Source organism: Sulfurimonas sediminis (genome assembly GCF_014905115.1).
Taxonomy (GTDB): Bacteria; Campylobacterota; Campylobacteria; order Campylobacterales; family Sulfurimonadaceae; genus Sulfurimonas; species Sulfurimonas sediminis.
Genome location: NZ_CP041235.1, coordinates 113251 through 168745 on the forward strand (window position 1 = coordinate 113251; position 55495 = coordinate 168745).

The 55495-nt window shown below is 37.5% G+C and carries 64 protein-coding genes and 5 pseudogenes (1 of these 69 cut by a window edge); 37 read left to right on the forward strand and 32 right to left on the reverse strand.

The window, feature by feature from the left end:
- Positions 1–30: 30 nt before the first annotated feature.
- The 9 genes from FJR45_RS00585 to FJR45_RS00625 form a co-directional block, all read right to left on the reverse strand.
- The gene (locus FJR45_RS00585) at positions 31–873 is read right to left on the reverse strand and encodes a metallophosphoesterase (RefSeq protein WP_193150892.1); all 843 of its coding nucleotides are present in this window, start codon (positions 871–873) and stop codon (positions 31–33) included.
- 30 nt (positions 874–903) lie between these two features.
- Positions 904–1182 (reverse strand): P-II family nitrogen regulator, encoded by a 279-nt coding sequence (locus FJR45_RS00590; protein ID WP_193150893.1) that lies wholly within the window; start codon positions 1180–1182, stop codon positions 904–906.
- Positions 1183–1185: 3 nt separating this feature from the next.
- On the reverse strand, positions 1186–2163 hold the full coding sequence (locus FJR45_RS00595) for a sodium-dependent bicarbonate transport family permease (RefSeq protein ID WP_193150894.1): 978 nt from the start codon (positions 2161–2163) through the stop codon (positions 1186–1188).
- Between the two features lie 134 nt (positions 2164–2297).
- On the reverse strand, positions 2298–3755 hold the full coding sequence (locus FJR45_RS00600) for an NADP-dependent isocitrate dehydrogenase (protein ID WP_193150895.1): 1458 nt from the start codon (positions 3753–3755) through the stop codon (positions 2298–2300).
- Positions 3756–4012: 257 nt separating this feature from the next.
- Positions 4013–4888, reverse strand: a complete 876-nt coding sequence (locus tag FJR45_RS00605) for an AraC family transcriptional regulator (RefSeq protein ID WP_193150896.1) — start codon at positions 4886–4888, stop codon at positions 4013–4015.
- 318 nt (positions 4889–5206) lie between these two features.
- Positions 5207–6052 (reverse strand): adenosylcobinamide-phosphate synthase CbiB, encoded by an 846-nt coding sequence (gene cbiB / locus FJR45_RS00610; RefSeq protein WP_226966441.1) that lies wholly within the window; start codon positions 6050–6052, stop codon positions 5207–5209.
- Positions 6042–7433, reverse strand: a complete 1392-nt coding sequence (locus FJR45_RS00615; protein WP_193150897.1) for a cobyric acid synthase — start codon at positions 7431–7433, stop codon at positions 6042–6044. Before FJR45_RS00615 ends, cbiB begins: the two co-directional genes overlap by 11 nt.
- 3 nt (positions 7434–7436) lie before the next feature.
- Positions 7437–7868, reverse strand: coding sequence for a thioredoxin fold domain-containing protein (locus tag FJR45_RS00620; protein ID WP_193150898.1), 432 nt, complete (start codon positions 7866–7868; stop codon positions 7437–7439).
- Positions 7852–8874 (reverse strand): aminotransferase class I/II-fold pyridoxal phosphate-dependent enzyme, encoded by a 1023-nt coding sequence (locus tag FJR45_RS00625; RefSeq protein WP_193150899.1) that lies wholly within the window; start codon positions 8872–8874, stop codon positions 7852–7854. Before FJR45_RS00625 ends, FJR45_RS00620 begins: the two co-directional genes overlap by 17 nt.
- Before the next feature lie 446 nt (positions 8875–9320).
- Between FJR45_RS00625 and FJR45_RS00630 the strand changes: the two genes are divergently transcribed.
- The 4 genes from FJR45_RS00630 (at position 9321) to FJR45_RS00645 (ending at position 11821) form a co-directional block, all read left to right on the forward strand.
- On the forward strand, positions 9321–10163 hold the full coding sequence (locus FJR45_RS00630; protein WP_193150900.1) for an NgoPII family restriction endonuclease: 843 nt from the start codon (positions 9321–9323) through the stop codon (positions 10161–10163).
- A 4-nt stretch (positions 10164–10167) separates the two neighbouring features.
- Positions 10168–11268 carry a DNA cytosine methyltransferase gene (locus tag FJR45_RS00635; protein ID WP_193150901.1) on the forward strand — a complete coding sequence of 367 codons (1101 nt, stop codon included), beginning with the start codon at positions 10168–10170 and terminating at the stop codon, positions 11266–11268.
- A gap of 74 nt (positions 11269–11342) precedes the next feature.
- On the forward strand, positions 11343–11570 hold the full coding sequence (locus FJR45_RS00640) for a YlcI/YnfO family protein (protein ID WP_193150902.1): 228 nt from the start codon (positions 11343–11345) through the stop codon (positions 11568–11570).
- The gene (locus FJR45_RS00645; protein ID WP_193150903.1) at positions 11570–11821 is read left to right on the forward strand and encodes a type II toxin-antitoxin system RelE family toxin; all 252 of its coding nucleotides are present in this window, start codon (positions 11570–11572) and stop codon (positions 11819–11821) included. The genes FJR45_RS00640 and FJR45_RS00645 overlap by 1 nt, the downstream gene beginning before the upstream one ends.
- 147 nt (positions 11822–11968) lie before the next feature.
- Here the strand turns inward: FJR45_RS00645 and FJR45_RS12645 are convergent.
- The 3 genes and pseudogenes from FJR45_RS12645 to FJR45_RS00660 form a co-directional block, all read right to left on the reverse strand.
- Positions 11969–12148: pseudogene (locus tag FJR45_RS12645) on the reverse strand (IS3 family transposase); the annotation flags it as partial.
- Positions 12149–12177: 29 nt separating this feature from the next.
- Entirely contained in the window at positions 12178–12888 is a 711-nt protein-coding gene (locus FJR45_RS00655; RefSeq protein WP_264299327.1) for an IS3 family transposase, read from the reverse strand.
- Complete coding sequence (locus tag FJR45_RS00660; RefSeq protein WP_193150904.1) at positions 12885–13217, reverse strand: transposase; 333 nt, start codon at positions 13215–13217, stop codon at positions 12885–12887. The genes FJR45_RS00655 and FJR45_RS00660 overlap by 4 nt, the downstream gene beginning before the upstream one ends.
- 88 nt (positions 13218–13305) lie before the next feature.
- On the opposite strand from FJR45_RS00660, the gene FJR45_RS00665 reads away from it, so the two are divergent.
- From FJR45_RS00665 to FJR45_RS00675, 3 genes are all read left to right on the forward strand, one after another.
- Positions 13306–13830 (forward strand): hypothetical protein, encoded by a 525-nt coding sequence (locus FJR45_RS00665; RefSeq protein ID WP_193150905.1) that lies wholly within the window; start codon positions 13306–13308, stop codon positions 13828–13830.
- Positions 13831–13954: 124 nt separating this feature from the next.
- Positions 13955–14185, forward strand: coding sequence for a ribbon-helix-helix protein, CopG family (locus tag FJR45_RS00670; protein ID WP_193150906.1), 231 nt, complete (start codon positions 13955–13957; stop codon positions 14183–14185).
- Positions 14178–14429 (forward strand): type II toxin-antitoxin system RelE family toxin, encoded by a 252-nt coding sequence (locus FJR45_RS00675; RefSeq protein WP_193150907.1) that lies wholly within the window; start codon positions 14178–14180, stop codon positions 14427–14429. Before FJR45_RS00670 ends, FJR45_RS00675 begins: the two co-directional genes overlap by 8 nt.
- Positions 14430–14603: 174 nt before the next feature.
- On the opposite strand, the pseudogene FJR45_RS00680 reads toward FJR45_RS00675, so the two are convergent.
- Positions 14604–15975, reverse strand: a pseudogene (locus FJR45_RS00680) (transposase).
- A gap of 259 nt (positions 15976–16234) precedes the next feature.
- Here FJR45_RS00680 and FJR45_RS00685 point away from each other — a divergent pair.
- The 4 genes and pseudogenes from FJR45_RS00685 to FJR45_RS12620 all read left to right on the forward strand — a co-directional run.
- Positions 16235–16516 carry a BrnT family toxin gene (locus FJR45_RS00685; RefSeq protein ID WP_193150908.1) on the forward strand — a complete coding sequence of 94 codons (282 nt, stop codon included), beginning with the start codon at positions 16235–16237 and terminating at the stop codon, positions 16514–16516.
- On the forward strand, positions 16488–16751 hold the full coding sequence (gene brnA / locus FJR45_RS00690) for a type II toxin-antitoxin system BrnA family antitoxin (RefSeq protein ID WP_226966442.1): 264 nt from the start codon (positions 16488–16490) through the stop codon (positions 16749–16751). The genes FJR45_RS00685 and brnA overlap by 29 nt, the downstream gene beginning before the upstream one ends.
- A gap of 45 nt (positions 16752–16796) precedes the next feature.
- Entirely contained in the window at positions 16797–17039 is a 243-nt protein-coding gene (locus tag FJR45_RS00695) for a DUF2442 domain-containing protein (protein ID WP_193150909.1), read from the forward strand.
- 349 nt (positions 17040–17388) lie between these two features.
- Positions 17389–17502 (forward strand): annotated as a pseudogene (locus FJR45_RS12620) (excalibur calcium-binding domain-containing protein); the annotation flags it as partial.
- A 41-nt stretch (positions 17503–17543) separates the two neighbouring features.
- Here the strand turns inward: FJR45_RS12620 and FJR45_RS00705 are convergent.
- Together FJR45_RS00705 and FJR45_RS00710 are read right to left on the reverse strand one after the other, a co-directional pair.
- The gene (locus FJR45_RS00705) at positions 17544–18344 is read right to left on the reverse strand and encodes a phosphotransferase (RefSeq protein WP_193150911.1); all 801 of its coding nucleotides are present in this window, start codon (positions 18342–18344) and stop codon (positions 17544–17546) included.
- Positions 18345–18770: a hypothetical protein gene (locus tag FJR45_RS00710; RefSeq protein ID WP_193150912.1), complete on the reverse strand. Its 426-nt coding sequence runs from the start codon at positions 18768–18770 to the stop codon at positions 18345–18347.
- A 65-nt stretch (positions 18771–18835) separates the two neighbouring features.
- Here FJR45_RS00710 and FJR45_RS00715 point away from each other — a divergent pair, with 65 nt between their 5' ends.
- Positions 18836–19513, forward strand: a complete 678-nt coding sequence (locus FJR45_RS00715; RefSeq protein ID WP_193150913.1) for an energy-coupling factor ABC transporter permease — start codon at positions 18836–18838, stop codon at positions 19511–19513.
- 14 nt (positions 19514–19527) lie between these two features.
- Here FJR45_RS00715 and FJR45_RS00720 read toward each other — a convergent pair whose 3' ends face one another.
- Positions 19528–20364, reverse strand: a complete 837-nt coding sequence (locus FJR45_RS00720; protein ID WP_193150914.1) for a sirohydrochlorin cobaltochelatase — start codon at positions 20362–20364, stop codon at positions 19528–19530.
- A 241-nt stretch (positions 20365–20605) separates the two neighbouring features.
- On the opposite strand from FJR45_RS00720, the gene FJR45_RS00725 reads away from it, so the two are divergent.
- Positions 20606–21874: a cobyrinic acid a,c-diamide synthase CobB gene (locus FJR45_RS00725; protein WP_193150915.1), complete on the forward strand. Its 1269-nt coding sequence runs from the start codon at positions 20606–20608 to the stop codon at positions 21872–21874.
- Here FJR45_RS00725 and bluB read toward each other — a convergent pair.
- Positions 21865–22486: pseudogene (bluB, locus tag FJR45_RS00730) on the reverse strand (5,6-dimethylbenzimidazole synthase). The gene FJR45_RS00725 and the pseudogene bluB overlap by 10 nt on opposite strands.
- Before the next feature lie 49 nt (positions 22487–22535).
- Between bluB and FJR45_RS00735 the strand changes: the two are divergent.
- Genes FJR45_RS00735 through FJR45_RS00765 form a run of 7 tightly spaced genes read left to right on the forward strand, consistent with a single transcriptional unit; the run spans position 22536 to position 28602 of the window.
- The gene (locus tag FJR45_RS00735) at positions 22536–23249 is read left to right on the forward strand and encodes a precorrin-8X methylmutase (RefSeq protein ID WP_193150916.1); all 714 of its coding nucleotides are present in this window, start codon (positions 22536–22538) and stop codon (positions 23247–23249) included.
- Positions 23239–23748, forward strand: coding sequence for a (2Fe-2S) ferredoxin domain-containing protein (locus tag FJR45_RS00740; RefSeq protein WP_193150917.1), 510 nt, complete (start codon positions 23239–23241; stop codon positions 23746–23748). The genes FJR45_RS00735 and FJR45_RS00740 overlap by 11 nt, the downstream gene beginning before the upstream one ends.
- A gap of 6 nt (positions 23749–23754) precedes the next feature.
- Entirely contained in the window at positions 23755–24846 is a 1092-nt protein-coding gene (gene cbiD, locus FJR45_RS00745; protein ID WP_193150918.1) for a cobalt-precorrin-5B (C(1))-methyltransferase CbiD, read from the forward strand.
- Entirely contained in the window at positions 24840–26009 is a 1170-nt protein-coding gene (cbiT, locus tag FJR45_RS00750) for a precorrin-6Y C5,15-methyltransferase (decarboxylating) subunit CbiT (RefSeq protein WP_193150919.1), read from the forward strand. Before cbiD ends, cbiT begins: the two co-directional genes overlap by 7 nt.
- The gene (locus tag FJR45_RS00755; protein WP_193150920.1) at positions 26002–26751 is read left to right on the forward strand and encodes a cobalt-precorrin-4/precorrin-4 C(11)-methyltransferase; all 750 of its coding nucleotides are present in this window, start codon (positions 26002–26004) and stop codon (positions 26749–26751) included. Before cbiT ends, FJR45_RS00755 begins: the two co-directional genes overlap by 8 nt.
- Positions 26748–27785, forward strand: coding sequence for a cobalt-precorrin 5A hydrolase (locus tag FJR45_RS00760; protein ID WP_226966443.1), 1038 nt, complete (start codon positions 26748–26750; stop codon positions 27783–27785). Before FJR45_RS00755 ends, FJR45_RS00760 begins: the two co-directional genes overlap by 4 nt.
- A 16-nt stretch (positions 27786–27801) precedes the next feature.
- Positions 27802–28602, forward strand: coding sequence for a precorrin-3B C(17)-methyltransferase (locus FJR45_RS00765; protein ID WP_193150921.1), 801 nt, complete (start codon positions 27802–27804; stop codon positions 28600–28602).
- Here the strand turns inward: FJR45_RS00765 and FJR45_RS00770 are convergent.
- The gene (locus FJR45_RS00770) at positions 28599–29270 is read right to left on the reverse strand and encodes a precorrin-2 C(20)-methyltransferase (protein WP_193150922.1); all 672 of its coding nucleotides are present in this window, start codon (positions 29268–29270) and stop codon (positions 28599–28601) included. The genes FJR45_RS00765 and FJR45_RS00770 overlap by 4 nt on opposite strands.
- Before the next feature lie 79 nt (positions 29271–29349).
- Between FJR45_RS00770 and FJR45_RS00775 the strand changes: the two genes are divergently transcribed.
- The 7 genes from FJR45_RS00775 (at position 29350) to FJR45_RS00805 (ending at position 35565) form a co-directional block, all read left to right on the forward strand.
- Positions 29350–30678 carry an NFACT RNA binding domain-containing protein gene (locus FJR45_RS00775; protein WP_193150923.1) on the forward strand — a complete coding sequence of 443 codons (1329 nt, stop codon included), beginning with the start codon at positions 29350–29352 and terminating at the stop codon, positions 30676–30678.
- Between the two features lie 134 nt (positions 30679–30812).
- Entirely contained in the window at positions 30813–31133 is a 321-nt protein-coding gene (locus FJR45_RS00780; protein ID WP_193150924.1) for a cupredoxin domain-containing protein, read from the forward strand.
- A 41-nt stretch (positions 31134–31174) separates the two neighbouring features.
- Positions 31175–31930: a phosphatidate cytidylyltransferase gene (locus FJR45_RS00785; protein ID WP_193150925.1), complete on the forward strand. Its 756-nt coding sequence runs from the start codon at positions 31175–31177 to the stop codon at positions 31928–31930.
- Positions 31931–33004 (forward strand): 1-deoxy-D-xylulose-5-phosphate reductoisomerase, encoded by a 1074-nt coding sequence (gene dxr / locus FJR45_RS00790; RefSeq protein WP_193150926.1) that lies wholly within the window; start codon positions 31931–31933, stop codon positions 33002–33004.
- A complete protein-coding gene (tsaD, locus tag FJR45_RS00795; protein ID WP_193150927.1) occupies positions 33001–33978 on the forward strand; it encodes a tRNA (adenosine(37)-N6)-threonylcarbamoyltransferase complex transferase subunit TsaD in 978 nt (325 codons plus the stop codon). Before dxr ends, tsaD begins: the two co-directional genes overlap by 4 nt.
- A gap of 149 nt (positions 33979–34127) precedes the next feature.
- On the forward strand, positions 34128–34634 hold the full coding sequence (gene tpx / locus FJR45_RS00800) for a thiol peroxidase (RefSeq protein ID WP_193150928.1): 507 nt from the start codon (positions 34128–34130) through the stop codon (positions 34632–34634).
- A 178-nt stretch (positions 34635–34812) separates the two neighbouring features.
- Positions 34813–35565 (forward strand): TIGR04219 family outer membrane beta-barrel protein, encoded by a 753-nt coding sequence (locus FJR45_RS00805; RefSeq protein ID WP_193150929.1) that lies wholly within the window; start codon positions 34813–34815, stop codon positions 35563–35565.
- A gap of 161 nt (positions 35566–35726) precedes the next feature.
- Here FJR45_RS00805 and FJR45_RS00810 read toward each other — a convergent pair whose 3' ends face one another.
- The 3 genes from FJR45_RS00810 to FJR45_RS00820 are packed head-to-tail and all read right to left on the reverse strand — an operon-like array spanning position 35727 to position 37657.
- Positions 35727–36527 (reverse strand): UDP-N-acetylmuramate dehydrogenase, encoded by an 801-nt coding sequence (locus FJR45_RS00810; protein WP_193150930.1) that lies wholly within the window; start codon positions 36525–36527, stop codon positions 35727–35729.
- Positions 36527–36793: a flagellar biosynthesis protein FliQ gene (fliQ, locus tag FJR45_RS00815; RefSeq protein WP_193150931.1), complete on the reverse strand. Its 267-nt coding sequence runs from the start codon at positions 36791–36793 to the stop codon at positions 36527–36529. The genes FJR45_RS00810 and fliQ overlap by 1 nt, the downstream gene beginning before the upstream one ends.
- Entirely contained in the window at positions 36794–37657 is an 864-nt protein-coding gene (locus FJR45_RS00820) for a menaquinone biosynthesis family protein (protein WP_193150932.1), read from the reverse strand.
- Positions 37658–37759: 102 nt separating this feature from the next.
- On the opposite strand from FJR45_RS00820, the gene FJR45_RS00825 reads away from it, so the two are divergent.
- From FJR45_RS00825 to FJR45_RS00860, 8 genes are all read left to right on the forward strand, one after another.
- Positions 37760–38242 carry a DUF1269 domain-containing protein gene (locus tag FJR45_RS00825; RefSeq protein WP_193150933.1) on the forward strand — a complete coding sequence of 161 codons (483 nt, stop codon included), beginning with the start codon at positions 37760–37762 and terminating at the stop codon, positions 38240–38242.
- 160 nt (positions 38243–38402) lie between these two features.
- Positions 38403–39440, forward strand: a complete 1038-nt coding sequence (gene recA / locus FJR45_RS00830; protein WP_193150934.1) for a recombinase RecA — start codon at positions 38403–38405, stop codon at positions 39438–39440.
- Between the two features lie 42 nt (positions 39441–39482).
- Positions 39483–40748, forward strand: a complete 1266-nt coding sequence (gene eno / locus FJR45_RS00835) for a phosphopyruvate hydratase (RefSeq protein WP_193150935.1) — start codon at positions 39483–39485, stop codon at positions 40746–40748.
- 7 nt (positions 40749–40755) lie between these two features.
- Positions 40756–41034 carry a hypothetical protein gene (locus FJR45_RS00840; RefSeq protein WP_151901352.1) on the forward strand — a complete coding sequence of 93 codons (279 nt, stop codon included), beginning with the start codon at positions 40756–40758 and terminating at the stop codon, positions 41032–41034.
- Positions 41035–41080: 46 nt separating this feature from the next.
- Positions 41081–41731, forward strand: a complete 651-nt coding sequence (locus FJR45_RS00845; protein ID WP_193150936.1) for an AMIN domain-containing protein — start codon at positions 41081–41083, stop codon at positions 41729–41731.
- Between the two features lie 15 nt (positions 41732–41746).
- Complete coding sequence (locus tag FJR45_RS00850) at positions 41747–42490, forward strand: DUF481 domain-containing protein (protein ID WP_193150937.1); 744 nt, start codon at positions 41747–41749, stop codon at positions 42488–42490.
- Between the two features lie 19 nt (positions 42491–42509).
- Entirely contained in the window at positions 42510–43838 is a 1329-nt protein-coding gene (mgtE, locus tag FJR45_RS00855) for a magnesium transporter (protein ID WP_193150938.1), read from the forward strand.
- A gap of 14 nt (positions 43839–43852) precedes the next feature.
- Positions 43853–44893, forward strand: a complete 1041-nt coding sequence (locus tag FJR45_RS00860) for a CNNM domain-containing protein (protein WP_193150939.1) — start codon at positions 43853–43855, stop codon at positions 44891–44893.
- A gap of 15 nt (positions 44894–44908) precedes the next feature.
- On the opposite strand, the gene FJR45_RS12650 is transcribed toward FJR45_RS00860, so the two are convergent.
- The 11 genes and pseudogenes from FJR45_RS12650 to FJR45_RS00905 form a co-directional block, all read right to left on the reverse strand.
- A complete protein-coding gene (locus FJR45_RS12650) occupies positions 44909–45415 on the reverse strand; it encodes a CZB domain-containing protein (protein WP_430739314.1) in 507 nt (168 codons plus the stop codon).
- Positions 45389–46306: pseudogene (locus tag FJR45_RS12585) on the reverse strand (methyl-accepting chemotaxis protein); the annotation flags it as partial. The pseudogene FJR45_RS12585 and the gene FJR45_RS12650, both read right to left, overlap by 27 nt.
- 51 nt (positions 46307–46357) lie before the next feature.
- Entirely contained in the window at positions 46358–46906 is a 549-nt protein-coding gene (locus FJR45_RS00870) for a PAS domain-containing protein (protein ID WP_193150941.1), read from the reverse strand.
- Positions 46907–47011: 105 nt separating this feature from the next.
- Positions 47012–47593 (reverse strand): transposase, encoded by a 582-nt coding sequence (locus FJR45_RS00875; protein WP_347402233.1) that lies wholly within the window; start codon positions 47591–47593, stop codon positions 47012–47014.
- A complete protein-coding gene (locus tag FJR45_RS00880; protein WP_193149934.1) occupies positions 47574–48176 on the reverse strand; it encodes an ISAs1 family transposase in 603 nt (200 codons plus the stop codon). The genes FJR45_RS00875 and FJR45_RS00880 overlap by 20 nt, the downstream gene beginning before the upstream one ends.
- Positions 48177–48316: 140 nt before the next feature.
- Positions 48317–49498, reverse strand: coding sequence for an NAD(P)/FAD-dependent oxidoreductase (locus tag FJR45_RS00885; protein WP_193150942.1), 1182 nt, complete (start codon positions 49496–49498; stop codon positions 48317–48319).
- A gap of 89 nt (positions 49499–49587) precedes the next feature.
- Positions 49588–50460, reverse strand: coding sequence for a DMT family transporter (locus FJR45_RS00890; RefSeq protein WP_193150943.1), 873 nt, complete (start codon positions 50458–50460; stop codon positions 49588–49590).
- A complete protein-coding gene (locus FJR45_RS00895) occupies positions 50438–51649 on the reverse strand; it encodes a dicarboxylate/amino acid:cation symporter (protein ID WP_193150944.1) in 1212 nt (403 codons plus the stop codon). The genes FJR45_RS00890 and FJR45_RS00895 overlap by 23 nt, the downstream gene beginning before the upstream one ends.
- Positions 51650–51831: 182 nt before the next feature.
- Complete coding sequence (locus FJR45_RS00900) at positions 51832–53082, reverse strand: asparagine synthetase B family protein (RefSeq protein WP_226966444.1); 1251 nt, start codon at positions 53080–53082, stop codon at positions 51832–51834.
- Positions 53079–53639: a class II glutamine amidotransferase domain-containing protein gene (locus FJR45_RS12360; RefSeq protein WP_226966445.1), complete on the reverse strand. Its 561-nt coding sequence runs from the start codon at positions 53637–53639 to the stop codon at positions 53079–53081. The genes FJR45_RS00900 and FJR45_RS12360 overlap by 4 nt, the downstream gene beginning before the upstream one ends.
- Positions 53639–54220 (reverse strand): class I SAM-dependent methyltransferase, encoded by a 582-nt coding sequence (locus tag FJR45_RS00905; RefSeq protein ID WP_193150945.1) that lies wholly within the window; start codon positions 54218–54220, stop codon positions 53639–53641. Before FJR45_RS00905 ends, FJR45_RS12360 begins: the two co-directional genes overlap by 1 nt.
- Positions 54221–54380: 160 nt before the next feature.
- On the opposite strand from FJR45_RS00905, the gene FJR45_RS00910 reads away from it, so the two are divergent.
- Both FJR45_RS00910 and msrA read left to right on the forward strand, forming a co-directional pair.
- On the forward strand, positions 54381–55247 hold the full coding sequence (locus tag FJR45_RS00910) for a ketopantoate reductase family protein (RefSeq protein ID WP_193150946.1): 867 nt from the start codon (positions 54381–54383) through the stop codon (positions 55245–55247).
- Positions 55244–55495, forward strand: partial view of a peptide-methionine (S)-S-oxide reductase MsrA gene (gene msrA, locus FJR45_RS00915; protein WP_193150947.1) — the beginning only. It continues 276 nt past the right edge of the window; the window shows 252 of its 528 coding nt (coding positions 1–252); the start codon lies at positions 55244–55246; the stop codon falls past the right edge of the window. Before FJR45_RS00910 ends, msrA begins: the two co-directional genes overlap by 4 nt.

The following is a 55495-nucleotide window of genomic DNA, read 5'->3' on the forward strand; positions in this document are numbered from 1 at the left end:
ATAAGTTTAGCATACTTAATAGATACTAAATCAGGCTGTATAAATAAGTTTTTCGTGAATTGTGTTTCCGTTCAGTTCAACATATCGCATCGGGTACATGTCCAGATCAAGAGGACGGACAAAACCGCGTGTGACGACAACCTTTGTTCCCTGTATCTCTTTGACCGAGTCAATATGTTTGTGCCCTGAGAGTGTTAAAATCAGGTTAGGGTATGGAAAGAGCCTTTTTTGCACTTCTAGTGTATTATTTAAAACGTACTTGTGAATATCTTTTTCTTCTGTGCCGCCCCAGTAGTTTGTATAGGGATGGTGATTGAGTATCACTGTTGGTTTGTTCTGTTTGAGAACTTTTTGGGCAAAAGCTATTGTTTCTTGTGTGTAGGCTCCGTTATTATGGTTTTCTATACAGCTGTCAAGCCCTAAAATATTGTAGCCTTTTGTTTCCAGGAGCCAGTCTTTTCCCTCTACATGTAACTCTTTTGCACTGCAGAACATATTTTTGAACTCTTGGAGATTGATTTGTTTGTCACCGCTTGGAAAAGACTCTTTGTTTCCTCTGACTGTGTAGTAAGGACAGTGAAGTGTGTCGGCAATCTCTTTAAATTTCAGTGCGTCACTCTCTTTGGGCGCATTGTTGTTAAAGTTGTCTCCGCCAAAAAGCACAAAGTCCAAATCTTTGTAGTTTTTGTTGATAAAGTCAGCCATAAGCTGCATCGCTTCGACACTGTCACTGTCACTCAGATCCATATGCGAATCTGTGACATGTATAAACTTCAGTGTTTTTTTCGAATCTGTTTGGGCGGAGGCCATTAAAGGCATCGCACCGGCGACTACTGCACTCTTTAAAAAGTTTCTTCGTGATATTTGTGACATTGTTTTTCCCTCTCTTTGTTTAAATACTCTCTACAGTAATGTAGCATCACTGACAATACATTTTCCCCCGTATGTCTCCAAAAACTTTTTAAGATCTTTTTGCATGTTCTCCAACAGTTCTTTTTTACAAACACTAAAGACCAGAATATTGCTCAGTACATCCGAGACATCATCTGCTGTCTGAAAACCGTGACCCCCATAGCCTTCTACATCTTTGATGACAGTATACCCGCCTATCTTATGCTTTTTAAAAACTTTCAAGAGTCTCTTTATATAAACAGACTCAATGATGACTTCGATTTTTTTCATCTTTTACCCCCAAAATGTTGTTATCATATAATAATACAACGGTATACCTAAGGAAATATTGAATGGGAAGGTAACTGCCAGACTTAACGGTAGATAGATTCCCGGATTTGCTTCAGGTACAGAGAGTCTCATAGCTGCCGGAACGGCGATATAAGAGGCACTCGCACTGAGTAGTGCCAAAAGAAAAGCATCCCCTTTTTCAATTCCGAAGAAATAGGCTACCGCTACAGCTACAGAGGCATTGACCATCGGCATAATGAGTGCAAATCCTATCAAAAACATTCCCACTTTTTTCAGTTCATGAATTTTTCTTGCTGCAACAAGACCCATGTCAAGAAGGAAAAATGCAAGCATCCCTTTAAAGAGCGTTCCAAAAAGCGGCTCCATAGAGTGCCATCCTTTGTCTCCTGTCAATATCCCAATGGCAAGCGCGCCTATAAGTAAAAATACAGAAGGGTTTAAAAAAGCTTCTCGTAAAATCTCTTTTATACTGGTATTTTCATCTTCTGCGTCAGAACTTTTGGCAAAGAGTGCTGCAAAAACCAGACCGATAACAATAGCCGGCGATTCCATAAGTGCCATAGAAGCAACCATAAATCCGCCATGCGCAACACCTATAGTGTCAAGATAGGTAATTCCTGTAATGAAAGTAACAGCACTAATAGAACCAAATGTCGCAGCAATGGCTATGGCATTATAAACATCTATTTTCATTCTTAAGATAAAAAAACTGTATACCGGAACAAGCATAGACATACCTACTGCAATAAGCAGGGCTTTAAAGATGTATGTGCTGAGTCCGCTTTGGGAAAGTTCATGACCACCATGTAATCCAATCGCTATAAGCAGGTAAAGTGAAAATAGTTTAGGCAGTGGTTGAGGAATAGTTAAATCAGATTTTAAAAAAATTGCTAGCATTCCCAAAAAAAAGAATAACACAGGCGGATTTAACATGTTTTGTAGAATTATATCGATATTCATTTTTTAAACTCCTATTGCATAAAGGCGGTAGCTGTTTATTTCAGATTTTTGTCTGTAGTGTAGCGAAACAAACCTTTACTTTAGTGTAGTGTTTCCCTTCTTTTTTGTTTAAAAAGAAGGGATTAAGGGAGGTTTTATTCACCTTGACCTAAAGAGTATGCACGCTCTCCGTTAATCATATAAAGATTTTCTGTTTTGATAACCTCTATTCCTGCTGCATCTATTCTATTCATCATATCTGTGATGTCACTATTGCTTAAAATATCTCCTTGGTTTTTAGCATAGTATCTACATCTCCAGTGATCTGTTAAGAATGTTTCAGGGTGACCATTTGGATAAACTTTTTGACCACGGTTAGAGATCATTTTGAGTGCCATACCTGTATCTTTTGCTAATTCAACCAGTTTGTCACCGATAGTATTTGCATCACAGTCATCTCTTGTAAAGATATCCACACCGATAAGATCCATTTTTTCGCTTCTTACATTTGAAAGAACAGGTTTTTTGATCTGAATTGCTTTGTCATATCTTACAGGAGTAAGTGTTGATGGCTCTTGTCCTAGTCTTTCAATAACAGCATCAGCAAACTCTTTTGTTCCTACTTCTGTATGCTCTTTGCCTTGTGCTTTAAGTTTTCTAGCAAGGTCATATGTTACGATGCCATCTTCAATTGTTTTCAACCAAGCATTGTGAACTTTTTCAGCTACTTCAGGCTGACCAATCTGAACCATCATCATAACACCAGAGAGTAAAAGACCTGATGGGTTTGCTTTGTTTTTACCAGCATGACGAGGTGCAGAACCGTGAATTGCTTCATACATTGCGATATCTGCACCAACATTTGCACCTGGAGCAATTCCAACAGAACCTGTCATGAGTCCAAGAATGTCAGTCGCAACATCTCCATAAAGGTTAGGCATTAATACCATATCAAAATCTTCAGGAGCATCTACAAGTTTTGCCATACCGATGTCTATAATCCAGTCATCAGCTTGAATTTCTGGGTAGTTTTTAGCAGTTTCGTAGAATACTTTTACAAAAAGACCATCTGTTATTTTCATGATGTTGTCTTTTATCATACATGTAATTCGTTTTCTTCCGTATGCTTTGGCATATTCAAAGGCGTACTGGCATATTTTTTCACAACCCGGTCTTGTGATAATTTTAAGACACTGTGTTACTTCAGGTGTTTGTTGGTGCTCTATTCCTGCATATAAATCTTCTTCATTTTCACGAATAGTAACTACATTCATACCTGGGTATCTTGAAGGAATGAACGGATCATATGATATAGCCGGACGAACATTTGCATATAAACCTAATGTTTTACGGATAGTTACATTTAAACTTTTATATCCACCGCCTTGAGGTGTTGTAATTGGTGCTTTAAAAAGAACTTTGTTTCTTTTTATAGATTCCCATGCTTCAGCAGCAATTCCAGAAGTATTCCCTGCAAGGTATACTTTTTCTCCAACATCAATGTGTTCCCACTCTACATCTGCACCTGCAGCATCAAGTATTCTGATACTCGCATCCATAATCTCCGGACCGATTCCGTCTCCGCGTGCTACTGTAATAGTTCTTTTTGCCATTTTAATTCTCCTTAATAGAATTCTTCATAATATTTTTAGAAATCATCATTTTGATAATGATTTCCACCTACATTTGAAAACATGCCGATATTTTAATAAAAATAAAAGATTAAGTCTTTACAGGTTTTATCCTAAAAATTATCTATTTTTAATCTATTTATATACAATTATTATTCTATATATATTCAATTTTTATTTTAAATATTTACTTTTGAAAAAGTTATCCCTTTAAATGTTCCTATTTAAAGGAGTTTGTGCTAAAACTTGATTGAGAGGTAAAAGCTTAAATCAAAATGATTGTCGTCTGAGAGATATTTGTTCTTTTTGTAGATGGCGTAGGGTGGTTGGGTAGTTGTTTCGTATTCACTGTTTGGAAGCCATTCGGTATAAACCCAGTATAAAAAATGTAAAAAATCTCCATCGGCACCGGTTATATCAAATTTGGCATAAACACCTTTTGCAATATTGAGTTTTGGAAGTCTTTCATAATCAATTTTATTTTTATCATTGACTTTTATACAAGCAACATATTGGCACTCCTCGAGATGGGTGACGGTAGGGTTGTCGTGAAAAAGGGCGATATGCTCGTAATCTTTAATGTTGTTACTGTAGGTCCATGTTTGCACTTTTTGCCAGGTCTGTCTGATTTGATCATTGTATCCGTTATGTCGCATATAATAAACTTCGATTTGGGGCATATTGACTATAGTCGCTTCAATGTTGTTATAGGTGGCATTGGAGGCGATAGCTTTTTTTGATTCTGCAAGAATTGTCTGAGAGTATGCTTTATGCCCGCCTTTTTTCCATGCCGTAGGGGTCATGGAAAATCTCTTTTTAAAAACACGGATGAAAGAGGTCTGTGAGCTGTATCCGCATAAAGCGGCTATCTGGGTGATAGTGGAATATTTGTTTGTCAGCAGCAAAGAAGAGGCTTTTTGCAGTCGGATAGATTTGATGCTTTCATAAATATTTCTTCCAAAAACCTCTTTGTAAATTTTGTGCATATAGACTTTGCTGATGTTAAACTGCTGAGCCAACTCATCCATATTGATGTCGGTATCAATATTTGTATATATATAGAAGAGTATATCGTTGGATATTTGCGTTTTTTTATTGAGTGTTTCTCGCTTCATAATTTAAGGGCACCTTTAAAAATTCTGATATATTTCAACATTATAGCAAAGTACTAATGCAAGGCAAAACTACGCAGGAGCTACGAGTAGCTGCAAGTGGTTTTGACTTTGAGGTATATCAGAATTTTTAGAGGTGCCCTTCAACGCCATTAAGGTAAAAAAATTAATGCTTTCTCGGAACCGGTACTTCAGTGCCGGCTGTTGCAATAGTCTTGCCACTCTCAGCCGGCACTGAAGTACCGGTTCCAAATAAATGCTTAACTTAATGACAGTGGAGGTGCCTTTAGTTATAGCAAAAATTACTGTAAATGATTTTCATTAGAGAAGTTTAAGTGCTTTTTGGACATCCTCTTTTTCTATTTTTTCTTTGCCCGTGCCAAAATGGGCTTTTTTCTTTATTTTGCCAAAGTAAGATGTGTCACCGCCAAGTTGTACATGTAAGGCAAGTGCCATGGCAGTAATGGGATGTCCTGCATTTGGACTCTCATGCTTTTTGCCATCTTCATAAAAAGCAAAAATATTTTTTTGTTTTGCAAGGAGCATGATGATAAGAGCAGTAAGACGCGATGGAATATAGTTAGCAAAGTCATCGAGTTTTGCTGCACATTTGCCAAATTTTTCATATTTTTCATTTCTGTAGCCGACCATGGAGTCCATTGTATTGATGGCTTTGTAGATGACAATTCCCGATAGATTAAAAAGCAACAGATAAAAAATTGGGGCGATAACACCATCACTCAGGTTCTCAGCATAGGTTTCAATCGCCGCTTTGTAGACATCACTTTCACTCATCTCTTTTGTATCGCGTGATACTAGCATGGCAATCGCCTCTTTCTTGTTCTTTACATGTAATAGATTTTGTACAGAGTCTCGTAGCATTTTATGGGCGATAAACATAGATGCTATAAAAGAGCTGATGAGAATGTTTAAAAAGGGGTTGAAAAGCTGCAGAGAAAGATAAAGCAAAAGAGTGAAAAAACTAACAATCCCCAACACAAATAGCACTAACAAACAGCCGCGTGTTACAGAGTCTTTGTAAAACTTCTTTTCAAAAAAAGTGATAATCTCGCCTATCACAATTATCGGATGTTTTATGAATGAGAACTCCCCAAATTTTCTGTCGATGAGGTAGGCAAAGAGGGCGATGAAAATGTTATGTATCATGTAGTGCTTTTTGGATAGCGTCTATGTTTACATGTAAAGCGATATGCTCGGCAAAGTCGGCAATAGCATCTTTTTTAAATGCTTTAAAATTGTAGCCTTTGTACTTTTTGTTGAGTCTGTGAAAGACTTTATAGCGAAAGGCATCACTCTCAAAAAGCCCGTGAACAAAAGTACCGTAGAGGTTTTTCTTTTTTTTGGCACGCTTTTTTGCAACAGCGTTGTGTATCTCATACCCCTCCACCATAACGCCTTGGAGGTTATAACATCCCTTTTGTACAATTTTTTCTTTTTGAAAAACAACATCTCCTTTGAAGCGTCCAAACCCCTGTGTAATCTCTTTTTCTGATTCTATATGTTCGGGGTCAAGAATCTGTTCAAACAGCATCTCATAACCTCCACAAATTGCTATGATATGTCTTTTTTTATCGCTGAAAATAGCTCCAAAGCCGCGTTTTTTCAGCCAAAGCAAGTCATCAACTACCCGCTTGCTTCCGGGAATGATAAGCAGGTCATAATGTTTGGATTCACTTACACTAGTGATAAAGTTCAGCTCAATTTCTGCATCTACAACAAGAGGCTCAAAGTCGGTAAAGTTACTGATGTGCGGGAGTTTGATAACGCCGACTTTTATGATGGAGTGAGAAGTCTCCTGTGTGTAGCCCATCAACGAAGCAGAGTCTTCAAAGCCGAGATTAAAAGGACGAAAGGGAACAACACCTAAAACTTTGATGCCAAAATCTCTCTCAAGGATTTGAACTCCTGCATCAAACAAGGACATATCTCCTTGAAATTTATTGACAATAACACCGATAACATTTTTACGAAGCTGTTTTGGTAAAAGCTTGTAAACTCCATAAATGGAGGCAAAAACACCACCTCTTTGAATGTCTGCGACAAGCACTATTTTTGTCTGAAACTCTTGTGCTACATAGATATTTGAGAGGTCTTTGTCCATGAGATTGAGTTCAACCGGACTGCCTGCTCCCTCGGCGATGATGCAGTCATACTCTTTTTGCAGGGCAGTAAATGCCTCTTTGACGATGGGTTTGAGTCGTTTCATATCTTTGTAGTAGCTCCAAACATCGGTATCGCCGACACTTTTGCCATTGATAATCATGTGGGCTCTGCTTGCTCCGCCTGATTTTAAGAGTATGGGATTAAAAAGCGGGGTTGTTTTGAGTCCAATCGCCTCAGCGGCAAAGGCTTGAGGAATAGCTATTTCTCCGTTGTCGATGTCGGTTACAAGCGAGTTGTTGGAAACATTTTGTGCTTTAAAAGGGGCAACATGAACCCCTCTGTGGTGTAAAAGATAAGTCAAGGCAAAGCTAAGCGTAGATTTACCTGCATCACTACTTGTACCGAAGATGCTCAAAGAGTGCATTGTTTAGTCTTGCCACAGCATATTGAGTTTGTCAAGATTTTCAAGGAAATTATCCGGTTTAACATAACCATTGATGATGAGCAGGTTTTTTTGCGTATCAGGGTCTATAAAAAACGTACGCGGGCTAAAAGGTGCCGGAAATTTCTCAGCAGGATACTCTCCCTCATCAAAGTTTTTATACACAAGCACAACAATTACCTCTTTTTTCAGGCGCGTATGCACTGTATGTTCGGTAAATGTACGGTCTTCAAGGCGGTCACACCAGGGACATTCGGCTTTGGTGACGACAAGCATCAGCGGACGATGCGCTTTTTTTGCCTTGGCAAGTGCCGTGTAATAATCACGCTCAAAGCCCATCTTCTGAGCATATTCGTCCAAGTCAGCGCGCCCGAAGAGGCTAAGGGCTAGCAATAGCATACTAAGTATGAGTTTCATTTGTTTCTCCATTGTAAGTTGTAAGCGCGTAGTTAAGCGCTGCATGTGAACTGCTGTCTTTGACGGCAAAGCGGAGCCATTCGTCTGTAAGATAGTCAAAACTCCCGCAGGTTCGCACAAGTATCTTATGTGTGAGCAGGTGGGTAAATATTTCCTTGGCTTTTGGTGAATGTACCAAGATGAAGTTCGCATCACTTTGAACAATTTGTTCAAACAGTCCACAACTTTTTAAAATTGTAAGCAGTTCCTGTTTTTGGCGTACATGTAAGGCTAAGCTTTCGTTTTTAAAGGCTGCATCCTGGAGGCGTTCTTTCAAAAACTCCACATCAAGCGAAGATATATTCCAAAGTGGAGGCTGCAGTTTTTTGATATTTTTTTTGTGTGAAAAAACAGCCCCTATCCGCACTCCCGCACAGCTGTAAAACTTGGAAAACGACTGAACGATATAGAGCTTTTTATACTCTTGTATCATCATGCGAAAAGAAGGGTGCCCTTCAAACTCCAAAAAACTCTCATCTAAAATAATAGTGCACTTTTGCTTTTTCCACTCCCCAAAAAGTGCTTCAATCTCATAAAAACTTCCCTCAGGTGTAGCAGGATTGACAAAAATCACGATGGATTTTTTCTTTACCGGAGCATCTAGATTTTCAATTCGGTTGATTTTGTAAATATCTTTTTTACTTCGCAAAGCCGCTTTTTCATACTCTCCGTAGAGCGGCGCATAAAGCAGGACATTTTTTTCTTTTAGGGAATCAAGAAGCGCATAAATAGCAGCGGTAGCCCCGTTATAAAGCGCAATCTGTGATTTTTTCAAAGCATATCTGTCTGCAATGATTTTTTTCAGTGCTTTGTAGCCACTCTCAGCATATTTGGTAAGAGTGGCATTGTTGACATGTAATGCAGTCTGGGGTTGGTAAAGATTGATATTTGATGAAAAATCAATAATCTCATCACTGCTGCACCCGAGTCGTTTTGCATACTTATATATGTTCGCACCATGTTTCATACGCGGATTTTACCAAAAGTTTACTAACTCTACTTGGTTTGAAAGAAAAACTTTAAGCAACATTTTGTGTGTTATGTACGGATATTGACAAATAACACACAAAATGTACGGTTATTTTCGTATACAAGATTAAAAGAACACTTTATTTTTAAGCAAAAGATGATTTTTTTGATGAAAAGTGCATAATTATTGGTATTTTCTGTATTTTTTAACAATTAACACACATTTTTGATGATAGTTAATTGTGTGATTTAAGGTTATTCTGTTTATAATGTGTGTTAATAAGTAGTTAGGATATACTTTCATATTAAATTATATTGCAATATAACATATATTTTCAAAATTTTTATATATTATTGTATATTTCAAAATAATAACTTAATTAACGACACTAAAAAGTTAATTTTGATAAAATATTATTAAACTATCCCACAGGAGAAAATAAAATGTCTAATGTTTTAAAAGCATTTTTAAACATTGTTACAAACTATCAAACTAATATTCAAAATATTACAGATGGCAATAACAGAATGAATAACATGGGAGAAGGGTTAGAAGCTTATATTAAAAATATTTTTGCTGATACTATTAATGAAGTAGATGAAACTAAAAAACTTGAGAAAATAAGTAAAACATTTTCATATACTGGAAATAAAACAAATCCACCAGATATGATGCTATGGAATGGTGATGCAATAGAAGTCAAAAAAATTGAATCAGCAAGTACAAGCTTACAATTAAATAGTTCACATCCAAAATCTAAACTTTTAAATACTAATACAAAGATTAATCAAACTTGTAGAGAATGTGAAAAATGGACTGAAAAAGATTTAATTTATACAATTGGATATGTAAAATCAAAAAAACTAAATTCGTTATGGATGGTGTATGGAGATTGTTATGCAGCAGATGAAGAAACTTATCAGAAAGTTGAAGATGAAATAACAACATCTATAAACTATCTTGATGATTTGGAAATAAATCACGAAACTAATGAGTTGAGTGGAATTAAAAATGTAGATCCTTTAAACATAACATATCTAAGAGTAAGAGGTATGTGGATTATAGAAAACCCAAATAAGGTCTATGAATATATTTATCAATATGATAAGAATTTAAATTTTCAGTTAGTATGTTTAATGAAAAAATCCAAATATAACTCTTTTCCAAAAGAGGATATTAAAAAAATAGAGAGTAATGATAATATAAATATTAGTGATGTAAAAATAAAAAATCCAAATAATCCTGCAAACTTAATTGATGCAAAACTTTTAGTTTTCAAGGTTTAATATTATGAATATAATATCTTTATTCTCTGGTGCAGGTGGATTAGATTTAGGGTTTGAAAAAGCAGGTTTTAAAACTATATGGGCAAATGAATATGATAAAGAGATTTGGGAAACATTTGAAAAAAATTTTCCAGATGCTATTCTAGATAGAAGAAGTATCTCAAAAATTTCGTCAGATGAAATTCCTGAAACTTTAGGACTTATTGGTGGTCCTCCATGTCAAAGTTGGAGCGAAGCAGGAAAATCAAGAGGTATTGACGACCATAGAGGACAACTATTTTTTGAATTCATAAGAGTTCTAAGAGATAAAAAACCTCTGTTCTTCTTGGCTGAAAATGTTTCTGGTATGTTGGCAAGTCGCCATAGTGAAGCACTAGAAAATATTAAAAATCATTTTATTGATAGTGGATATAATTTATCATTCAAGCTTTTAAATGCTCATGACTATAAAGTACCACAAGATAGAAAAAGAGTATTTTTCATTGGATTTAGAAAAGATTTAAATATCACCTTTGAATTCCCAAAACCATTTTCAAAAAAAAGATTTTTAAAAGATGTAATTTTTGATTTAAAAGATAATGTTTTACCTGCGAAAGATAAAAATTATACAAATGGTGATGACTGTAAGATAGGAAACCATGAATTTATGACTGGTGGTTTTTCGTCAATGTTTATGTCAAGAAATAGAGTCAGAAGTTGGGATGAACCATCATTTACGATACAAGCAGGTGGAAGACATGCTCCACTTCATCCGCAAGCTCCTAAAATGCAGTTTGTGGAGCAAAATAAAAGAATATTTGTTCCTCATAGTGAACATTTATATAGAAGACTTAGCATTAGAGAATGTGCTAGAATTCAAACATTCCCAGATAGTCATAAATTTTATTATAAAAATTTAAGTGCAGGTTATAAAATGGTAGGAAATGCTGTACCACCATATTTGGCATATTATTTGGCAAAAGAAATACAAAAACAACTATTAAGCATATATCCTAACAAATCCTTGGAAATAATAAGTGAACCTATCTCTCAAAATTCAAATATTAATGACATATCATATATTCCTGATATATCAAAAAGTGCTAAGCAAACGGTTCACTTATAGTTCAAGTCGACCGTTAGACTCCACTTGAACTTTATAAAGTTTTGTAGTATAATGTAGATACAAAAGGATACATTATGAAGAAAGCTATAAATATTAGAATGGATGAAACTTTATTAACAGATTTGGACTCTTATGCTAAAGAACTTGAGCGTTCACGTACTTACATTATTGAGAAAGCAGTAAGTACATATTTTGATACACTTGATGAGATGATTTCAGACAAAAGGATAGATGAACTTAAAGCTGGAAAAACTGAAGTTTATTCTCTTGAAGAGGTTGCACAAAGACTTGGACTCAACTAATGTTTAAAATTATTGTTCCCAAAGCTACTTTTAAAGAATTAGAAAAAATTGATACACAAAATCAAAAACTTATTTTTGAGAAAATCAAAGATTTAGAGCTGGGAAACTTCGCAACAGACAAGGCTTTAAAAGGTAAACATAAAGGCAAGTTTAGAAAAAAAGCTGGAAACTATAGGATTGTATATTTAAAAGAAAATGACATTTTAGTTATCACTCTCATTAGAATTGCTCATAGAAAAGAAGTTTACTAAAAGTCTAACAAAACATAGCAAAAAAATATGTTACCACAGCCGATTTTTTAGTTTTAAAAACTTTAGAGATTTAGATACCATTGTAGAACTTTAAAGAGTTCAAAAAGATGATGTGTCAACCCTATTTCATACTTATCCATAAAGATTCTAAGCTGCTGTTTCAACTTGTAACATCATTTTTTCTTCAAACTCTACAGGTGATAAATTACCATTTGAAGAATGCATTCTTTGTCGGTTATAATAAACTTCGATATACTCAAATATAGCCTGATTGGCTTGTGCTTTCGTCTCAAAAATCTCATGATAAATGAGTTCAGTTTTGAGAGTATGAAAAAAGCTTTACCCTCAAGGGGCACCTAGTCAGCAACGGCGTTATCCCAACAGTTTCCCTTGCGTGACATACTTTGAATGATTCCATATTGTTGCAGTAAATCCTTATGAGCATATGAGGCATATTGACTGCCTCGATCAGTGTGCCAGATTAAACCTTTTTGAGGCTTTCTGGCAATAAGTGCCATATTTAAAGCATCATTAACAAGTGACACTTTCATTGTATCATCCATCGACCAGCCAACGATACGACGGGAGTATAAATCTATGACAGTTGCTAAATACAACCATCCTTCATTTGTTGGAATATAGGTTATATACCCAAAGGGCAGAACCTCTCCAACATATTTCTCATCTGGATACGAAGCATAGAAATCTCTGTTTAAGAGATTTGGTGCAACAGGCAAGTTGTGATTGGAGTTTGTTGTATTGATTCTATATCGTTTTTTCGTCTTTGCAACAAGTCCCAACTCACGCATTATACGCCCTATACGGCGACGAGAAACGATAAAGCCATATCTTTGTACTAACTTATCCTTGATACGCCGTGTGCCGTAATTTTCTCTACCCTGCATGAAGATAATCTCAATAAGTTCATTAAGTTTTTCATCTACTTGTTGAAGTTGGCAACCTTGTTTTATCCAGTGGTAATAACTTGCCTTATTAACCTTTAATACTTTGCACATGATTGTTATTTGAAACTCATTTGAATGTTTTTGTATCCATGCGTACTTCACAGAGTTTCTTTGGCGAAATACGCTGTTGCCTTTTTTAATATATCGCGCTCTTGCTTAAGAAGTTTGTTCTCTGCACGCAGGCGTTTATTCTCTTCTTCGGCGGTTTCTTTAACAGTACTGCTATTTGCAAAGCCACCTCGTGCTGCTATGGGAATATTATTAGCTTTTTTATACTCTCGTACCCAATTATAAAGCGTCTTTTCATTGACATCTAAATCTTTTGCAATCTTTGCTGTTGATTCGTTTGAATTCATGACCAACTGTACGCTTGAATCTCGAAATTCTCTTGTGTATTTACTGTTTTTCATCTTCTTTTTATCCTTACTCATACTGATATTTTATCTCAGAATCGCTAAATGTTCTGAGTATGAATAAGTGTAGCCACATCAACGCTCTATTCTATGTCGAAGTACACAAATGGAAAAGTTAATTCAAAATGAAACAGATAAACTTATATCTGATTGGAAGAATAGAAAAGATAATTTAGATGGCCTAATTTACTTGATGTTTACAAAAGAAAATGACAAAGTTATCCCTTTGTATATCGGAAAAACTGAAACCATTGGGAAAGGTGATAGAAACTTATCTGTAAATATTAAAAATCTACATACTGACTTTTCAAAATTTGCAAGGTGGGGAGATGGATATTCTTACCATATAGGTGATTTAAGTGCTGTTGTTCTAACTGACCATCAAGAAAATAAAATAAATAAAAAGTATACAGATTGGGCTACTTCTTTGTTTCAAAAGTTTCCAACTAATTCACCTAAACTAAAACAAGAAGTATACTTTTGGACAAAAGCTTGGGGAAAAGACGACATAGGTATTTGGAATGATTTTGGAAAAACTAGATTAACATTTTTAGAATATCTAATGATAGGTGTAGCTAGTTCTGTTTTTCCAAAAGCACTCTTAAATAGAGAAGGTCAAAACCGAGGCTAACAAAACGCAGGAGCCAATATTTTACCCTAAGACGGGTAAAATATTGCTCTCCTCAAACGTTATAAGCACTTGACAAAGATACCTTAATGCACTACAATTGTAGATACAAAAAAAAGGATCTAAAATGAAACAAGCAATAAATATTAGACTTGAAAAAGATATAGTTAAGACACTTGATGAATATGCACAAGAGTTAGATAAAACAAGAACAAGCCTTGTTGAAAAAGCTATTGAGCTCTATTTTGATAAACTTGATGAAATGATTGCTGACAAAAGAATAGACAACCTAAAATCTGGAAAATCAACTGTTGTTCCATTGGAAGAAGTGTTTAAAAAAGCAGGGATTAATGTATAAAGTTGCATTTGAAAAAGATGCAGAAAAAGAGTTTTTAAAACTTGACACTAAAGTACAAAAACTAATTGCTATAAAAATTATAGACTTACAAAATGGAAATTTTTCTAACGATAAACATCTTCAAGGTAAACATAAAGGAAAATTCAGGAAAAGAGCTGGTAATTACAGAATTATTTACCTTAAGGAAAACGAATTTTTAGTTATTACAGTAGTTAGAGTTGCCCATAGAAAAGAAGTTTACTGACTTATAATAAAACAGAGTAGCAAATAAATTACCTAGGAGTCTGTCGGATACCCATCCAAAAATACTCCCTATAATCTCTCATATTTTTAAAAAACCATTTTTAGAGCGATAATGCAGAAAATATTCTCTAAAATCCTTCATATATTGCTCGATATATGCCATCCCTGTCTCCTGTTATCCCATTATCGTATGCAATCTCTTCAGATTGTATGCCATGCATACCAAACGCCACTCACCTTGTGCCTTTTGAAGCCCTCTGAGCATAAATTGCCTAAATCCAATTACCTGTTTGATGATACCGAAGATGGGTTCTATGACACATTTGCGTTGGGCATAAATAGCTTTACCCTCTTTGGTCTGAAGACGGTGTTTCATTTTTTCTACTTCAGTAGGATTATCAGGCAAAGGGTCTGCCTCTTTGAATCTCTCTTCAAGTGGCTGATTGTGTTGCTCTTTTCCAAATGAGATATAGGGTGTCATTTTGCTTTTTACACATAGCTTGATATTCTCTTCGCTGAAATAGCCTGCATCCGCATTGAATGCAGCGGAAGGTTTGAGTTTTGGATGTACCTCATACCATTGCAGTGTAGGCTTAACCTCCTGTTTGTCATTGGTGTTTTGTGTAACATGGGTATGGAGTATCAGACGGGAATCATGCTCTGCTGAGGCTTGGGCATTGTAGCACTGCTCAAACCCTCCGCCTGATGTTTTCATAATACGAGACTCTTCATCGGTCAGGTTGACCTGGTCTTTATCCAATACTTCTTCGACAGGCTCTTTTGGCACTTTGCCTTTTGTCTTCTTGTCTGTGAGCTTCTCTTCATCTTCTCATCATAGAGTGCTTTCTCTTTTGCATAGCGCTCTTTGGCGCGTTGCTCTATTTTTGCTTTGGCTTCCTTAATGATTTCAAGACGCTCTTCTCTTCGTTCCAGCTCCTCAGGGATATTCAGTCCTTCATCGCTTTTACTGTTGTCTGCCTCTTGTGCTTTTTCAAGCAAGGCCTGCACTTCTGCTTCGAGTTGGGATTGCAGTTTTTTTATATGTCCGTAGCTCAGTGCCTTATGCTTGGAAGCGTTGGCTTTGACTTTGGTACCGTCAAGACTTACTTTGCCTACTTTAAGTACGCCCGACTCCTGTGCTACCTCAAGTATCTGCACAAAGAGATCGGATATCTGGGAAAGAAAACGTTTGCGGAAGTTGGCAATGGTATCGTGATCGGGATGAGTATTGACAGCAATATATCTAAATGGTACAGAATCGTAGGTAGCCTGTTCTATCTTTCTGCTTGAAAAGACTCCTGTTGCACCCCAAGAGTATTTCCTCGCTTCGCTCACCGCACATATCCGTAAAAGAGAAGCGAAAGCATTGCTTTGGGATCATAGGCATCTTTGCCACCTTCTTTGTAGTGTTTGTAGATATCATTGAGATCAAGTGTTTCGACTATCTCTACAATGAAGCGTGCCAAATGCCTCTTTGGAAGCCACTCTTCTATACTCGGAGGCATCAGGAATGGCTGATTTCGGTTAGCTGCTATGAAGGGTTTCATATCGTCAAAGCCTTATTAGAATATTCTCTTATTTATATTTATTATACCTGATTATTGGTTTTGAGTGGGTTAATCCGACAGGCTCCTAGCGGAAATTTATTTGCTATCTTCGACCGTTATCCGCTCACTGCGTGACCGGATAACGGGGGCGCGGGTTGAACACCCGCCCCCATTAACTTCCACCACAACAACTTTTCAAACTTGACAAAAATAGTATAATTCAAGTATAATTTTTATACTTGAAGATAAAAGGATTTATGTGAAATTTGAGTATGATGAAAATAAAAGTCAAATCAATAAACAAAAGCATGGAATAGATTTTGTCGAAGCACAAAAACTTTGGCAGGACGAAGATGCACTTGTAATTCCTGCAAATATTGTTGATAATGAAATTCGCTATGCTCTCATCTCAAAAATACTCACTGAATGCTTTGTTGTTATATTTACTATTAGAGATGATATAAACAGAATTATAAGTGTCCGTAGATGTAGAAAAAATGAGGAGAAAAATTATGAAAAAAATAACAGCCAAAGAGTTTGATGAAAAATTTGACAATGGTGAAGATATAAGTGAGTATCTTGATTTTTCAAAAGCGACAAGACCAAATGCTCTCAAAACAGATACTAAAAAAGTAAATGTTGATTTTCCACAATGGGTTATAGAATCCTTAGACAAAGAAGCAAAGAAAATCGGTGTTACAAGACAGTCTATCATTAAAGTTTGGATAGCTGAAAGACTTAAAGAAGAGATTGGAAACTTTCCAAAAATACAATAAATTAAATTTTAGATATAATAATTAAAAAGAAGATGAGGATTTGGAATGAATGGTTTAATTAAAGGTAAAGAAGTTCATTTTGACGATGAATATTTACATGTAAAACTTGAGGACAATAGAATAATATCAACTCCAATGGAATGGTATGAACCATTAAAAAAAGCTTCAATAACAGAATTGAAAAATTATAAATTAATTTATATGAATACAGGTATTGAATGGGAGTCAATTGATTATCATTTAAGTATAGAAAGTATGCTTGAGCTTTCATTCAAAGATGTTGCTTGAAATTAAAGTACAAAAATTAATTTTTAGTTATTAGAGTAGTTCGCGTTGTTTAAAGAAAAAATTTCCTAAAATCAAAAATGGAATAAGCCGTGCAGAAAATGGTGAAACTTCATCTCATCAAGATGCAAAACAAAGAATGGCAAAATGGCTTTCAAGCTAGAGTGGTCAGAAGAAGCTCTTGAAAATCATCATTAGCAAAGCATAACAAAATATAGGAATCAAATTGAAAAAAATCATAATAATGCTCATTTTAGTTAATTCACTGTTTTCTAGTGATTATCAATATGAAGAATAAAGAGATACTCAGGAATATGAGAACTACCAATGTGATGGAAGAGAATATTGTTCGCAAATGACCTCATGCGAAGAAGCGACTTATTTTATAAATAATTGTCCAAATACTAAAATGGACGGGGATCATGATGGTGTTCCATGCGAGAGACAATGGTGCAAATGCTTGTAATATAAAGTTCCATGATGCCGATTGACTTGTTGCCTTAGATTTTAGAAGGTATTATACATTTCTTTGGCTCGTTTTGTTTTTTTGTCATGGTTTATTCGCAGTAGGGCATAAAAGGCTGCTGCTATGTTACGCTGTTTTTGCAGCGCTGCAGGGGTGATTTTTCTCTTTTTCTTTTGGTTGTATGTTGCTAAAAACACTCTTGTAAAAAGTTGTCTGTTTTTTGGATTAAAAGAGAGCAGCGCAACGGCGGCGTCAAATGCAAACTCTCCCAGTCCACCGTCTATAAAGTCAAATACGGCGATATTGTTTTTATGAAAAAGGGTGTTGTCTTTGAAAATATCTCCGTGTATGAAGCCCTCTTGTTTGAGACGAAATTTTTGCAAAGAAGAGAGCTTTTTATAAAAATAAAAATGATTTTTCTTGACAAATGCAAGCATAGCGTTGATGTCATACTGTTGTAGGAACGGTGAAGTATCTTTAAAGTTTCTACTTTTATTGTGAAACACTGCCAAAAATCTTGCAAGGGAGTGAATATGAAAAAGTTTTGTAGTTTTTGGCATGCTCCCTTGGAGTTTTGTGTAGAGGTACCAGCCTTTGTTTTGCTCTAAAAACTGTGGCGTATTGAGCTTACATGGAAGCAGATGCTCTAAAAGTGCCTGCTCTGTTTGAACCTTCTTTCCCATTTTTCTTTCATATTTTTTTAAAATATAGGCATCAGAACTGTTTTTTACAATGTAGGTTGTGTCCATGATGCCGTTTGTTGTGGGGATGATTTGTTTAAAATCATACTTTGGAAAAAGTTGGCATAGTTCCTCAAGAGTAAGCTCTGTTTTGACACCCATTTAGATCTGACAGACTTTCATAATTTTTGCCCAGTCCAAGTCAAAATGTTTCTCGACATAGGCTCTGTGATGTGGAACGCTGCATCCGGAACAGTCTTGATGAATTTTATCACCGTACACGCCTTGTCTTCCGTCTTTTGAATCAATGTTACATGTACTGCATTGTGTTTTGTCCTCCACTTTTTTGATGCCTTCGTCATTAAAACGAAAATTTGGACAGGAACAGAGGTAGCAGTTGAGGCTCTCCATATCATGGCATTTTTGATTTTTAGCATAGAGCGGACAAAAGTCTTTCTCTTTCTCTTTCATGTTTTCAAAATCAAAATAATCTATAATCTCTTTTTTGTCCATACCTCGTGCCACAAGCTTTGTGATGATATTTTTGTGTTTTATGGCATGATTTTGTACCCATTGACTGTAACCCACTTGAAACTCCTATTTTGTGAAATTATAGTATAATAATCAAAACTTTTTTATAAGGAATGAAATATATGCACATAGAAGCAGGTGTAGTAGATGGCGCTAAGATGATACTTAGCTATGGAACTGCCACGGCAGTATTGGGTGCTACGGCAAAAGCAGCATATGACAATATCAAAGAAAATGGTCTTCTTTCTTTGGTTTTTAAAAGTATAATAGCAACAATAATAGTATTTTGTTGTTTTGAAGTTTTACCGCATTATCCGATAGGAGTGAGTGAAGTACACTTGATTTTAGGAACAACGATTTTTCTAGTATTTGGACTTGCTCCGGCAGCTATCGGTTTGGCTTTAGGACTTTTAATTCAAGGGCTTTTCTTTGCTCAATTTGATTTGCCTCAGTATGGCATCAACGTAACAACACTTCTTGCAAGTATGTTTGCTCTGAATTTTGCAGCTAAAAAAGTGATACCACAAGGTGTAGCTTATAAAGACATTACGTACACGCAACTGTTAAAACTTTCTGTTGTCTGGGAAGGTGCTATAGTTTCGTGGGTTGCTTTTTGGGCACTCTACGGTCAAGGTTTTGCTGTTGAAAATCTCCAAAATATTGCTACTTTCGGTGCGGCGTATATGTCTGTGATTATCATAGAGCCTTTAGTGGATATTGCAGTTTTAACAGCAGTAAAAGCTTACAATAAAACAAATGAGTGTGCATTTTTATTTGACAAAAAACTTTGTAGAGCATAAAAGAAATTAGGATTTTATAATCCTAATTTTTTGATCTCTATCTCAATATTTTTTCTAAAAATTTCTCGAACTTCTTCTTGTTCTATAAGATTAAATTTTTCATCTTGTGTAATTGAAGGAACAATAGTCGCATCTGCATACTCGCTAACTTCTTCACATATCTCTTTCATATCTTTGTCATAATGATTGCCACTTACTAAAAGCATAGGAACAATCTGTACTTTTGCTCTTTTATCTGGTTTACTGCGTTTAAGTATTTCTCTTTTTATAGCGTCTTTTACAGCGTAGAACGGAAATTCTCCTTCAAGTGAACAGGCAAGATTGTTTTCATTTATCATTTTTAAAAAATCTGCTGCATAGCTCACAGCTTCCAGTCCACCAATGTTTAAAACAGGAACGCCATGAATAATGTAGAGATTGATGACATCTTCATTTTCCTTGCGTATCTGCTCATCAAGGGATTTGAGGTAGAGCGAGGTCTCTTTTGTTTTTTGTAAGAGCGGGTTGGTGTAGCGGATGTTTGCCAAAGAAAATTCGCGAAACCCTTTGACCATTCTCATAAGCACTTCATGTTCATCTGTCGGAAAGATATTGACACTCACGACTATGTAGCGTTTGTAGCCTTGCATATCGACATCTGCCATCACCTGAGGAAGATTTTTATAAACTTCCCCTTTTTTTGCCAACTCTTTAATGACCATTTTTGAAGAAAATGCCGTAAAAACAGGAATCTCTTGAAATGAATCTTGAATAAACTTCTCAAATGCTAAATATTTCTCTTGCTCTATTACCGAACCAAAACAAGAGAGAATAATTGCCGTGCCTTTGCTATAATGTCTGTATCGTTTCATAAAACTTCTTTTTGCAAAATTATAACTTTTTTTGGGATAATATAAGAGGGAATTTTGTAAAATTAAGTGTTCCTGCCTTTCTTAAGGCAGGACAATCAGAACTTTAGGAGAACCTATGAAAAGGTTTTTATTAAAGATTCACTTTAAGCTTGGCAGTTTTAAAGTGAGCTTTACGGTGAAGAAGCATTAGCTTCTTTGCCACTCCTAATTGTTCTGATATTATACCAAAAAAAATGAAAAAATGAAAAACAAAAAAGCATTATTAATCTCTGCAATCGCATCCAATCAAGGAAAAACAGTGCTTACTATGGCACTTTTGCACCATTACAAAAAAAGTGTTTGCCCTTTTAAATGTGGGCCAGATTTTATAGACCCACAGTTTCATGAACGCATAGCCAAGACCCCTTCTGTAAATCTTGATGGATATATGATGAATCAAGAGCAGTTACAATGGATTTTTAGTCGCTATTTTGACAAGGAAGTTGCTGTTATTGAGGGTGTTATGGGTTACTATGACGGTATGGACAAAGGGGCTAGTGCGTATGATGTAGCGAAGTCTTTACATGTAAACACTTTATTGCTACTTGATGGTGGTGGCAGTTATATAACAGTTGCCGCAGTGCTTCAGGGGATGCTCTCTTTTCGCAATGACAATACCATTAAAGCTATTATATTGAACAATATCTCATCTGTCATGCACTATGAACTTGTTAAAAAGCATATAGAAGCGGAATGTGCGGGCATTGTTGTGTGTGGCTGGATACAAAAAGGGTTAGAAACTTTAGAAGCTACACATTTGGGTCTTGATTTAAAAGAGTTGGATTCTTCTGCCATAGAAGAGGTTTCAAAAGAGGTGTTAGAACATATTGAAATTGAGAAGTTAGAGTCTGTTATGCAAACTGTTTTAGAGGACGTGAGTGATTATCCTTTTAAAAAAATTGTGCAAAAAGATGAAAAATGTGTGCTTGTAAAAGATGAAAATTTCTCTTTTATTTATCATGACAATATAAAATTTTTACAAGAGATATACAAAGAAGTAGAACTAATCAGCAGCACAAAGGATGAAAAAATCCCCAGTGATGCAGATGTCGTCATATTGCCAGGTGGCTATGTAGAGACAGATGCACATTATAAGAATATAAAAAACTCTTTAGCATTTAAAAATTCTTTGCAAGAACATGCCAAAACAAAAAAAATCTATGCAGAGTGCGCAGGACTCATCTATCTTGGCAAAGTCTGTGATGAAAAAAAAATGAGCGAAATTTTGCCCATAACATTCACGCTAACAAACAAACGAGAGCGTTTGGGTTACTATAAATGTGAGTTGGGTGATGAACCTGTAAAAGGGCACGCTTTTCATTATACAAAAATCACTCAAGCACCAAAAACCGATATAAAACTCTATAAGATTTCAAAAAAAAGCGCAAAAGAGGGCGGCTACAGACAAGATAATATTTTTGCGACCTATCTGCATACGATGTGGCGAGTGAATTTTCCGCCTTACATGTAAAGTACAGATTCTTCTAAAAGCTTTTCTCTCTCCCAGCCAAGTGTTTTGAGTTCACTCTCTTTATAAAACTCATCAACATAGCCCACGCAAAGATAAGCGATGAGATGGGAGTTCTTGTTTACATGTAAAGCTTCGAGAACTTTTTTTTCATCAAGTATGCTTACCCAACCAATCCCTATGTTTAACGCCCTTGCCAGAAGCCACATGTTTTGCACCGCACATACCACACTGTACTCACCCATTTTTTGCATGCTTGTCATCCCTAAAACAGCTTCTTTTTTTGGTTCATACAGCACGGCAATGTTGATGGGAGCTTCTTGTATGCCTTCTAATTTTAAGTTTTTATAGAGGTTTTTGTCTTTAAAAATCTCTTTTGCTTTGGCATTTTGTGTTTCAAAGTTTTCTATGATGGAGTTTTTTATCTGTATCTTTGATGATAATAAATTTCCAAGGTTGTGAATAACCTACAGAAGGAGCGCTAATACCAGCTTCAAGAATCATCTGTAATTTTTCTTCTTCTATTGGTTTGGAAATAAACCTGTTACCCCGAACATCTCGCCGAGCTTTTATAATGTTTAAAAGTTTGTGTGCATCATCTTTTGTAAAGTTCATACGCAATTATACTGTGTTATAATCTTTTTAAAAAAAAAGAAGAGCCATAATGGATTTTAAATTAGAAGAACCACCAATCAATATCGGTGCCGATATTAGTGAAAAATCTTTTGAGATGATAGAAGCTGAGATAGTAAATTATCCAAAATACCACACTTTTGATGTAAATGAAAAGGCACTTATTGATAGACTTATTCACACAACAACCTGCTTTAATGAAGTGATAGACAATATCTACTTTAGTAAAAATGCAATGCTCAAACTCAAAGACCTACTGCAAAACAGAGCCAAACTCATTGTCGATACCAACATGATTCGTTCGGGGCTTAGTCAGTTTTATCTGGATAAATATGAAAATGAAGTGATTTGTTATGTTAATGAGCCTGAAGTTTTTGAATTGGCAGAAAAAAATGGTACAACTCGCTCATATGCAGCAGTAGAGTTGGCGATACAAAAGTTTAAAGAGCAACCGATGGTGCTGGCATGTGGCAATGCTCCTACTTTTATCTATGCGGCTATAAACACACTCATAAAGGAGAAGGTAAATTTGGACAATGTTATCTTACTACTCTTTCCTGTCGGGTTTGTGAATGTTGTCGAGTCAAAAGAGTACGGCAGAAAATTTTTGGAACATTTCAACGCAGAGGGTATAATTTTACAGGGTAGATACGGAGCTTCGACAATGGTTGTTGCCTCTTTACACGCAGCCTATAAACTCATAAAAGATTTTGACACCGGACAAGGAAAATATAATGGCAAGTAGTTTGACAAATTCACATGCAAGCTCTACATACGGGTCTAATCCTGTGAAAAAAGGAGAAGTGCGTTTCAACGAAATGGGGAGTGAAGTGGTCGAGGGTTATACATGTAAACCCAAAGATTATGATCCAAATCGCCCGATAATGCACTATAAAACGCTGCTTCTTTTGTGTGATGATGAGCGATGTGGCAAAGCGGGTAAAGATGACAGAGCATCACACCTGCGTGAGATACTCAAAGAGATGGGACTCAATAAAGGACAAAACCGTATAAAGATAAGTCGAACAGGCTGTTATGGGGCATGTAGATTTCGTCAAGTTTGTCAGGTGACTGAAAACACGCAGGCAAATGGCAATCCTAAAAACAATGCTCTCTGGCTTCGCCATACGCATAATTTTTCAGATGAGCAGTGGAGAGAACTTTTTAGGCTTTTAAGTGAAGATAAACCTCTTTTAGAAGCGTTGGATGCAGAGTATTTTATCCCTATGAAAGTATATAATTAAATCAAAATGAGCAAGAAGCTAAAAACAGGATACACAACAGGCACACATGCTACAGCTGTTTTTTTAGCCGCTTTGTATGAATATTTTGAGGCTGTTATATTGGAAAAGTTACAGGTAGTCTTGCCACAAAAACAAGAAGCTCTTATAGAAGTAAAAAGAGAAGGACCTTTGCATTTTAACACGATTAAGGGTGATAATGATGATATAGATGTGACTAAAGGTTGTGAGATTACATGTAAAGTGTTAAAAGATTGTCCTACCGAGCTAAAAGCGCAGGAACCGACACTTCTTCAAATAAACAGAACAAAAGTTTACATCTATGCAGGAGAGGGCATAGGTGTTGTGACAAAAAAAGGGCTCAAAATCACTCCTACACATCCTGCTATTAATCCAACACCTTTATCTATGATGATGCAAAATGCTCAAAATATTGTGGGAGAATCCGTCGAAGTTTTTCATGCGCTTTTTAGCGTTAAAGATGGCGAGAAGATAGCCAAAGAGACGGCAAATGCAAAAGTCGGTGTGATTGGCGGCATCTCGATTTTGGGCACAAGAGGCATTGTCAAACCGGTTTCTGCTTCTGCATACATTGACTCTGTAGCCGCGGAGATAGCAGTTGCGGTAGCAGAGTCAAAAGAGAAGATTATTTTTACACTTGGTAACACGGCACACGATTATGCAAAAAAACATTATAATGAGAGTTCTATTATAGAGATAGGTAATTTTGTTTATGATGCTGCAAAACAACTCCAACAACAGTGCGTAAAAAAAGTGGTGTTTATCACGAGTGTTGCAAAGATGTGTAAAGTGGCACAGGGATTTAAAAACACACATAATAAATATGGCAGCATTGATTTTGATGAAGTGAAGTTGTGGCTCAAATTAGAGCTTGGTTTTGACTTGGGAGATGAAGAGTTTGTAACCTTAAAAGGAGTTTTACAAACATTGCCAGATGGATATAAAGAGCCGTTTGTAAAACTTTTAGGGTATAAATCTGCTACAAAACTCAAAGAGTGGTTTTGCGAACTTGGCTTACATGTAAATGAAGTAGAAACAATTACCCTGCCAAATGAGATAAAGGAAAAAATACAATGGTAACAATAGCAGGTTCAGGAATGGGTGCGTATAACTTTGACAATGTTGATGTTGATTTTTCAAAATTTAAGATGATATTTTGCGATCAAAACTACGAAACATCACTACAAAATGTTACAAAGGGGAGTTTTAAAGTTGTAAAAGAGGCAATTTTGCAAAATCTTGATAAAGAGATTCTTTATGTGGTTAGTGGCTCACCTACCTTTTTCTCAGGAGCTATTTTAATTATAAATGCACTTAAAAAACAAAATATCGCCTTTAAAATTATAGATAACACATCAAGTTTAAATTATATGTTAGCCCATGAGGGTGTAAGCCTTGTTAAAACGGGTATAACGACTTTACACGGAAAAAGCTTTGTAGATTTGGAAAACTTTTTGACAAAAGAGTATACCTTTGTTGTTTGTGATGATGCTACACCTCGTATATTAGCAGATGCTACACAGTTTTTGGATGAAGAAGATATGAGTATTACTTTGGGAGAGCGATTTGGCTATGATGATGAGCGTTTTAGCACAACAACTCTCAAAAAAATGATACAAAGTCCACCAAAAATGCCATACTCTTTACTGATAAAGCGAAACTACAAACCTTTAGAAAACATCTCAAGTGAAGAAAGCATAGAGCATGAAAACGGGATGATTACCAAAAGCTATAAGCGGCACATCTCTTTACAAAACCTTGAACTCCAGCCAAATATGCTTTTGTGGGATATTGGTGCAGGTTCTGGTTCTGTGAGTATAGACGGCTACAAACGCTACAAGGTAAAAACTATCCTTTTTGAAAAAAATCCAAAACGCTCGGCGATGATAAAAAATTCATTAAAAAAGCATAAAATACTTGATACAAAACTTTACGAGGGTGAAGCGAGTGAAGATTATAAAAAAGAACCAAGTACCCCAGAGAGAATTTTTGTTGGTGGCGGTGGAGAGAAGGTAATAGCCGAGCTTGATTATCTCTATGAGCGTTTAGCAGAGGGTGGCATAATGGTAGCTAACTTTGTAACACTCACAAACCTAACACAGGCTATAACAGTTTTAAAAGAGGGAGAGATTGCTTTTGATGTAAAATCCATCTCTTTGACAACATATAAGATGAAACTTTTAATGCCGGAACCTGAGCGTGTTATGCACCAGATTATTATAAAAAAGGCAAAAAATGATTAAATTTGTAGGAGCAGGTCCGGGAGATGCCGAACTTATAACAGTAAAAGGTATGAAAGCTTTGCAAGAGGCTGAAGTAGTGCTTTATACCGGTTCTTTAGTACCGCGTGAACTCCTTGACTGGTGCCAAGAAGGCACGATTATAGAAAACTCGGCAGATATGAGTTATGAAGATATTTTTAGTTTTATCAAAAAATATGCCGATAAAAATTTTGTTCGACTTCATACAGGAGATAGCTCTATCTACTCAACCATTGCCAAACAGATAGAGTTTTTAAAAAATGAGAAGTTAGACTTTGAGGTTATTCCTGGAGTAACAGCAGCCTTTGGTGCAGCGGCATCAGCAGGTATTGAATATACTATTCCCGGAGTATCTCAAACGCTAATCATTTCTAGGGTTGAGGGGCGTACACCAAATCCGGAGAGTTTAGAACAGCTTCTCTTAAACAAACACTCTTCTTTTGCTTTTTATCTCTCTATCACTTTGATACAAAAGCTCAAAGAGACGGCACTAAAGCTTGGATATGCAAAGGAGACACCGTGTTGGGTTGTCGAAAAAGCCACTTGGGCAGATGAGAAAATTTATAGAGGGAACATTGCGACCATACAAGAGCAGGTCTTACATGTAAAAGGTGTCGCACTCATTATGTTTGGGGAATTTTTACATCAAAAGCCAAGCCAAGAGTCCCATTTGTATGCAAAAAAATATAAACAAGAGAGTCAAAGGAGATCAAAATCATTATGAAAATAGCAATAGCAACCATTAATAACCCTTCATTAGAAGCGGCAAAAAAACTTTTACCTTATTTGAGTGAACATGAGTGTCATGTTTTTAACAAAGCCGAAGAGGGAGGAAACTTTCATAAATTTAATAAAGTCGATGATATTATGCCTACAGCTTGGGCGGAGTTTGATGCCATCATCTTTTTAATGGCAACGGGAGCGGTCATCCGAAAAATCGCCCCACACTTAAAAGACAAAGCAACTGACCCTGCTGTACTCATAATGACACTTAATTTACAAAGAGTTATTCCTCTGCTTTCAGGGCATTTAGGCGGAGCAAATGAACTTGCTAATGAGCTATGTGAGAAGATAGAAGGGTGCGTGAACTTTGTAACTACGGCAAGTGATCAGATAAAGGTTCTTGCCTTTGATATGTTTGCAAAAAAATATGGGTTTAGCATCAGCAATTTGAAGTCTTTGGCTGAGGTTTCTAATGCAATTATCAACAAAAAGCAGGTGCAGGTTGTCACTTACCCTTGTATGATAGAAGCAGTCAAAGCATTTGAGGGTTACAAAGAGGAAAATTTTCTTTTTTTCATGCCTGATGATTTAGAGAATTTGGACGAGAGTGTACCAACAGTTTACATCACTCCGCAAAAATTACAAAACACTGCTTTGCAGATTCATCCTCAAAAAGTTGTTGTAGGTTTGGGCATGAACAGAGGCACAAGTGCCGATGAGATAGCCAAAGCGGTAACGCGATTTTGCTTTGAACATGGAGTAGAAAAAGAGCAAATTGTAAAATTTGCCAGTTTTAGTGCAAAAGCAGATGAAGCAGGTTTATTGGAGTATGCTGCACTGCAAAACAAAGAGCTGGAATTTTTCAGTGAGGATGCTATCAATGCTCTGAGTCAAGAGTTTAGCCCCTCGCAGGCAACAAAGTTTTTCAACATCAAAGGCGTAGCAGAACCGGCTTCTTTGTTGGCGAGTGAGCAGAAAACACTTTTTTTAAGTAAAAGAATTTACGGTGCGGTTACAGTTGCCGCTTCATTTTAAAAAGAGGAGAAAATTTATGGGAAAACTAACTTTAGTATCCACTGGTGCAGGAGGGGATAGATACCTCACGCAAGAGGCAATCAATGTGATTCAAGAGGCAGATTTAATCGTAGCGTATACAAAATATGCCAAAGATTTACCTGAGTTAGTAGCAGACAAAGAGGTCTTTACAACACCGATGACAAAAGAGATAGAGCGCGTACAGTATGCTATAGATGAGGCAAAAAAAGGCAGAACAGTAGCACTGCTCTCAAACGGTGATGCAAATGTCTATGCTATGGGCTCTTTGGTGGTTGAACTTATAGATACGCTTGATTTGTGGGAGAGTATAGAGTATTCGGCTCTGCCGGGAATTAGTTCTGTTTTAGCGCTTGCGAGTGAAGTGGGTGCACCTATTAGTCAAGATTTTTGTCTTATATCACTTTCTGACAGATTAACAGATGCTGAGTTGATTCAAAAACGATTGCGTTTGGCATTGGAGGGAGATTTCATCATCTCAATTTACAACCCAAAAAGCAGAAGCAGACTTGAGCCGTATCGTGGTATGCTTGAGCAGTTGAAAAATATTGATTCCTCTCGTCCTGTAGTGGTCGCAAGAGATCTGGGGCGCGAGAATCAGATGATAAAAATTATTACAGCAAAAGAGCTCATAGATGCAGGCGTGGAAAACGAAGAGGTCAATATGTCCACAACCCTACTTATAGGAAACTCTACAACAAAACTCACAAGTGATGGGAGAGTTTTAACGCCTAGAGGCTATTTGAACAAGTACGACTTAAGCGGTGCGCAAAAGGGTGAATGGAAAAAGATCAACTAACGTCTTGCAAAGTTGATAAATAGGGTCATATATTTTTTGACTTTAGCAATCTTTGAAGATGTGATTTTCGCATCTTCAAGATACATATTTTCAAAAGTATAAAAATCACCTTCTCCTAAAACTTCTGTATCCATTCCGATTTTTGGACGCATTAAAATTTCTGTAGTTTTGACTTTACCTCTTGGATTTATAGGTTTTATGGTGAGCTCTTCATCACCTAAGCAAAGGGCTTTTTGAACTTCGGCAGAAGCCGCACTAAATGAGGTTACTCCTGGAATAACTTCACAGCTTTCATAAATTTTTTTGTTTTTTTTCTTGATGATGTCAAGCAGATAGTAAATGCTAGAGTAGATAGCGGCATCGCCCAGAGTGACAAAACAGATTTTTTCATATTTTTGCAGTGTCTCTAAAATTATGTCAGCTTCATGTACCCAGTCTTCATAGATAAAGTGCATCGGTGAATAGACGGGGATAATAGGTTTAGTTACATGTAACAGTTTCAAAGCATTAGAAACGATTTTATAACTGATAGATTTAGTGAAGCTGTTGTCTTGGCTCTTTGTAGGTACACAGATAGCATCACACTCTTTAAAAGCATTGAGTGCTTTAAGGGTTAAAAGCTCAACATCTCCCGGACCCAAAGAGACCATAGTAAGTTTTTGATTCATTATTTTCTTTTTGCGAAATTATAACTAACTTCTTCTAAAGTGTGCTTTTTATGAATGGTTTGTATGTTAGAATTAAGCTATGAAACTTTCACATTTAAAACAAATTACTGATTATTTACAAAATTTTAAAAAAATCTCTGCTGCATTTCGGGTGAGTGACAGCATCATTAAAATTGTTTTTGACAAAAATGATGCCCTCTATTTTAATATGCAACGCTCAAATTCAAGCATTTTTAAGTGTGAAGAGTATCCGCGTTCCAAGGTCTACAATGCCCCCTTTGATGTTATTTTGGCCAAGCGTTTCAACCGTGCAAACGTCTTACATGTAATGCTGCTTAACAATGACAAAATTATTCGCATCAAAACCTCTCTGGCTTCTGCTTATAAAGAAGAGATTACCTACCTGCAGATAGAGTTTACAGGCAAATATACCAATGTGATTATTTTGGATGAGGATAATGTTGTGCTTGAAGCACTGCGTCATGTTGATCTGTTTTCCTCTTTTAGAGAAGTACGGGTTGGCCAAAAACTGCTCGATGTCCCGCCTGCGCCTTTTGTGGCAAAAGAGTACCCGCTTGAGGATGTGGAGCAGTTTTTGTACGGAGTCTATGAAAAAGAGCAAAATGCAAAACTTGATAACCTCAAAAAGCAAAAAATTTCCCAGCTTGAGAAAAAACTGCAAAAACTGCAAAAACTTTATGAAAAACTTGATTCACAGGGGAGTCTGGAAAAAGAGGCAGAGGAAAACGGACATTTGGGGAATTTGGTACTCTCAAATGTGCAAAATATCAAACCCTATGCAAGAGAAATAGAACTGGAAGATTATGATGGTTCAAAAGTGCACATAGCATTACAAAAACGCTATCCCACGCCTTTTATGATAAGTGAAATGTTCTTTTCCAAAAGTAAAAAAGCAAAACAGCGTGCCAAACATCTGCATATAGAAGAGGAGTCGCTGCGTTCTAAAATAGAACATCTCAAACGCTTTATACATGTAATCAAAGAGGCAAAAGATGTGGCAAAAATAGAGATGCTTTTGCCCAAAAAAGTGCAAAACAAAAAAGTCAGGCAAAATGACTCCATAGAAGTGTTTTGGATAGAAGGCTATAAGGTGCAGCTTGGCAAAAACGAAAAAGGCAATGTGGAACTGCTTAAAAATGCACGCGCAAAAGATATCTGGCTCCACATGAAAGACCGCCCCTCCGCCCATGTCATCATCACCACCGACAAGCAAAATCTCCCGCAAAACATCATTTTGGCAGCGGCAAGACTCTGTGTGGAATTCAGTACCACTTCAAAAGACCGCTTTTTGGTCGATTATACTCCAAGACGAGAAGTCACCATCCAAAACGGAGCAAATGTGTTGTATAATAAGTACAAGACAATAGAGGTAGATACAAGAGCCTAGCAACAGTCGGCACTGAAGTACCGATTTCGGAAAGTTTTGGAACCCATCCTTTAGGGTGGGCTGAGAATAGTGAAGAAGTAACAACAGTCGATATGAAAGTACCGGTTTTGTGAACCAAAAGCAAGGAGGAGCGTATGAGTGTCGGAGCTATCGGAAATGTAGTCCTGGTAAACCAAATGACACCTGCCGTCACACCTTTGCAGGGCAATCAATATGTCCGTTTTGATTTGCAAAATCTTGCCGCACAGGCTGCTGTGCAGGAGAAAGAAAAAGAGATAGAAGAGGTCCGTCCTACCGAAGAGAGTCATGCCATAGATCCTGATCGTGAACACCAAAGAGAAGAAGCAGATCAGGAAACAAACAATCTGCCAAAAAATCAGGGGCATGAAATTGTTGAAGAAGAGAGTGATGAAGAGCCGGACGAACCACTGCACCTATTAGATATTAAAGTCTGATTTGATATAATATTTTATTCAAAAATTTACAGGAATTTTTTATGAGCATATTGCGAGACTCTCGAGAGAGAATAGTGACAGGATTGGCACTTTTGGCCGTTGTGCTGATTGTCGGACTGATAGACAACTTTTTTGTTATGTGGCTGTTTTTAGGCGCTGTCTATTTGCTGGCATTTAAAGAGGCTGTTGTTCTTTTTGGTGTAGAAAAAGACAATCTTCTGCCTTTTGCCGCACTTTTATGGCTTATAGCCGCTTTTTATCCTTACGGGGATGATTTGTTTGTGCTTGCAGGTGTCGGCTATGCCTCTGCCGTGGCGTATGACAAAAACCTGAAATGGGTTGATTTCTTACCGTTTATCTATCCGACGGCAGGACTTCTTTTTATTTTAACCATGTATGAAGAGTATGGCATATTGTCACTTGTCTGGCTGCTGGGTGTTGTTGCTCTGACTGATATTGGTGCCTATTTTGTAGGTAAAAGCATAGGAAAAACAAAGTTTTGTGAAACAAGTCCGAACAAAACACTTGAGGGTGTGATAGGCGGGGTAGCTCTTGCAACAGTTGTCGGTGCATTTTTGGGTGTTTTTGCTGTTGACTTCTGGATTGCACTTGTAATCTCTTTTATGGTTGCTCTGAGCTCAATATTTGGCGATTTGTTTGAGTCATCGCTCAAACGCCGTGCCGGGGTAAAAGACAGCGGTGATCTGCTTCCTGGACATGGCGGAATACTGGACAGAATTGACGGCTACCTTTTCGGGGCGATTGTCATGCTTGTACTGCTTCGCGGACTGGTCTAGTTGATACTTTTAGGCTCTACCGGTTCCATCGGTGTCAATGCTTTGCTGGTTGCCAGACGTTTTGGTATAAATGTTGAGGTACTGGCCTGCGGAAAAAACATCCGCCTTCTGAATGAACAGATCAAAGAACACAATCCGAAAATTGTAGTTATCGCAAACGCAGAAGATATTCACAATGTAAATCACAGTAATGTTTATGCAGGCGAAGAAGCTATACTTGATGCCATAGAAACAGCAGATTCAAAACTTGTTGTCAATGCACTGGTGGGTTTTTTAGGACTGCGTCCGACACTCAAAGCCATAGAATGTGATAAAAAAGTAGCCTTGGCAAACAAAGAGTCACTCGTTGCCTGCGGCAGTTTCATTGATACATCAAAAATTCAGCCTATAGACAGTGAGCATTTCGGGTTGTGGTATCTGTTGCAGGAGAGACCGGTAAAAAAAATGACGATTACAGCAAGCGGCGGGGCTTTTCGTGACTGGGATATAGCACGGCTGCATACGGCAACACTCTCAGATACACAAAAGCATCCAAACTGGTCAATGGGGCAAAAAATCACAATAGATTCGGCAACAATGGTCAACAAAATGTTTGAACTCCTCGAAGCCCGCTGGCTCTTTGGCGAGGGAGAATATGATGCCATTATTGAGACACAGTCGTTGATTCACGCGATGATAGACTTCAAAGATGGCTCAACCACAGCACATTTTGCCAATGCGAGTATGCAGTTGCCCATAGCCTATGCCCTGGATGAAAAAATGGATGAGGCGATTTTAGAGCATGTCGATCTTGTGCAAGTGGGCCGTCTGGAGTTTCGTCAAATCAGTCCCCAGCGTTATCCTGTCTGGCAGATGAAAGAAGATCTGCTGAAAAATCCGCAAAGAGGCGTTGTTGTCAATGCGGCAAATGAGGCGGCCATTGAGATGTTTATCGCCAAAAAAATAGGTTTTATGGATATCAGTAAAATTATTATCAATGCGTACGAAAACTTTCATGATATCCGCCCTTTACATGTAAGCGATATATTCCTTATAGATAAAGAAGTACGAAAATTTGTAGGAAAGAACAGATGATTTTAAGTATAGAAAGCTCCTGTGATGACAGTGCAATTGCTGTAACAGAGATAGCAACAAACAGGCTCGTTTTTCATAAAAAAATTTCTCAGGAAATCGAACACAGCGTATATGGCGGTGTCGTTCCGGAACTGGCAGCACGCCTGCATGCAGAAGCATTGCCAAAGATTTTGGAGCAGTGTGAGCCTTATTTTAAAGAGCTAAAGGCTGTTGCGGTGACTGCCAGCCCCGGACTGGCTGTTACACTGATAGAGGGAGTGACCCTTGCAAAAGCGGTGAGTATTGCGCTTGATATTCCGCTTATTGCGGTCAACCATCTTATTGGGCATATCTACTCGCTTTTTATTGAAAAAGAGACCCTTTTTCCTTTGACGGTTCTGCTTGTTTCGGGCGGGCATACGCAAGTGATGGAAGTAAAAAGCCTGAGTGAGATTACAACAGTGGCAAAAAGTATGGATGACAGTTTCGGTGAGAGTTTTGACAAGGTCGCAAAGATGATGAGACTGGGATATCCCGGTGGACCGGCCATAGAAAAGCTTGCAAAAGAGGGTGATAGAAAAAGATACAATTTTACTGTTCCTCTTTTGCGAACGCCGCAGCTGGCTTTTAGCTACTCAGGGCTGAAAAATGCAGTGAGGCTGGCTGTTGAAAAATCAGAACCACAGGATTACAAAGACATTGCAGCCTCTTTTGAACATATAGCAAGCAAACATCTGATTCACAAGCTCAAAAAGTATTTTCAGACAAATCCTCCAAAAAACTTTGCCATAGTCGGAGGGGCAAGTGCAAATTTGTACCTCAGAGGAGAGATTCAAGAATTGCTCAAACCTTATGGCGCAAAACTCCTTTTAAGCGAGTTGCAATACTGTTCGGACAATGCGGCTATGATAGGACGGGTTGCCGTTGATATGTACAAAAAAAACATGTTTACCTCTATGGAAGAAGTACAGGTGGCTCCACGGGTGAAAATGTAGGTTAAAGGCAGCTCCTTTGCCATTAATTAAATTTAACTTAAAGTAGAATTTTTTCATAACAGATAAGTTAATTATTAATCTTTTAAGTGTATACTTCTAAATATAAAATTTAGATACTTGAAAGAGTATCAATCAAAAGGAAATTGAATATGGCAACAACTAAATTCAAAGGTACAGACGTAGAGTTATTAGGAAATGAAGTAAATGTAGGGGACAAAGCTCCTGAAGTTAATGTAGTAAACTCAGAGGGTTTGGGTGATGTAAAAGTTGGTGGTGCTCAAGGTACAAAGCAACTTATTATCGTAGTTCCTTCACTTGATACAGGTGTATGTGCTACAGAAACTCGTAACTTCAATGCAAAAGCTGCAGAACTTGAGGGTGTTAAAACTGTTGTTGTTTCTATGGACCTTCCTTTTGCTGCAGGACGCTTTTGTTCAGCTGAAGGAATCGACAAATTAACTGTTGCTTCAGATTTCAGAAACAAAGACTTCGCTAACGCATACGGTGTGCTTTTAGGTGGTTCTCCACTTGCAGGTGTAACTGCTCGTGCTATCTTCGTAATTGATGAAAACGGAATCGTAACTTACAAAGAAATCGTTCCAGAAATCACTGAAGAGCCTCAGTATGACGCTGCAATAGAAGCTGCTAAAAAATAGTAACTTCTCTCTTGCCGCCATTGGTGGCAAAAAAGCAAAATGAGTAAGTCTTATTTTGTTTCTCCTTCTGTTTGCATTTTGATTTATTCAAAATGCAAACGCTATCTAATCAATAAGTTTTAATACTCCTTCAAGAATCTCTGATATAATAAAGAAAATTATTTAAACGGGGTTAAACATGAAAAAAATCTTATCCGCTATAGCTGTAAGTACAATTTTGAGCGCTTCGCTTTGTGCCGATATGGCAAGAGTTGAAATCGGTGCAGGTGCATGGGCACAAACACCATCGGGGACAGCTGATTATAAGGCTGGCGGCGGCGTAACAGGTACAAATACTTTTGATGAAAAAAAAGATACATCGGCCTACGTATGGATGCTTATAAAACATCCGATTCCGGTTGTTCCGAATATAAGACTTGAGTATGTCAGTATCCATGCAACCGGTACGGCAACAGGTTCATGGGGTGGCGTGGCTATACCGGGGTCATCAAACAGTGTTTTGGATATCAAAGAGTATGATATCATTCCTTACTATAACATACTTGACAATACCTTTTGGACAACTGTTGATCTGGGACTGGATATAAAAGTGATGAACATGGACTACACAGTTGCCAAAAACGGACTATTTCCCGGGTATCAGGATTCTTATACCGCACCGATTCCTCTTCTTTATGCAAGAGTCAGAGTGGAAATTCCAACAACAAACATAGCCCTTGAAAGTGATGCAAAGTATGTGACTACGGGTTCTTCAACTATTTATGACGTGCGTGCAAAAATAGACTATACCTTTGACATTTCATCGATTGTGCAGCCTGCTCTTGAAATAGGCTACAGAACGCAAAAAATAAAGATAGATGAAGACGGCGAAGATGTGAAAACAGATATGGATTTTTCAGGATTTTATGCAGGTTTAATGCTGCGTTTTTAAAAACGCAAGGTCGGCACTGCAGAAAAAAATTTAGTTTTTTTCTAAGTCATGCTTTAGCATAGAAAGTACCGATTCCAAGGAGTTTCGGAACCTGTCAATGCTATTAAGTGAAGCATCTTTTTCGGAACCGGTACTTCAGTGCCGGCTGAATTGCCTGTACATTAAAACAGCACTTTTGTTTCCCTGTCCAAAATAACTATCTCCAACTCCAGTTTTATTCCAAAACTCTCAAAAACTCTTTTCTGTGCCTCGTTTATCAGAAAAACAGCATCTTTAAAACTGCCGTTGCCGTTGTTGACTAAAAAATTCGCATGGACTCTACTGAACTCCATATTGCCGACTTTTTTCCCTTTGAGTCCGACAGCTTCTATCAGTCTGCCGGCATAATCACCTTCGGGGTTTTTAAAGCAGCTGCCTGCACTCGGGGTTGTGGGCTGATTTGCACGCATTTTTTTAAACATAGCTGCTTTTTCCTGACTAAAACCATATGCCAAAGAAAAAGCAGCTTCAAGTATGGGTTCTTTGATATTTGTTCTTCTATACCCAAATTCTATCTCCTTCTTTACATGTAACCCGGATGGGGTGGTAATGCTGACAAGATTGTTAAAAATTTCAAATTCTTTGAGTCCGGCATTCATATAAACGAGACCACCGAGTTTTCCCGGAAGATGGGAAAGAAATTCAAAGTTTGTGATGTTGTGTTTTTTACAAAAAGAGGCAATTTTACCCGAGGGTGTTGCTCCGCCGATTTTTAAAAGACCGTTTTCTATTTTTATATAGTAATATTTTTTATCGAGCATCATCAGTTTTGGTGGATTGGGTCCGATAAGAGTATTGTTGCAGGAGCCTATGAGCGTATAGTCTGCCAAATCGGTAAAATCGTCTTTTAAAAGAGCAACATCAACGATACTCCCTATTTTAAAAGAGGAATATTTTGAAAAATCTATACTTCTAAACTGCATTACTCGACAAAAGTGGGAATCATATTAAATACACCGACAGAAAAGTCTGTCATCTCGTTGAGCATCCAGGGCATTGTAAGGACGATGACAATAACAACACCGATAATTTTAGGAATAAAAGAGAGCGTCATTTCATTGATCTGTGTTGTTGCCTGAAAAATACTGACAGCCAGTCCGAGCAGCATACCTGTAAGGAGTCCTGGAAGTGCGAGATAGAGTGCAATCTGAAATGTCTGTACGCCAAGTGCTACAAGTTTTGCTTCCATTTATGACTCTCTCAGTGCCGTATACTCTGTAGGGATCAGATAGTCTCTGATACTGACGGGTCTGTCGTAAAATCCGTGTTCATAGCCTATTTCAAAGAGTTTGTCGATGGCTTCGTATTGAATATCGCTGAGGGTGATGGAGTCATCATTCGCATAAAGTTCAAGATATTTTTCGAGTGTCTGTGCATCTATGCGGACGAGATCACGCTCTATAAGCATGTTCGAGAGTCTCTCTTTGTGGTCACGGGCAACCTGCACTGCTTTTGTCAGTGTTTTTTCATAATCTATTGCACGATTGAGAGGCAAAGAGCGACGAATAGCCATGCCTCCCAGAGGCAGAGGCAACTCCCTGCCGGCAAGTTCCTGCCAGATATCCCACATCTCACGCTCAACTTCAAGCTCGTTGGCAAAGGTTAATATGCTTTCGTGTATCAGTACTCCGGCATCCACTTTCCCCTCTTTGACGGCATCCTCTATTTCCAGAAAATTCATATAGCTAATGCGTGCCTCAGGGTAGGCGATGCGAAAAAGCATTGCATTGGTTGTATGCTTGCCGCTGAGAGCCACTTTGAAATTTCGTCTGAGTTTTTGTCCTTTTCTTTTAATAAGTTTAGGACCATAACCCTCTCCGAAACTTACAGCGGTTCGAAGCGGAGCATACTCTTCTCTGATATTCGGATAGAGGGCAAAACTGATGGCTACAATATCATACACACCCTTAAGTGCATCCTCATTGAGGGTTTGTATATCTTTTGCAATATTGTCAAAGTGTGTATCTTTCATATCTACCCAGCCGAATTTGATAGCATAGTACATAAAAATATCGTCTGCGTCAGGTGAATGTGCAATAAGAGTTTTTTTCATGGGTTTATTTTATCGAAAAATAGATAAAAAGAACTTTTTGATTTATTTAATCCAAAAAGGAGTATAATAATTTGGAATTATTTTTAATATAAGGAGATTGTTATGAGTAAAGAAGCATTGGTAAAAGTCTATGATAACTACGATGAAGCGGCAGAATTTGTCAATAAGCTGCTGGCAAACGGTGTACTGAAAAAATATATTTCTGTCATTGCCAAAGGAGAACAGGAAGAGAAAAATGAATTTGAGTATAAAAAACACAGTGAAAATATAATTTTTTGGGGTGAGCAGGGTGCTTTTTGGGGAGGTCTTTGGGGAGTGCTGATGGGCGGCATTCTCTTCTGGGCTCCGGGAGTCGGACCAATAGTGGCAACGGGGCGAATACTTGCATCTATCGCAGGGATGGCAGCAGGGGCTGTAATGTTTGGAGCAACCGGGGCTATGACGGCCTGGCTTGTTGATTTGGGCATAGAAAAATCTTTGGCGGAAAAATATGGAGATATGATACAGGAGAACAAAATACTTGTTATTGTGCACGGAGATGAAGATGCCGTAGAAATAGCAGAAAAAACTGTAGCGCAAAAGTAAATTATTTTTATTTACTTCTTTTTATGTTTTTTAGCTAAAATTCCACCAAAGACTATGTAAAAAGAATATCTCCAATAATATGACAAAATGACATAAATTTAGACATATTGATATTTTTTACATAGAATGAGTCTAAATTTCATAAATAAGTGAGTCCAACATGGATGCAAACAAACAAAAATCATTAGACTTGGCGATGAAGCAAATTGACAAAGCCTTTGGTAAAGGTTCTTTAATGCGCCTGGGAGATAAAGATATTATGCCGATTCAGTCTATCAGTACAGGTTCTTTGGGGCTTGATTTGGCATTGGGTATAGGTGGTGTACCACAGGGAAGAGTTGTCGAAATATACGGCCCTGAAAGTTCCGGAAAAACAACACTGGCTCTGCAAATTACTGCTGAGTGTCAGAAAAACGGCGGAGTATGTGCTTTTATAGATGCGGAACATGCCCTTGATGTTGTTTATGCAAAAAATCTCGGGGTGGACATAGACAATCTGCTTGTATCTCAACCAGACTACGGAGAGCAGGCACTTGATATTGTAGAAACAATTGCCCGCAGTGGCGCAATTGATTTGATTGTCATTGATTCCGTGGCTGCATTGACACCAAAAGTTGAACTTGAGGGTGAAATGAATGACCAGCAGGTCGGTTTGCAGGCCCGTTTAATGAGTAAAGCTCTGCGAAAGCTCACAGGCGTGTTGAGCAAAATGAACTGTACCATTATATTTATCAATCAGATTCGTATGAAAATAGGCATGATGGGGTATGGCTCACCGGAGACAACAACGGGTGGAAATGCATTGAAATTTTATGCATCTGTTCGTATAGATGTACGCCGCATTGCTTCACTGAAGCAGGGGGAGACTCAAATTGGTAACAGAGTCAAAGCAAAAGTAATTAAAAACAAAGTGGCCCCTCCTTTTCGTCAGGCAGAATTTGATATAATGTTCGGAGAAGGAATCTCAAAAGAGGGTGAGCTCGTTGACTATGGTGTAAAATTAGACATAATAGACAAAAGCGGGGCTTGGTTTTCTTATGGAGAGACCAAACTTGGTCAAGGCCGTGAAAATGTCAAGGCAAAATTTAAAGATGAGCCGGAACTTGCAGCTGAGATTGAAGAGAAGGTTAAACAGGCGATGGGCATGAGCTCTCTTATGACGATGGATACTTCTGATATAGCAGAAGCCGACGCGTAAAAAGCCTATAGGATATTTAAAATTTTTAAGAAGGTATGATATATGTTTATTGATGATGTAAGTGCAATTGAAGTAATGGACTCCCGCGGGAATCCGACAGTAAAAGCAACAGTAAGACTGAGTGACGGAACAACCGCAAGCGCAATAGTACCCTCAGGGGCAAGTACCGGAAAACGCGAAGCTTTGGAGTTGCGTGACGGCGGTGATCGCTACATGGGCAAAGGTGTTTTAAAGGCTGTTGAAAATGTGAATTCTCAGATTTCTGATGTGCTTATCGGGATGAGTCCTTTTAATCAGGCTGTCATTGATGCAACAATGAAAGAGCTTGACGGAACACAAAACTATGGAAATCTCGGGGCAAATGCTGTTCTTGGTGTCTCTATGGCGGTTGCACGTGCTGCTGCACAGAGTCTTGGTATTCCTTTGTACCGCTATTTGGGCGGAGCCAATGCAATGGTTATGCCGACACCAATGCTCAATATCATCAATGGCGGAAGCCATGCTGACAATAATGTAGACTTTCAGGAGTATATGATTATGCCTGTCGGTTTTGAAGATTTTGCAACATCTTTACGCGCTTCTGCTGAAGTGTACCACAACCTGAAATCTATTTTGGCTGCAAAAGGACACAGTACGGCGCTTGGTGACGAGGGTGGTTTTGCACCGGATTTGAGTTCGAATGAGGAACCAATTCAGGTTATCATGGAAGCGATTGAAAAAGCCGGATACAAACCAGGTGAAGAGATTGGGATTGCACTGGATGTTGCAGCGAGTGAAATTGTGACACAAGGCGGATACCGATTAGAGTCTGAAGGTCGTACGCTCAGCAGTGAAGAACTTGTAGCCTATTATGAAAATTTATGTGCAAAGTATCCTATTGTATCGATTGAAGACGGTTTGAGCGAAGACGACTGGGACGGATTTAAACTGATGACTGAAAAACTCGGTGATAAAATCCAGATTGTCGGTGATGACCTGTTTGTTACAAATGCAAGTATTTTGCATGAAGGGATAGAAAAAGGCATTGCCAACTCTATTTTGATAAAGCCAAACCAGATTGGTTCAGTAAGTGAAACGATGCTGACAGTTCGTCTTGCCCAAAGAAACGGTTACACCTGTGTAATGAGCCATCGTTCAGGGGAGAGTGAAGATGCGTTTATCGCTGATTTTGCTACGGCATTGAACTGTGGTCAGATTAAAACAGGTTCGACTGCGCGAGGTGAAAGAACTGCAAAATACAATCGTTTACTGGAAATTGAAAATGAAACAGTTTACAGTGAATATTTAGGTTCGGCACTGTTCTCTTAGGTATCTTATGAACAAAGAAGAGCTTTTTGAAGAGATTGACACATCCCAGACAATTACCCAAAAATATCTGGGACTCTCTTTAAAAAAGTTTTTTCTCCTGTTTGCTCTGGTCATTGGGCTGGGGATATATTTGGGTGTACTTTTGTATGGTACAAACTCCCTTGAAGTTCTCTTTGGTTTGCAGGAGTATGAGAACTATCTTCAAAATGAAGTAGTGCATTTGAAAAAAGAAAATGCTGAACTGCAACGCGAGTATTTTGAACTCAAAGAAATTTCTGCACAATAATCATATAAATTTGCTATAATGTATTAAAAAAATAGGGTTTGTTATTATGATAAGAGTTTTGTTGTTTTTAAGTCTCTTTTTTTTGATGCTTCATGCAAGAGAAAATCCCTTTTTCCCGGTACAGAGCGGAGAGGATATCCCTTTAACATCCAATCAGACAACAAAACTGCCGATGCTCAAGAGAGCCACTGTGACATTGCCCTCAACTGCACGAACGATTGAAAGTGTTACTGTGACATATAAAAATCTCGACGGTTCGATTGCACATAAAAAAGTCACTATCCAAAATGCGATAGACTGGCATCTGCCTATTTTCATTTCACAAAACTATAATGAATCCGACACTACACAGTTTATTGAAAAACAGAGTAAAAAAAGCAGTAAAAAAATAAAATACAAAAAAGTCGCATCATTAAAGTTCATAGCATTTTATGTCAAAAAGAACAAACTCAAGATTTTGACAAAAGATAAAATACTGAGGAATTTTTTGTTGGTCAAACCACATAGAATCGTCTGTGACTTTAAGCGTGATACAGATATAGGCAGTCTGATAAAAAGCTTGAAAGAGGGTTCTCTTTTTACAAAAATACGACTGGGAACACATAAAGGCTACTACAGGGTTGTGATAGAACTCGATGGATATTACAGCTATAAACTGGATTATATCCGTGGCGGATATATAATTACACTTTTATAAAATGCAAGGTTGTAGATGAAGTTATTGATTATATTGGTACTGTTTTTGGTTAATTTGGAGGCTGTCATTACCATAGCACCGGTAGATATTGGGAAACAGCCAGGGCTGAGTGGCGGTGTAAAAGGCTCTTTTTCCACAACACGGGGCAATACCGAGACCGATGAGTACAGTGCAGGTTTGCGTATGATATATGACAATAACAGCTCCTATGTGGCATGGAGCGATATAGCATTTAATTACGCGAAAGCATCAGGAGCGCTAAACAGACAAAACACGTATGCACATCTGCGCTACATTCATACACTCTATACGAAACATTTGAACTGGGAAGCGTTTGTACAGTCTCAGACAAACAAGTTTACAAAGGTAGAAAAAAGGCTGCTGGCCGGTCTTGGCCTGAGATACCATACACAAATGCAGGGGTATGGAAATATTTATGTGGGATTTGGCGGTTTTAGCGAATATATCAGCTACACGACAAATGTTGATCCGAGTGAGCATAATTTAAGATTAAATATGTATATTGCATATAAAAACAGATTTACCAAAAATGTAAGATTTTCATATATTGGCTACTACCAGCCCAGAGTAGATGTATGGAGTGATACTATAGCATCAAATGCAGCAGAATTAAGAGTAACAATATACAAACGGCTTTCAATTAATTTTGAATTGACATACAATCAGGATACAAGGCCTGCTATTGGAGTAAAAAAATATGATTTTTCCCAAAAGACAAGTTTTGTGTATGATTTTTAAAAAGAACATAAGATAATAGATGAAAGAACTAAATAAATATTTACAATCACACAGCAGCAGTGAAATGCATCCGGCTGAAATAGCAAAAATTTTAAAAGGCTTAAATGACAAAGATTTCAGCGAGGCAATAAAACTGGTTCCAAAAGACCTGGTAGGCGATGTTGCACTGGCTCTGCCTGACAGGTATTTTGATGATGTGGTCGAAAACTTTAATGCAGAGGAACTTTCTCATGCTGTAAGTGAACTTGAATCAGACGATCAGCTTGAGTTTATGCAAGAGTTGGAAGATGTTGATGAAGATAAAGCTTCAGAAGTATTTCACAAGCTTGATGCCGAAGACAAACATGAAATTGCAAAACTCAAAAAGTATGATGAAGATCAGGCCGGCGCTTACATGCAACTTGAGGTATTTACTGCAAAAGAGGATGAAATAGTTCAGGATGTCATTAAAAGGTTTGCCCGTTTAAGAAAAGAGAATGAACTTGAAAATGTTCAAAATCTGTTTATAGTAGACAGCAACAACAGACTTTTGTATACGGTAGGTCTGGATGACCTGCTCATATTTGATTTTTCAAAGACCATCAAAGAGAATATTGAGCAGAGTGAGGAGTCTTTTGAGCCTAAAAGTGCACGAGATACGGAAGATATCAAAGAGGTTGTAAACTATTTTAAAGAGTATGACCTCTCTGTTATGCCGGTTGTGAATGATGAAGGAATCCTTGTTGGTCGTATCACCTCTGATGATATTTATGATATCATCAATGAACACGCAACAGAGCAGATGTATAATCTTGCCGGTGTTGATGACGAAGCGGAAGAGGATGAAGATGTTCTCAAGGCAACGAAAAAGCGTGCAACATGGCTGGGCATCAACCTGTTGACGGCAATTGCCGCTTCTTTGGTTATCGGATTGTTTTCAGAGACGATTAACTCCATGGTTGCGCTTGCTGTTTTAATGCCCATAGTGGCTTCAATGGGAGGCAATGCCGGAACGCAGAGTCTGACCGTTGTTGTACGACAACTTGCTTTGGGTGAAATATCGCAGACAGATGCCTTTAGAACCATAAAAAAAGAGGTGGTCATCTCTTTGATGAATGGTCTGCTTTTTGCTGTAGTAATGGGTATAATAGCGTGGTTGTGGTTTCATATACCGATGCTTGGAGTAGTTATCGGATTAAGTATGATAATTAACCTGTTAATGGCCGGATTTTTTGGAGCAATGATTCCCTTGTTACTCAAAATACTTGGCATAGACCCCGCTATTGGGAGTACTGTTATTTTAACAACAGTGACTGATGTTGTCGGCTTTTTCAGCTTTTTGGCATTGGCAAAATATATATTACTTTAAAGGAATTGTAAAACTTGGAACTATTACTCATATTTTTTCTTCTTTCTGTCGGCATTTCGTTTTTGTGCTCAATATTAGAGTCGGTATTGCTCTCTGTCAACATGTCTTATGTGGCAGTGTTGGAGAAAGAGAAACCTGCTGTAGGAAAACTTCTGCGTCACCACAAAGAAGATATTCACAAATCAATTGCTTCGGTGCTTATTTTAAATACCATTGCGAACACTCTCGGTGCTGCGGCAGTGGGTGCACAGGCTTCAAAAATATTTGGGAATGATGCGGTAGTGTATGTATCGGTTATATTGACTTTTGCCATTTTGTTTATATCTGAGATAATTCCAAAAACCATAGGGGCGATTTACTGGAAACAGCTGGCTCCAGTGGCAGCATATTTTATTCGGGTTTTTATATGGATTACATATCCTATCATACTGACAACCCTGGCTGTTACAAATAAAATATCAAAAGGAAAAAAGGATTCCAACTCTTTAACAAAACAGGAACTTCTTGAGAGTATGTTGATGAGTGAAGATGAAGGGGTGATAGATGAGAAAGAGTCAGATGTCATTGAAAATATTTTAAATCTTGACAATATCAAAGTGAGTGAAATTCTCACGCCGCGAAGCGTTGTTTTTGCTTTGGATGAAGATATGCTTATCAAAGATGTTATCAAGACCCAGCCGGCAATTTTTAAATTTTCCCGGATACCGATTTTTAAAGGTTCCATAGAAAATGTAACAGGGCTGGTACTGACGAAAAAGATATTTAAACAGGCACTTCAGGATGACAATGTACCCCTGTCTTATATCAAAAAAGAGATATTTATCATCAATGAAAACATACCGGTAAGCAAGGCACTGGATATGTTTATAAAGAAAAAAGACCATATGTTCTTAGTCACAGACAATTATGACCAGACAGAGGGGATAATCACTCTTGAAGACTGTATAGAAACAATACTGGGCTTGGAAATTATGGATGAGAGTGATACAACCGAAGATATGAGAGAACTGGCAAAGAGAAAAATGAAAATGAAACGGAAGTTCAAAGGAAATTAATAGAGAGAAGTTCTTTTAAGAAAGAACCTCTTTCATATTTACATTTTCACCTACTTCTTCTATCAGTTCGTTCATTAATTGAAAGAGTTTTGTAGAAGCAACTTCAGCTTCAGCAAATCGATTGATGATTTCTTCCTTAATATCTGTTTTTGTAGCACATCCACCATTTAATGCACAATCAAGGTTTTTATTTATGAGGTCATGAAATTTTATATGGACAGCTTCCATCTTTTGAAAAGTTGGATTAGAGGCAAAAACTTTTTGTCCTTGGGTATAGTACCAAGAACCGAACCCGCAATGTTTATAGTCTTTTTTAATTGTTTCAGTTACTGTACCATTGACAACTGCTGAATAAGCATTAGACTTAAAAATTATATGATGTACTTTGTATTTTGCTAAAAATAATGCAAAAGCATTTTTCCCGGCATCAAGCGATACAGTGTGAATATCTGTTTTTAAAGTATTTATCGTATCTGCAAAATTTTCCATTGTATCATTTGTATTGATAGCAATTTCACTCATATTCCCGGCATTTTCTGAAATTTCATTTGATTGTTGCTGTAAGTTTTGGATGGTAATACTTATCTCTCCTGTTGCTTTACCGGTTCTCTCTGCAAGCTTACGCACTTCATCGGCGACAACGGCAAAACCACGGCCATGCTCCCCGGCACGGGCAGCCTCTATAGCAGCATTGAGCGCAAGAAGATTTGTTTGATCGGCTATATCTTTAATAAGATTGACAACAGTTGTAATATCACTTACATTTGTATCTAATTGTTCTATTGCATCAGCTGTTTTTGAAACAAGTTCATTGAGATGAGATACTTCACTTTTCGTTGCTTCTACGGCATTATAGGTATTATTTGTTACCTGTGAGGCATTTGCAGTGAGTGCAGCTGCTTTTGCAAAAGCAGTCGTCGATGTGTCTATATTGTGACTGATAAGTTCATAATTCGTTTTTGTTCCGCCGTTAAGTTTTGAAAATTCAGTCGTCAGTACACCCATGAGTTTATACTTCTCATTTGCTTTCATTGCTGAAATTGCTTTTTGAATAGCATGAGCTGTCTCTTTAAATTCGCCATGCAATCCTGATGGAAACATACTTCTGTACATCTGCCCTTGACTTACTGCATGAATAGTATTTCTTGTTTCACGTAAAATGATTTCCATCTGGTCAAGTGAATTATTGATACTCCATGCTATTTTTTCAAGTTTAGTTTCATTTTTATATATGATGACTCGATTTGCAAGTTTTCCTTGTTCTACATCCTGTAAAACTGTTTCGATTTTATCTATAATTGGATCATTTGCGCGTCTTCTTTTGTTATATGGTATAAATAATGATGCTATACCAAAAGCAATGCCAAGAATACCGACAATAAGCTGCGATGAAAGTATTAAAAAAATTCCCATAAGAATTATAAGTGCTAAAAGAATAAGTACCTGTGTGTTTTTTTAAGATATTCATAATTGCATTCCTTTTTGAAGGTTGATAACAAATTCATCATAGGAGAGATTTTTTTGTACTAAAAAATCATCTAAAACTGCTTGCGAGGCTTTTATGCCTCCACTTTTTTCTGCATCTATTAACAATTTATAAATAGGAATAATGGTTTGGACTGCAGAAGGGGAGGCTTGTCTTCGTACAGATGTATAACTGATGACATTGTTATTTGTATCAAAATCGGGAGTAATATAAGCAAAAACCCAATAGTAACTGCCATCTGCTGAAAGATTTTTGACAAAACCGAAGAACTCTTTTTTTGCTTTGAGTAAATCCCATAATATTTTAAATGCCACTTTTGGCATATCAGGGTGACGAATTATATTATGGTTGGCACCGATTAAATCTGTGGCAGGATAGCCTGCCATTGCTGTAAATATCTCATTACAGTAAATTATTTTGCCATTTAAATCTGTCTTTGAGACAATAAAATCATTCTCATTGAGTGCTTTTTCAATATTCTTTATATTTTTTGGTGCATCTTTTTTCGATAAACCTTTGTATGTCATATAATAACTCCTTCATTTAGGATAAACCATTGAGTATATTATATAGCTTTTAACTAAATTAAGAGTTAAAGGTAGTAGTTTATCTTATTGCCACACCACAATCCTCTAAAAACTCAATTTTAATATTTGAGCGATAGAGTCATCCAAATCCCATCTATTGTTGATGAGTTGTTCTTGTATAGATTTTGCACCATTAAGGTGTAAAATATTCAAAATCATACTTCTAAGAATAGTCATTAAAAATGGATTTAAATGACAATTATGAGCATCTTCTAAAAGTGAATTATCTTTGTATTGATGCATGGTTTCCACTTTCCAATGGTGTAAAATTTTATTGTGAAAGAATTCTGCACTTTCATGAAAATTTGCAATACAGAATTGAATTCTAGTGCTATTAGTAATCTCGCCAGTTTTATGATTTGTTGACTCTACTTTTTTTATAACTTTTATTATTGAGCGAATATGAGTTATGCCATTATGATAAAAAGTAGTTGGTTGATATACAAACACCTTCCTATTAATCCATTCATTAGATTGTTGGACAGGTTTAGCCTTGTAAATATTTGTCGGTTTTATATCTCTTGAAATTTCATCTATTTTATCAAGTAAGGTTTTTTGATTATCTTTTACCTTGGCAATATATTTTGAACCACTATTTTCGATAGCATCAAGAGTTTTTTTGGGTATTCATTGCATCAAAAGTAAAGATAAATTCATCTCCCAATTCCCCTATCATAGCCTGAAGGGCAGGTATTTCATTCGACTTCTCTGCTATTTGTTGATGAGCAATTATTACCCCTATCTCAGATAAAACAGCACCAACTACTTCTATTGATCTCTTATCTTTGTATTTGCTGCCATTCATAACCTTGCCATCTACGCTCAGGTGCTTTCCTCTTGTATCGACATAGGTTCTTATCCATTTCCTAAAAACAACTTCAACTTCTTGGCTATCAACTTTCGCTAACACATCAGAAACCAAACTTTTCTTTGGTGTTAATATAAACTCTACACCTAATAATCTTTTAACTTGTTCTTTTTGAATATGCTTCTCTATCCAAATAGATATTTGCTTATAGTCAGTTGCTCCCATCAATCCAGCCAATACTGAAAGATATAAAATATGTTCTAGTCGGTGTCTTTTACCTTGAGGTTTCCGATAGTCTGTCACCTCTGAAAACAATTTTAAAAGTTGATTTGATTGGGCTTGATCTGCATACCCTCTTATAGAACGCTTTTTCGCTAATTTTTCTCTTGTTTTTGTTGCCATATGTAATCACTTTAGTTTTTTAGAGTTTAAGCAATTATTGTTCTTCTTTTAAATTCCTGTTTTTTTAGGATTGGGGTGTTATTGCCACTTTATGACTTACTGGCATGTACTAGTTTGTTATAGAATGGCGATATCTGTTATTACATCCCGGGAATTCTAGGAATTTTACCGAGTTTGGAATTACGACAGTACAGTCCCCACCCTTTTTTTAGCCAATGTCCAATGACAGGCATTGGCAACATAAATGCTCGTTTTTCATCTCTGTAAACAAAGGCCGCTCCATCACCGGTATCCATAACACATAAAATATTCAAATGCTCATGGTAGCCTTTAAAATCACTGCCTCCATTATCACGTTGTTCTATATTGTGAGCCGTATTTTTTGCCATTACTTCTGCCACATGTCCCTGTTTTGCTCTCCAGTCATACCCTTCAAGTGCTGCAACATCACCAATGGCGTAGATATTGCTCATGGTACCGTCTTCGTTTAAAACACAGGAGGTGTCATCTGTTTTGACAAAACCGGCATCATTGGTTGGCAAGTCTGAATTTTTTATCACTTCATGTCCATCACCTGCAGGAATGAACATCGTAAAATCAGAATCAAGTTTAGAATCGTCTTCAAATACGATACCATCACTTTCAAATTGTTTTATTTTTTTGCCAAAATGCTGTTTAATACCAAGTTTATTAAACATAACATCCATCATTTTCAGAGCCTGAGGACCCATACGTTTGCCGGGTTCGGCCATTGGTGCGAAAAAAGTGAGTTCAAAATTATCTCTGATGCCTTTTTTCTTGAGCATATTGTGGACATTAAAAAGAAGTTCAAAGCCCGGTCCGCCACGCACGGCAGAAGTGTCTTTTGGATTGCCGCCAAAGCCCATACAGATTTTACCGCTTCCTTTTTCTATAAGTGCATCAAGGGCATCTCTGATTTTTAAAGATTGTTCAGGTGCACCACAGATTGAGAGTGTATTTTCTATACCAGGCGCTTTCATTTTTGCCGCACCCATTGCTATTATGAGATAATCATAGTCATTTAATACATCTCCACCTGCCAAAGTAACGCTGTTATTTTTTTTTGAAATTTCTGTTACATCATCTATGACAAGTTCAAAATCATGAGCACGTTGCAATTCCCTTAAATCAACACAAACATCTTGAAAGTTATTTTCATGAGTTGGAATCCAGATTGAAGTCGGGTAGATATAAAAATAGTCTCTGTTGCTCACCAGTGTAACATCATAATTCATTTTTTTTAAATAAGATGCCGCATCTACACCGGCAAATCCACCACCTAAAACAAGTACTTTTTTCATATTGCAACCTTTTATTTGTTCAGATTATCTAAAATATTAGCCAATTTGATGTTAAAAATATATTAAACAGGGTATTTTTATCGTCAGTTTTATTTTTTATTTATAAAGTATACTGCAAACATGCTTATAATTCCGCCAACAATTATATGCATCTGCAGAGGCTCATTTAAAATTAACCATGCACTTAAAAGTGCAAAAAAGGGCACTAAAAACATAAAAGAACTTGTTTTTTGACTCCCTATTTTTCCACTGGCTATAAAGAAAATTGTTGTAGCAACTGTTTGTCCCAATACTGCAAGATAAATAAGTGAAATCCAGAACTTGAGATCTTGTTCAAATACAGCACCAAGGTTTGCATTGTAGGCATAAATAAAACTAAAAAAAGTAGCGATTACGGAAATAAAAAAACTGTAATGCACCGGATGAATATGCTTTTGTGAATGTTGGGAAAGAAGTGTGACACCTGCCCAGATAAGAGCACAGAGTAAAAAGTAGATGTTTGAGCTGTGAATAAAGAGGGAAAAATTATTGAGCTGGAGTAAAATATACCCACCGACCAGCCCGAGCAAAAGCCCGAAATACTGCCGTGTTGAGAGTCTGCTCTTAAAAATCACAGCAACAAGCAAAAAGGTCATAATAGGGCTGAAGGTTGTGATAATGACACTGCCCGCACCCGCAAGACCGTATTTTATGCCTAAAAAAGAAAAAACCATGAAGGCTATATTTAAAAAAGAACTGCCGAGGATATATTTGAATGAGCCCCGTGTCAGTGTCAGTGGAATTTTAAAAAAGTAAAGAATCGGCAAAAAGGCAAGGCTCATCAGAAAAAACCGCCAAAATATGACGACATCCATCTCCATTGCAGAGGTGAGAATTTTTAAAGCACTCCATCCGCCGCCCCAAAGCAGCATGGCAAAAATGAGCAGATACGCATAGAGTCTATCGTCGTTTTTCAAATTCATCAACTATTTTTGTGACAATCAAATCGGAGGTGACATTCAGTGAGGTACGACACATATCAAGAATCCTGTCCACGGCAACAATCAAAGCCATGTATTCAACAGGCAGTCCAAGCTGGTTGAGTATAATTACCATCATAACAAGTGAGGCACTCGGCAGAGCCGCAACACCGACACTTAGAGAGACAACAGTAATAGCCAAAAGAATCTGATCCCCCAAGCTCAAAGTGACTCCTGCCAGATTGGCGATATACAATACCGCAACGCTTAAATATGCCGCTGTACCGTCCATAGAAACCGTAGCCCCCAAAGGCAGGACAAAAGAGGCCGTTTTTTTATCTATACTGCCCATCTCTTCGGTAACACGCATACTCACCGGAAGTGTTGCCGCAGAAGATGCTGTAGAAAATGCCATAATCGGGGCTTCTCTTACATCTGAGAGATAGCTGTAGGGATTTATTTTTGTAAAAAAACGCAGGACTGCAGGTAAAGTAACAAGTCCATGAAAAATGATGACACCGATAACAACCAAAACATATTTGTAAAGCCCAAAGATAACATCAATCCCCTGCTCGGCAATAACATAGGAGATGAGCGAAAAAACACCGACAGGCGTAAGGAGTATCACCCACTCTGCCATTTTCAGCATTGCTTCACTGATGGCTGTAAAGAGGGTGTTTAGTACTTCTTTTTGTTTTGGAACAAGGTAGAGCGATGCCACGCCAAAAAGAATGGCAAAGACAATGATCTGCATCATTTGGCCCTCTGAGAGGGCATGAAAAATATTGCTGGGAATAAAACTGAGAATCATATTCTCAAAAGAGAATGGTGCTAAAGTTGTTGCTTTTTCATAAGTAAGCCCGCTACTGCTGACATGCTTGCCGATATGAAAGATATCCATTGCGGTTATTGCCGCGGTAACGGCAAGAGCGGTTGTCAAAACATACAAACCGATAGTCTTTAAGCCCATCCGTTTTAAATGTTCAATAGAACCAAGTCCAAGAATGGCAACAAATATACTGGCAAAAACAAGAGGCACGACAAGCATCTTCAAAAAATAGACAAAGGCGGTTCCTATCATCTTTTGTTTAAGCGCCAGTTCTGGAAAAAAGATGCCAAATAACACACCCAGAACAATGCCGAAGATGACAAGGGTGTTTGTTGTTGCATATTTTTTTATTTTTTTGATCATTCTACATTTCCTCTGTTTCAATTTTTAAGACACCCCGCCCGCACTGCAGAAAAAAATTTAGTTTTTTTCTAAGTCATGCTTTAGCATAGAAAGTACGGGTTCCAAACAAAAGCATCTTCCATTTTTTTGGAATCGGTACTTTAGTGCCGACTGTTACTGTTTCCTAGCACTCTCAGCCCGGACTAAAGCAGATTTTTCTTTATCCAGTAAGATAGTACATAAAGTCCCCATACATGCTGCTTAAAACTCCCCTTTGATGCGGTGTTTATATATTCGTCTAATTTCTTTTTGTGAAACATCCCTGTTTGCGCATTGACCTCTTGAATGAGGTTGATTTTTTTGGAATGTATCAAATACTCCATATAAGGATTGGAGAAGCCTTTTTTCTTCCGTGTGAGTATTGCATCAGGGAGTTTGCCTGTCATGATTTGCTTTAAGAGTGATTTTGTGATGCCGTCTTCATAGCGGAGTTTAGGATCTATGCCAAAAATCAAAGATGTCAGTTTATGGTCCAAAAACGGGGTGCGGGATTCTATGGAGTGCGCCATGGAAACACGGTCAAGTTTGGTTAAAAAATGCTCCGCTTGAAAAATATTGAGGTCAATATAGCTGTACCAGATACTTTCATCACTGTGCGCGGAGGTTTCAAAGCGATCTCTGTAGCTTTGCAGGTATTTGAGGCTTTCATTATCTTTGACATTGCGTCTGAGAAGCTGGTTTTTTTGCAGGTCCGTAAATTTTTCACCGCTTGTACGAAAGAGCAGGGTGTCGTCAAAAATCCGCTTGTACCACTCCCACTCTCTGTTCATTGAAAAATTGGCACGGAAGTATTTTTTGAGCCAGTTTTTATGCGCCAAACCTGCAGCCTTTTCAATGTCCAGATACTCAAAATACTGTCGGTAGCCCAAAAAAAGCTCATCCGCACCCTCTCCGCTGAGTACAACTCTGTACCCGTCTTTTTTTATACGCTCAAACAGCAGATACAAAGGCACGGCAGCAGGATCATTAAGTGGTTCGTCAAGTGTACCCAGCACCTTGTCGCTTGCACGGATGAAATCATCTTCATCTATTTCCACCTGGATGTTGTCCAAACCCAAAAACTCAGCACTTGCTTTGGCATTTTTTCTCTCATCATATTTTGCAAACTCTTTATAACCAAGTGTATATGTTTGTAAATGTGTGTTGTTTTGTTTGGCAAAGTATTTGAGTGTGGCAGAGTCTATACCACCAGAAAGGAGTGATGCCATAGGAACATTACACTCTAAACGCAGATGAATGGAGTGTTCTAACGCTTCTTCTAACACACGCAAAGCTTCGTGTTTGTTTGTTATCATGTTTGGAGTAACATCAAGCAGGTCAAAGTAGCGTTTAGCGTTTACATGTAACACGCCCCTCTTTACATGTAAGGTACTCACCTGCTGAAAGTTTTTCAATACCCTCGTAAAAAGTATTGCGGTGGTGTCGGTGCCAAAAAAGAGAGATAAGAGAGCAGGGCATCATCGTTGAGTTTACATGTAGATAAAAAAGGCTTGAGCGCTTTGATTTCCGAGGCAAAAACAAAGCTGTCTCCCTGCAGATAAAAAAGTGGTTTTTTCCCGAGTCTGTCACGAAAAAGGTACAGTGTGTCCCCATCCATTAAAGCAATGGCAAACATACCGCGCAGATGTTGGACAAAATCAACGCCCCATTTCAGATAAGCGGCGATGATGACTTCACTGTCACTCTCTGTTTCAAAGTCAAAATCAAGCTCTCTTTTTAACGCTTTAAAGTTGTATATCTCTCCGTTGAATGAGAGTAAAATATTGTTATGTTTGCGTGGCTGATGGCTTCTGTGATGGCTGTCAACAATACTGAGGCGCTGATGGGCAAAAAAGAGATTTTTCTTTTGCACAATACCACAGTAATCAGGTCCACGATGTTTAAGAAGAGACAAGGCGTTTTTTGCCTTGGTCTCATTATATTCGCCGATGATGCCAAAAATCGCACACATTATTTGAAAAATCCTACGGTGATGTCATGTTCTATGTAGCCCTCTTCAAATTTTATACGCTTTGCATGTAAACGCTTTGCAAGGGACTCTATGGTCTCAATTGTAATGTAATTGTAGGTGTCACTCTTTTTATCGCCATGCAATGCATTGAAAACAAATCCTTTTGTGCAAGAGGCAAAGCAGTTGCGTATAAACAGTTCTGTCTCAAAGGGAGTAAGAATATTTAAAGCTCCGCTGCAGATGTAGTAGTCAGCCACAGGAAGCCTGGCTTTTGTTATATCGGCACGGATGATTTCACACGCTGTTTTTTCGCGGGCAATGTCGCACATCTCCTGCAGAGAATCTATGCCGATATATCTGTTTACATGTAGAGCGTTATTTTGTAAAAATCTGTAAAAATCTCCAAAACCGCAGCCTGCATCGACGATGGCACTCTGTGTAAGATCATCATCAAGCATGGCTGCAATTTTGTCAAATCGTATGCTTTGATGCGCATCAGAGGACCAGTGCAGACCGCAAGAAGATACCCCATGCTTTTTGAGTGCGGCTTTGTAAAACTTTTCACTGTCGATACGTGGCATAAGGCTCCTTTTTTACTTTTGCTATTATATAATAGTTATGTAAAAAAGCCGACATTTCGGAACCCGTACTTTCTATGCTAAAGCATGACTTAGAAAAAAACTAAATTTTTTTCTGCAGTGCGGGCGGAGTGTCTTAAAAATTGAAACAGAGGAAATATATATGAAAATTGCGGTAGTAGGCTTAGGGGGTGTCGGGGGATATCTGGCAGCTTCATTTGCAAAAAGTGGTTTGGATGTTGTAGGTTTTGCAAGAGGAGAACATTTGAATGCTATCCAAAAGTCTGGTATTACAATCAAAGAAGATGACAAAGAGTGGCATACCTCTTTACATGTAATGGCTCTTGAAGAAGCAGAGGGGTATTTTGATGTGGTGTTTTTTTGTGTCAAGAGTTATGATTTAGCCGTTACATGTAAAGCCTTTGCAAAGCATACAGACGAAAAGAGCATAATACTTTCTTTTGCAAACGGTGTGAACAATGGCGATATTTTACGACAATGTTGTGATGCCAGAGTCCTGGATGCCTGTGTCTATATTCTTGCGCACAGAGAAGCTCCCGGCATAATTCGTAAAAAAGGCAAAGTTTTTGCGGCACTCTTTGGCGGAGAAGATGCATCGACTGTTCAAAGTGTGGCAGATATATTTCAAAAAGTCGGCCTGCGTTACAAAACACCGCAAAATATCAAAGAGGCCTTGTATAAAAAATATATATTTATCAGTGCATTTGCGACATTGACTTCTTATTATAATGAAACGATAGGAGCAATTTATGAAAAGCATTACGAAGAGGCAAAAAAACTTTTAACAGAGATTGCGGAGTTTGCCAAAGAAAAAGAAGGCATAGATTTGTTTGATGAGGTGCAAAAATCATTAGATACAGCCGCCAAAGTACCCTATGACTCATCTACTTCAATGGCGCTTGATTTTAAAAATGCTCATAAAACTGAACTTGAGAGTTTAAGCGGATATGTTCAAAAGCCTTTTATGCAAAAACTTTATAATGAACTAAAAAAGAGAGTAAAAGAATGAAAAAAGAAAGAATTGTATTAGGCGGCGGGTGTTTTTGGTGTATAGAAGCGGTATACAGAAATGTCAAAGGTGTGTTGTCTGCAGTGAGCGGCTATGCCGGAGGCGCAAGAGCCAATCCGACATATGAGAATGTCTGCTCAGGTGCAACAGGACATGCAGAGGTTGTGGATATAACATATGATGCAGATGTTATCAGTCTGAGTGAAATTTTGGATATATTTTTTGAAATTCATGACCCGACTACGCTT

What these genes read in the sequence shown, in the direction of transcription:
- tsaD (WP_193150927.1), top strand. Translation starts at nt 33,001, where the DNA reads ATGATTTTAAGTATAGAAAGCTCCTGTGATGACAGTGCAATTGCTGTA.
- eno (WP_193150935.1), top strand. Translation starts at nt 39,483, where the DNA reads ATGTTTATTGATGATGTAAGTGCAATTGAAGTAATGGACTCCCGCGGG.
- FJR45_RS00910 (WP_193150946.1), top strand. Translation starts at nt 54,381, where the DNA reads ATGAAAATTGCGGTAGTAGGCTTAGGGGGTGTCGGGGGATATCTGGCA.
- FJR45_RS00880 (WP_193149934.1), bottom strand. Translation starts at nt 48,176, where the DNA reads ATGGCAACAAAAACAAGAGAAAAATTAGCGAAAAAGCGTTCTATAAGA.
- FJR45_RS00705 (WP_193150911.1), bottom strand. Translation starts at nt 18,344, where the DNA reads ATGGGTGTCAAAACAGAGCTTACTCTTGAGGAACTATGCCAACTTTTT.
- FJR45_RS00595 (WP_193150894.1), bottom strand. Translation starts at nt 2,163, where the DNA reads ATGAATATCGATATAATTCTACAAAACATGTTAAATCCGCCTGTGTTA.
- FJR45_RS00630 (WP_193150900.1), top strand. Translation starts at nt 9,321, where the DNA reads ATGTCTAATGTTTTAAAAGCATTTTTAAACATTGTTACAAACTATCAA.
- FJR45_RS00625 (WP_193150899.1), bottom strand. Translation starts at nt 8,874, where the DNA reads ATGAAACATGGTGCGAACATATATAAGTATGCAAAACGACTCGGGTGC.
- FJR45_RS00905 (WP_193150945.1), bottom strand. Translation starts at nt 54,220, where the DNA reads ATGCCACGTATCGACAGTGAAAAGTTTTACAAAGCCGCACTCAAAAAG.
- FJR45_RS12360 (WP_226966445.1), bottom strand. Translation starts at nt 53,639, where the DNA reads ATGTGTGCGATTTTTGGCATCATCGGCGAATATAATGAGACCAAGGCA.
- FJR45_RS00760 (WP_226966443.1), top strand. Translation starts at nt 26,748, where the DNA reads ATGAAAATAGCAATAGCAACCATTAATAACCCTTCATTAGAAGCGGCA.
- mgtE (WP_193150938.1), top strand. Translation starts at nt 42,510, where the DNA reads ATGAAAGAACTAAATAAATATTTACAATCACACAGCAGCAGTGAAATG.
- FJR45_RS00850 (WP_193150937.1), top strand. Translation starts at nt 41,747, where the DNA reads ATGAAGTTATTGATTATATTGGTACTGTTTTTGGTTAATTTGGAGGCT.
- FJR45_RS00635 (WP_193150901.1), top strand. Translation starts at nt 10,168, where the DNA reads ATGAATATAATATCTTTATTCTCTGGTGCAGGTGGATTAGATTTAGGG.
- FJR45_RS00640 (WP_193150902.1), top strand. Translation starts at nt 11,343, where the DNA reads ATGAAGAAAGCTATAAATATTAGAATGGATGAAACTTTATTAACAGAT.
- FJR45_RS00810 (WP_193150930.1), bottom strand. Translation starts at nt 36,527, where the DNA reads ATGCAGTTTAGAAGTATAGATTTTTCAAAATATTCCTCTTTTAAAATA.
- FJR45_RS00845 (WP_193150936.1), top strand. Translation starts at nt 41,081, where the DNA reads ATGATAAGAGTTTTGTTGTTTTTAAGTCTCTTTTTTTTGATGCTTCAT.
- cbiD (WP_193150918.1), top strand. Translation starts at nt 23,755, where the DNA reads ATGAGCAAGAAGCTAAAAACAGGATACACAACAGGCACACATGCTACA.
- fliQ (WP_193150931.1), bottom strand. Translation starts at nt 36,793, where the DNA reads ATGGAAGCAAAACTTGTAGCACTTGGCGTACAGACATTTCAGATTGCA.
- FJR45_RS00590 (WP_193150893.1), bottom strand. Translation starts at nt 1,182, where the DNA reads ATGAAAAAAATCGAAGTCATCATTGAGTCTGTTTATATAAAGAGACTC.
- FJR45_RS00870 (WP_193150941.1), bottom strand. Translation starts at nt 46,906, where the DNA reads ATGACATACAAAGGTTTATCGAAAAAAGATGCACCAAAAAATATAAAG.
- FJR45_RS00840 (WP_151901352.1), top strand. Translation starts at nt 40,756, where the DNA reads ATGAACAAAGAAGAGCTTTTTGAAGAGATTGACACATCCCAGACAATT.
- FJR45_RS00660 (WP_193150904.1), bottom strand. Translation starts at nt 13,217, where the DNA reads ATGAGTAAGGATAAAAAGAAGATGAAAAACAGTAAATACACAAGAGAA.
- FJR45_RS00805 (WP_193150929.1), top strand. Translation starts at nt 34,813, where the DNA reads ATGAAAAAAATCTTATCCGCTATAGCTGTAAGTACAATTTTGAGCGCT.
- FJR45_RS00820 (WP_193150932.1), bottom strand. Translation starts at nt 37,657, where the DNA reads ATGAAAAAAACTCTTATTGCACATTCACCTGACGCAGACGATATTTTT.
- FJR45_RS00890 (WP_193150943.1), bottom strand. Translation starts at nt 50,460, where the DNA reads ATGAATTTGAAAAACGACGATAGACTCTATGCGTATCTGCTCATTTTT.
- FJR45_RS00715 (WP_193150913.1), top strand. Translation starts at nt 18,836, where the DNA reads ATGCACATAGAAGCAGGTGTAGTAGATGGCGCTAAGATGATACTTAGC.
- FJR45_RS00675 (WP_193150907.1), top strand. Translation starts at nt 14,178, where the DNA reads ATGTATAAAGTTGCATTTGAAAAAGATGCAGAAAAAGAGTTTTTAAAA.
- FJR45_RS12650 (WP_430739314.1), bottom strand. Translation starts at nt 45,415, where the DNA reads ATGAGTGAAATTGCTATCAATACAAATGATACAATGGAAAATTTTGCA.
- FJR45_RS00825 (WP_193150933.1), top strand. Translation starts at nt 37,760, where the DNA reads ATGAGTAAAGAAGCATTGGTAAAAGTCTATGATAACTACGATGAAGCG.
- tpx (WP_193150928.1), top strand. Translation starts at nt 34,128, where the DNA reads ATGGCAACAACTAAATTCAAAGGTACAGACGTAGAGTTATTAGGAAAT.
- FJR45_RS00695 (WP_193150909.1), top strand. Translation starts at nt 16,797, where the DNA reads ATGAATGGTTTAATTAAAGGTAAAGAAGTTCATTTTGACGATGAATAT.
- FJR45_RS00645 (WP_193150903.1), top strand. Translation starts at nt 11,570, where the DNA reads ATGTTTAAAATTATTGTTCCCAAAGCTACTTTTAAAGAATTAGAAAAA.
- FJR45_RS00775 (WP_193150923.1), top strand. Translation starts at nt 29,350, where the DNA reads ATGAAACTTTCACATTTAAAACAAATTACTGATTATTTACAAAATTTT.
- recA (WP_193150934.1), top strand. Translation starts at nt 38,403, where the DNA reads ATGGATGCAAACAAACAAAAATCATTAGACTTGGCGATGAAGCAAATT.
- FJR45_RS00615 (WP_193150897.1), bottom strand. Translation starts at nt 7,433, where the DNA reads ATGCACTCTTTGAGCATCTTCGGTACAAGTAGTGATGCAGGTAAATCT.
- FJR45_RS00740 (WP_193150917.1), top strand. Translation starts at nt 23,239, where the DNA reads ATGGCAAGTAGTTTGACAAATTCACATGCAAGCTCTACATACGGGTCT.
- FJR45_RS00785 (WP_193150925.1), top strand. Translation starts at nt 31,175, where the DNA reads ATGAGCATATTGCGAGACTCTCGAGAGAGAATAGTGACAGGATTGGCA.
- cbiB (WP_226966441.1), bottom strand. Translation starts at nt 6,052, where the DNA reads ATGATACATAACATTTTCATCGCCCTCTTTGCCTACCTCATCGACAGA.
- FJR45_RS00725 (WP_193150915.1), top strand. Translation starts at nt 20,606, where the DNA reads ATGAAAAACAAAAAAGCATTATTAATCTCTGCAATCGCATCCAATCAA.
- FJR45_RS00620 (WP_193150898.1), bottom strand. Translation starts at nt 7,868, where the DNA reads ATGAAACTCATACTTAGTATGCTATTGCTAGCCCTTAGCCTCTTCGGG.
- FJR45_RS00670 (WP_193150906.1), top strand. Translation starts at nt 13,955, where the DNA reads ATGAAACAAGCAATAAATATTAGACTTGAAAAAGATATAGTTAAGACA.
- brnA (WP_226966442.1), top strand. Translation starts at nt 16,488, where the DNA reads ATGAAAAAAATAACAGCCAAAGAGTTTGATGAAAAATTTGACAATGGT.
- FJR45_RS00665 (WP_193150905.1), top strand. Translation starts at nt 13,306, where the DNA reads ATGGAAAAGTTAATTCAAAATGAAACAGATAAACTTATATCTGATTGG.
- FJR45_RS00765 (WP_193150921.1), top strand. Translation starts at nt 27,802, where the DNA reads ATGGGAAAACTAACTTTAGTATCCACTGGTGCAGGAGGGGATAGATAC.
- FJR45_RS00780 (WP_193150924.1), top strand. Translation starts at nt 30,813, where the DNA reads ATGAGTGTCGGAGCTATCGGAAATGTAGTCCTGGTAAACCAAATGACA.
- cbiT (WP_193150919.1), top strand. Translation starts at nt 24,840, where the DNA reads ATGGTAACAATAGCAGGTTCAGGAATGGGTGCGTATAACTTTGACAAT.
- FJR45_RS00605 (WP_193150896.1), bottom strand. Translation starts at nt 4,888, where the DNA reads ATGAAGCGAGAAACACTCAATAAAAAAACGCAAATATCCAACGATATA.
- FJR45_RS00600 (WP_193150895.1), bottom strand. Translation starts at nt 3,755, where the DNA reads ATGGCAAAAAGAACTATTACAGTAGCACGCGGAGACGGAATCGGTCCG.
- FJR45_RS00735 (WP_193150916.1), top strand. Translation starts at nt 22,536, where the DNA reads ATGGATTTTAAATTAGAAGAACCACCAATCAATATCGGTGCCGATATT.
- FJR45_RS00895 (WP_193150944.1), bottom strand. Translation starts at nt 51,649, where the DNA reads ATGATCAAAAAAATAAAAAAATATGCAACAACAAACACCCTTGTCATC.
- FJR45_RS00885 (WP_193150942.1), bottom strand. Translation starts at nt 49,498, where the DNA reads ATGAAAAAAGTACTTGTTTTAGGTGGTGGATTTGCCGGTGTAGATGCG.
- FJR45_RS00585 (WP_193150892.1), bottom strand. Translation starts at nt 873, where the DNA reads ATGTCACAAATATCACGAAGAAACTTTTTAAAGAGTGCAGTAGTCGCC.
- FJR45_RS00770 (WP_193150922.1), bottom strand. Translation starts at nt 29,270, where the DNA reads ATGAATCAAAAACTTACTATGGTCTCTTTGGGTCCGGGAGATGTTGAG.
- FJR45_RS00720 (WP_193150914.1), bottom strand. Translation starts at nt 20,364, where the DNA reads ATGAAACGATACAGACATTATAGCAAAGGCACGGCAATTATTCTCTCT.
- FJR45_RS00755 (WP_193150920.1), top strand. Translation starts at nt 26,002, where the DNA reads ATGATTAAATTTGTAGGAGCAGGTCCGGGAGATGCCGAACTTATAACA.